We start from the raw sequence: 55,356 nt of genomic DNA on the forward strand, positions 1-55,356 counted from the left end.
CCGCCTCCGCGACCGACCTGCTCCGGCGCAACCTTCGCGTGTACGGGCTGGGCGGGCTGGTGCTGCCGTTCCTCGGCATCAAGGCGATCGACCTGCTCATCCAGTTCGTCCCGGGGCTGGGGTAGCCACACCGGCCCGCCGCCTCCGGAACGACGCCGAGGCGGCGGGCATCAACCGACGTGACGCTCGGCCCCTTCGCCGACCGGAAGGCGCTCGACGCGGATCGCCCGACGCGGAATCGCAGCAGGCAGGGAGAGCACCAAGGCAGCGGCAGTGAAGAGAACGAAGTGCTCGCTCTCGATCCCCACGCCGGACCAGCCGAGTTCGGCATGGTGGTGCTCGACGAAGGCGTTGCAACACAACCACGCCGCCAGGCCGACCAGTGGCGCGGCCAGGGGCCGGGAGAAGGCTCCTGCCAGCGCGGCCAGGCTGATGTACGCGATGTACGGGAACCAGCCGGCGTGGAGCTCGCCCAGCCAACCGAGGCCGAGTGCGAGCGCGCCCCCTGCGACCAGGGCCACGGTGCCCGACACCGGGACCGGCAGGCGGTCGAGGACGGGATGGTAGCGACGGCCACCGGGGCGGGCGGAGTACATGCGCATCGTCCTGTCCCAGCTTCGTCGCGAGTTCGTTCGAGGCCAGCAAACCCACGGGCTCACGGCCCCTCGCCCCGCGTTGACGAGATCCTTACGCCGACGCCCGGATTCACAACGCGATCTTGACTCCCTGCCTCGCCGACCGATCCGCGCCATGGGATCAGGCCCCCGCACGGACCAGGCTGATCACGTAGGCGGTGCCGCCACCGGGTGCCTCCTCGACGGCCAGCTCGCCGTTCATCGCCTCCACGAAGCCCCGCACCACCGCCGGCCCGGTCTCCTCCCTACCGACAGCCTCGCCTCCGTGCACGGTGACCCGGACGTCCACCCGCCCGGCCACCTGGCCGGCGTCGACCACCACCGGCCCTGCTCCCGCCGCCCCGAGTGCCAGGAGGTCCGCGAACGCCCGCTCCAGGAGCCCGGGATCGGCGAGCACCCGCGGCAGCTCCGATTCCAACTCGATGCGCACGCCGGTCAGTCCCTCGGCAGCGACCCGCACCACCTCGGCCACCGCCGTCGGCCGCAGCACCACCGGCATCACCCCGGCCCGCAGCCGACTCAGATCCAGCAGGTTGGCGATCAGCCGCTCCATCCGTTCGACCTCGGCGCCGATCCGCCGCCCGTCCGGGTCCGGCATCCGTTCCGCTTCCCGGCGCACCGCTGCCAGCGGCGTGCGCAGGTCCTCTCCGACGGCTTCCAACAACGCCGTGTGCAGCGCGTCGGCGTGCGCGAGGACCTCGGCCGCCGATGCTTGCGCGACCAGCCGCTCACGCTCCCGGGCCAGCTTCAGCTGCGTGACGTACGGCCCGAGCAACCGGGTGTCCTCCTCGGTGAGTGGCGTACCCCGCAGGACGAGGACCGCCTCGTCCCCCAGGCCGACGGAGAACGACGCCTCGTCGGGCAGCAGCGGCACCTCCGCCCCGGCCGAAGCCGCCGGTTGCCAGAGCGCGCCCGTACGGACGAGTACGGCGGCCGCGTCCAGCCCGAAGACCTGCCGAAGCTCGGCCACCAGATCGGACGACACCCGTGCCCCCGATTCCACCGTCTCCCCCGCCAGCCTGGTGAGGACGGCCGCCTCCGCGCGCGCCCGGTCCGCCTGCTGCGAGCGGCGCGTCAGGCCGTCGATCAGGTGGGAGATCACCCCGGCCACGGCGAGGAACACCAGCAGCGCCGCGACGTCGGCGCCCTGCTCCACCGTCAGGCTGTGCCAGGGCGTGGTGAAGAAGTAGTCCGCCGCGAGTGCGCCCGCTGCCGTGCTGCCCGCCGCGGGTAGCAGCCCACCCAGCCGAGCCGTCCCCGCCACCACCAGCAGCAGGCACAGCAGCACGCCGGGCAGGCCGAGCGAGTCGCGCAGCGGCGATAGCGCCCAGACCAGCGCGATTGCTCCGGCTGGTCCGAGCAGCCACGCCAGCCGGCGCCGCCGGACCGGCACGAGTGCCGGGCGGCGTCTGCGCGGCGCGGGCGGCACCGTCAGTAGTCCCGGCTCCGGCGGCGGCAGCACGCGCACATCGATCGGGCCGGCCAGCCGGATCACCCGGTTGATCACCGAACCGGATACCAGCTCACGCAGCCTGCTGCGGCTGGTCGGCCCCAGCAGGAGTTGCGTGGCGCTCTCCGTCCGGGCGAAGTCCACCAGAGCCCGCGCGACGTCGCTGCCGCTCACCTCCACGTAGGTGCCGCGCAGTTCCCGGAGCAGTTCCCGTTGTGGCGCCAGGCCCGGCGGCTCGCGCTCGACCGTGCCGTCGTCCAGGCGGACGTGCACGCCGAGGAGGTCCCCGTGGACCCGGGCCGCGGTGCGGGCTCCCCTGCGGATCAGGTGCTCGCCCTGCGGTGCGCCGTTGAGGGCGACCATGATCCGTTCCTTGGTCTCCCAGGGCGCCCGGATGCCGTGCCGGGCCCGGTAGTCCGCCAGCTCCTCCTCCACCCGGTCCGCGAGCCACAGCAACGCCAGTTCCCGCAGGGCGCCCAGGTTTCCGGCCCGAAAGTAGTGGTCCAGCGCCACGTCGATCCGGTCCGGCGCGTAGATCTCCCCCTGCGCCATCCGCGTGCGCAGCGCCTGCGGGCTGAGGTCGACCAACTCGATCCGGTCGGCGGCCCGGACCACGTCGTCCGGGATCGTCTCGCGCTGGGCGACGCCGGTGATCTGCTCGACGACGTCGTTGAGGCTCTCCAGGTGCTGGATGTTGAGTGTCGTCGCCACGTCGATCCCGGCGTCCAGCAGCTCCCGCACGTCCTGCCAGCGCTTCTCGTTCCGGCCTCCGGGCACGTTGGTGTGGGCGAGCTCGTCCACCAGCGCGAGCGCCGGGCGGCGCGCCAGCAGGGCGTCCACGTCCAGCTCCGTCAGCTCCACGCCCCGGTACGACACCGGTTGCCGGGGCAGCACCGGCAGGTCCCTCAGCTGGTTCTCCGTCCCGTGCCGCCCGTACGTCTCGACCAGGCCGACCACCACGTCCAGCCCCTCGGTCCGCAGCCGCCGCCCCTCCCGGAGCATGGCGTACGTCTTACCGACCCCCGGTGCCGCTCCCAGGAACACCCGCAGCTTCCCGGCCACCGCCGTCCCGCCGCCTCTCTCCGCTTCCAGGTCCATGCTCCGCCCTACCCGACGTGGACGCGCGGGCGCCGGGAGCGGTCCGGCTCCGCCTCGCGCAGCACCTCGCGGGTGACCGGGGCGACCTCGCCCTGCCCGAACAGGAAGAAGCGCAGGAAGTGGCCGACCGGACCACCCTCGGTCCAGTCGAAGTAGATGTGCGGGAGCTGCCCGGTACGGTCCCGGATCGTCAGCAACAGGGCCGCCAGCGCGTTGGGGACACTGGAGCTCTCCAGCGTCAGCACCCGATAGCGGTCGTGCAGGACCTCGCCACGCACGTCGAGCACCGACTCGAACTCGGACGGGTCCCGGACGGTCACCTCGACGAAGACCAGGTCGATGTCGGCCGGGATGTCGTGGTGTGCCCTGACCTCTCTCTTCTTCTCCTGGTACTCCGCCAGGTCGCGGCTGTTCGGCTCGTTGGCGATCAGCCGCATCGTCCGGTGGGTGTAGTCGCGGACGAACCGCTCGGCCGCCTCGTCCAGCACCACGTCGGTGACCCGTAGCTCGAACGCCCGCCTCAGCCGGGACAGGAAGGAGACCAGGATGATCCCGCCGATGAAGCAGGCGCCGATCTTGACGCCGTCCGGGCGTTCGGCGATGTTCACGCCCGTCGTGTACAGGAACACCGCCGCGATGACGGCGAAGGCGATGGTCCAGTTGCGTTGCCCGGCCTTGTGGGCGGCGATGGTGACGGCGATCGCGGCGGAGCTGATCAGCACCAGGACGCCGGTCGCGTACGCGCCGCCCTGGGCGTCCACGCTCGCGTCGAAGAGCCAGGTGACGAGGAAGGCGATCAGGGTCAGTACGATCACCATCGGCCGCACCGCCCGTGCCCAGTGCGGGGCCATGCCGTAGCGCGGGAGGTAGCGCGGCAGCAGGTTGAGCATCCCGGCCATCGCCGAAGCGCCGGCGAACCAGAGGATCGCGATGGTCGAGATGTCGTAGATGCTGCCGAACGTGTTCCCCAGGTTCTCGTGCGCGAGGTAGGCGAGTGCCCGCCCGTTGGCCGGCCCGCCGGGTTCGAACGCGGCCTTGGGAATCAGCAGCGTGGTGATGAAGCTCGTCGTGATCAGGAAGCAGCTCATGATCAGCGCAGCCGTGGTGAGCAGCTTGCGGGCGCCCCGGATCCGGCCGGTCGGCTTCTCCTCGGTGTCCTCCGGATCGCCCTCGATGTGCGGCATGACGGCGACGCCGGTCTCGAAGCCGGACAGGCCGAGCGCCAGTTTGGGGAAGACGATCAGCGCGACGCCGATCATCGCGATCACGTTTCCGTGCTCGGCGGTCAGCGCGTCCGTCCAGTCGGTGACCAGGTGCGGAGACTTCAGCACGTGCCAGAGCCCGTTCACCACGACGACCACGTTGAGTGCGAGGTACACCGCGACCAGGAACACCGCCAGGCCGATCGCCTCGCTGAACCCCTTCAGGAAGACTCCGCCGAGCAGGGCGACCAGCAGCAGGGTGATCAGGACCTGCTTTCCCGACAGAGCGCTGGTCAGGTGCGGGTTCTCCACCAGGTGCGCAGTGGCGTCCGCCGCCGACAGGGTGATGGTGATCATGAAGTCCGTCGCCGCGAAGCCGAGCAGCGCGAGGACGAACAGCTTGCCCTGCCAGAAGGAGAGCAGTCGTTCCAGCATCGCGATCGAGCCCTCGCCGTGCGGGCTCTCCTTGGCCACCCGCCGGTAGACCGGCAGTGCCCCGAACAGTGTGACGATCACCAGCACGACGGTCGCCACCGGCGAGAGCAGCCCGGCGGCGAGCGCCGCGATGCCGGGCTGGTAGCCGAGCGTGGAGAAGTAGTCCAGGCCCGTCAGGCACATCACCCGCCACCAGCGCTGGCCCTCGTGCTCGACCGGCGCCTCCGCGTGCGGCCCGGGGTACTGCTTGGCCATGTCGGACAGGCCCTCCAGCAGCCACGCCCGAAACCTGGTCCGCCGCGTCGACGCAGCCGCACCCGTCGAACTCACCCTGCGCCCCTGTCCTCGTCCCCGAGCCGGCGCCACCGAGGCGGTAGCAGGGCGACAGGCTATGCGACAGCCGCCCCGCTTCCGCGAACCCTCCACCCGGGTTCGCCCCGTTGGCTCAGCGGCCGACAGACGCCCACTCAGCGCGTGCCGTCTCCAGAATCAACACCGCGTCAAGATGCGGCGAGAGACGCGTCAAAGTCGCGGCGTCAGGCCTTCGGCACGTCGCGGCGTCCGCACCGACCCGCTAGCGTGGGCCGCTTCCCGGCCGAGATCCGATCGAGGAGCACAGCGCCGTGTCCGACGACTTCGCTCACCGGCACGTTCCCTCCGAGTACTCGGAGCAGGTCGCCGAGGCGGTCGCGCGGCAACGGTTGGGCGACCATCGGGCGACCTACCTTCCGACCGTGCCCTCGCCGACTGTTCAGCGGTCGGACCTCGTCACCGTGTCCGTGCTCCTCGCCCTGCTGGTGTCCGCCGGCACCGCCCTGGCTCGTACGTCTCCCGCCTTACTCCTCGTCTTCCTGCCGCCCGTCACGGTCCTCCTGCTCTTCAGGGTCCTGCGGGAGAGGTACAACAGGAGTACCAGGAAGAACGCCGGTCTTCACCTCCACGAGCACGGCCTGGTCGTCGTCGTAGGGGGCAAGCTCAGGGCAATGCGGTGGGACACGATGACGGTGCACCAGAACATCGGCCGCTACCACACCTTCGGCCGGAGCAACCGCGTCAAACACGCCTACACGTTGCGTGACGACGAAGGCCAGGAAATCACCCTCCGCGAAGGGTTCCCGAACCCTGAAGACTGGGGTCCACGAATCCAGCAGGCCGTGACCGAGGCGCAGCTGGCGGACGCGCTCATCGCACTGCGGGCAGGCAAGACCATGCCGTTCGGCAGCTTCCTGGTGAGCCGGAGCGGCGTGGCGGCGGGGCGGAAACAGGTCTCCTGGTCGCAGGTGCAAGGCGTCCACACGAGGCGGGGATTCGTCCGCATCGAGGCCGCCGGGAAGCCGACCAACCTGACCGGCGACCCGGTATGGATGTTCCCGAACCTGCAGCTCTTCACCGCACTGGTCGAGCAGCTACGCCGGTAGCCGGTTCCCGTCGGTCCGACGGCAGGCTGTGGCCACCCCGCCGGGGCGTCGTGGCCACAGGATTCCACCGGCCGCTCGGACGGCAGCGCGCAACTCCTGCTGACCGTGTTCGAGCCAGACGGTGATGAACACGACCCAGGCGGGCATCGCCGAGAAGACGAACCACAGGGCTCACGACTCTTGCGGTCCTCGACATCCTGGAGCCTATGGACGAGGCCCGCATCTCCGCCGTCGACGGGATCGCAGCGGCTCTGGTGCCGTCTCCCCAGAGCCCTGTCGTGGAATCGGTCATGCCGGTGACGTTCTCGGTCACTGGTAAGCATGAGGAATATGTGGATCCGATTCTTGATCATCCCCTTCGCGGGACTGCAAGAAAGGGGCGTGGGTGGCCGATCTGAAGGTGTTCCAGCGGGGTGCCGGAAGATTTCAAGTCCAGTGAGACGGTCGTGACGCTATGAGGTTTGTGGTGCGGGTTCGCGGCGCTTGGCGGGGTCGTTGATCCACGCCGTCTTTGGGATCTCGGGTGGTCTGGGGCGGCGGCCGAAGCGCTCGGGGTGCCGTGCATAGGCCTCGGCGAGGGTGACGGCCCGCTGGTCGCGGATCTCCTCGGCGGTGCCGAAGTGGACGCTGGCGGGCGTGTGGAGTCCGATGCCTGAGTGCCGGTGCTCGTGGTTGTAGTACGAGATGAAGGTGTCGAACCATTCGCGGGCGTGGGCCAGGGAGTCGAACCGCTCGGGACTGCGGGAACTGCAGGCGCTTGCCGCATTGGCGGAGGACACCACCCTGCGCGAGGCGCTGGCCGCAGCGATCAGAACCGTGCGCCTCGGCCGGCCCGACACGAGCGACAAGGTCGCGATAGAACGCCTCAGGAACTGGCGCAGCCGCCCGGTGGAGTTCGACCGTCGATGAGTTTCTCGACCCGTCACGCTGGGTGTTGTCGTCCCATTCCGGAAAGCGCGAGCAGGAATGAGCAGGTACTGGCGGTGTCGTCGGCGTCGCCAATACCGGTAATCAACATTCGCAGATCCTCGGAGCCACCATTGGGGCCCGAGTACGCCCATCCGAGTGATCGATTCGCGGCTGTCCACCTCCACCGGAGGCGCAGGATGACGGTCGTCGATGCGGGTCTTCACTTGGCTGGCTGAACCTACCCAGTACGGGCTTCCCACCCCGCCTCGGCCGCTCTGGACGACAGCGAGCCCCCTCTTCGCGGGGTGGGTGCCCGGCTACGGCAGGCCGAGATCGACGCGGCTCCGGGCGGTACGCCACATTGCAATCCGCTCATCGGCAATGGGCCTCTGGTCTCGATGCCGACAGCCGAACGGCTGGCCTGCGCAGCCTGATGATCCATCAGAAAAGTCAGCAAGAGGTCAGCATCGACCCGATTAAACCCTGGCACACCTGCCCGAACACGAGGCTCGACAGGCCCCTCCCGGACCCAGCGGGCCCAGAGCTCCGGGCACAGCGCAGACGGCGAACCGGCCGTCTCCGCTTGGCGGCTACCGGACGAAGCATGAACAGCTCCGCCACACGTCTCCCCAGGTCAGCGCACCCGTCCTCGCGATTTCAGCGGGATGTCGGGCAGCTCCGGGGCGGGCAGGCGGGCGCCGTCGTAGCCGTGCACTTCACCGAACCGGGAACCCTTCTCCCAGTCGTTTCGCGCCTGTACGATCTCGTCACCGGATCGGCCGATGAAGTTCCACCACATGACGATCTTCTCGTCGAAGGGTTCCCCGCCGAGGAGGAGGACGGCGGCGTCCGTGCGGGCGTGGAGGGGGAGGTCGGGGCGGCCGCAGCCGAGGTAGAGCATGGAGCCGGGTTCGACGGGGACGCCGTCGACGTCGACGTGGCCGGACATGGCGAGGACGGCGTACTCGAAGTCGGGGACGAGGGGGAGGCGGAGGTCCGCGCCCCCGGCGAGGGCGAGGTCGGCGCCGACGAGGGGGGTGTGGGTGGTGCCCGGCGAGGTGGCGGTGTCGAGGGTGCCGAGGATGACGGTGGCGCGCAGGCCCGGGGCGGTGACGACGGGCAGGTCCGGGTGGTGCTCGAAGGCCGGGGCGGTGTGCCGGTGGGCCTCCGGAAGGGCGACCCAGAGCTGGGCGCCGTGCAGGTAGCGGGCGTGCGGGCGCGGGGACTCCTCGGAGTGGGAGATCGCCCGGCCGGAGGTCATCAGGCCCAGTTCGTACGGGCGGACGGTCTGCAGGCTGCCGAGGCTGTCGCGGTGCAGCACCTCGCCCTGGTGCAGCCAGCTGACCGTCTGCAGGCCCATGTGCGGGTGCGGCGGGACCTGCATACCGGGCTCGTCGGCGATGTCGTCGGGTCCGTAGTGGTCGACGAAGCACCAGGCGCCGACCATCCGGCGGCCGAGGTTGGGGAGCAGGCGTCGCACCACCGTGCTTCCTCCGAGCGGGACTTGACGAGCCGTCAGCAGGTCCTTCACCGGCCCGGTGCTGGCCTCGCGGCCGCAGGCGGTCGGGGTTGGCTTGAGGTCGAGGTTGCTCATCGCGGTTCCACCACCGTACGAGGGAGGCCGGGCGGAGAGGGGTTCGTCGTCACCGATCATCCATCACGGTCCGACGTTCCTCCACCCGCACCCGGCCATCCGGCGGTCGGCGCCCCGGCGCCCCGGCGCCCCGGCGCCCCTCGTGAGCTGCGGCGGCTCAGTGCGCGCAGGCCCACCAGGCGTCCGCCGAGGCCTTGTCGGCGAGCCCCCGCAGCTTGCGGACCGCCTCCGCCGGGTCCTCCGCCCCGTACACGGCCGAGCCGGCCACGAAGACGTCCGCGCCGGCCTCGGCGCAGCGCTCGATGGTGCCGGCGGCGACGCCGCCGTCCACCTGCAGCCACAGCTCCAGGTCGTGCTTGGCGATCAGCTCCCGGGTGCGGCGGATCTTCGGCAGCATGATGTCCAGGAACGCCTGGCCGCCGAAGCCGGGCTCGACGGTCATGATCAGCACCATGTCGAGCTCGGGCAGCAGGTCCTCGTACGGCTCGATCGGCGTACCGGGCTTGAGCGCCATCGACGCCCGGGCGCCCTTGGCGCGGATCTCGCGGGCGAGCCGGACGGGCGCGGCGGCGGCCTCGACGTGGAAGGTGACGGAACCGGCGCCGGCCTCGACGTACTGGGGGGCCCAGCGGTCCGGGTCCTCGATCATCAGGTGGCAGTCCAGCGGGATGTCGGTGGCGCGGGCGAGCGACTCGACGATCGGGACGCCCAGGGTCAGGTTGGGCACGAAGTGGTTGTCCATGACGTCGACGTGCAGCCAGTCGGAACCCCGGACGGCCTCGGCCTCGTCGGCGAGCCGGGCGAAGTCCGCGGACAGGATGCTGGGGTTGATCTGGGCCATGACCGACTACCTTCACATGAGGGCTGGGGCGCCCCGGGAACGGGCACCTCGCCCCATCATCTCGTGCCGCGCGGCCACCGGCCGCACACCGCCTCCCGTGCGTGACCGTCATCACACCCCGCCCGGGGTTACCGGGGCCGCCGCGATGGTCATCAGCCCTGGAAGCGGTCCACGCGCCCGCCCGTGCGGTCCGCGCCAGCGGCCGTCACGGCACCTGCCGGGCCGTCCCGACCAGTCGAGCTCCCGCTCCCACCCGGAGCTCCGTCCGAGGAAGGTCTCCCGATGACCGATCTCGTCCACCCCGCCCGCGCCCTGTGGTGGCTCTTCGAGCCGGTGCACGCCGTCACCTACTTCCTGCCCGAGGGGCGCGCCGCCTTCGAGGAGGCCGGGCTGCACGGCCGCCTGCACGGCTACTTCGCGAGCCGCTCGGCCCCGCTCGGCGCGGTGGACGCGGCGCCGGTGGTCGCCGCGTTCTTCAACTTCTCCCCGGCGATGGTCGAGCGCGCGCTGCCGGAGGTGTGGACGCACGCGAGCCCGGAGGAGGCTCTGGTGGCGCGGCTGAAGGGTTCGGCGGCGACGCTGGCCCGGCTGCTGGAGCACGTGGACCCGGACCAGGTCGAGCTGGTCGCCGAGACCCTGGAGCAGGCCGCGTCCCGGCTGGACTGCGCGGGCCGGGTGCTGGCCGCCGCCAACGTCGCGCTCCCCCGGCCGACTGGCCTGTACGAGCGGCTCTGGCAGGCCGCCACCGTGATGCGCGAGCACCGCGGGGACGGCCACGTGGCCGCGCTGGTGGCGGCCGGGCTGGACGGCTGCGAGGCCCTGGTGGTCCGCTGCGCGATGGACATGCGGCGTGAGATGATCCAGCCGCTGCGCGGGTGGACGGACGCCGAGTGGGAGGCCGCCGCCGGGCGCCTGGTCGAACGCGGCTGGCTGACGACGGAGGGCTCGGTGACCGAGCTCGGCCGGATCCGTCACCAGGCCTTGGAGGCGGCCACCGACCTGGCCGCCACCCGGGTGTGGGAGGACTACCCGCGCGCCGAACTCGACCGGCTGGCAGCGGCGTTGAAGCCGATGTCGGCGCTGTGTCGCAGCCAGTTGCCGGTCAACCCGGCGGGGCTGCCGGACAGCGTGTAGGCCGGCCGCCGGCCCGTGGCGGTCGGCAGCCCGTGGCGGTCGGCAGCCCGTGGCGGTCGGCAGCCCGTGGCGGTCGGCATTGCTTTCGGTCTGCCGAGCGGCTGCCGCCTGCCGAGCCGCTGCCACCTGCGGGGCTGCTACGGCGCGCGGACCTCGGGCGGCCCCAGCACGATCCCCCGCCCGGCGTAGAACGCCCCGAACGACCGCCACGGCACGCGCGCGAAGGCCTGCGACTCCCCCGGGAAGCCGGACGGGTTGTGGATCAGCAGCGCCGTGTCCGTGGCGCCGACCGCCAGCACCAGGTGCCCGCCTCGCCGCACCGGCTCCGGCCCGCCCGGCTCCCGGATCGACGGGTGCACCGACACCATCACCAGCCGCCCGCCGACCACCTCGGCCGACACCTCCTCGGGCGTCAACTCCCGTTCCTGCGCAGCCAGTCCCCACCGCCGCCGGACGTAGTCGGCGAACGGTGCGTGGACCAGGCCGTGCAGGCTGTCGCCGTCCCGCACGTACGCGCCGGCCGCCACGCACTCACCGGCGAGCGCCATCGCGGTCGGCGTCACGCCCCACCAGTGCTCCAGCGCCATCCGCAGGCAGGCCACCCCGCACAGCCGCCACGACCACCACGCGTACTCCTCCGGGCCGGCCGCCCCGGACTGCCCCCAACGCGGGTCCGCGGACGCGTCCAGCCGCCCGTCGACGATCTCCCGCACGAGCTCGGGCGACTCCCACTGCGCCCGGTACGGCACCTCATGCACCACCCGCGCCGGCCTCGCGGCGCTGCCCTGATCCACCATCCCCCGACGCTCTCACGCCGGACCGACCGACCGACTCACGACACTCTTGAGTACCTGTACTCAGGCGTCCGACCTGCGGCTTTCCGTAGCGTCGTCGCGGCGCGACCACGACGTGGTCCCGTCGTGGACAAGGACAGCCGAGGACGTGGGAGGCAGCGGCGATGAAGGTCGTCCTGGGAGTACTGGCCGTACTGGCGGCGGGCGCGCTGCTCGTCGTCGCGCCGTGGATCTACCTGGCGGTCGCCATGGGGCCGGACTCGCCCGACTCGCCGGCCACCGCCACCTACGCGCCCGTCGCGCCGTCCCCGACCGCCGCGTCCCCGAGCCGCTTCCCGGCACCGGCGGTGTCCCCCGCCCCGCCGGTCTCGCTCGACCGGTAGGCCAGCCGCTGCGCGGCGTGCCGTCCGCGCTGCTCCACCGGGAGCGCGCCGGTGGCCCCGGCCAGGCCGAAGGGCGGCATGTCGAAGTAGATCGACTCGTACCCGCCCTCCGGCACGATGTACGTCTCGTGCCAGAGCCCGACGTGCCCGCGCGCCTTGCCCTCGCGCAGCTTGCGGTTGGCGATGCCCCACACGGTGTGGTGGAAGCCGTCCGGCGCGCTCGCGTAGCCGTACAGCTTCTCCTTCGACTCCCAGTACTGGACGACGTAGTAGGTGCGCGGCGAGGCGGTGAGCAGGATGCGGCCGAGGAGCCCGCGCTCGGCGCCGCGCTCGGAACCGCGGCGCAGCTCGTACAGCATCCGGAACATCGCGAACATCACCGGGCCCCAGTGGTGCACGGCCCAGAACCGGTTGATCCGCATGCCGATGAGCAGCACCACGGTGTCGCCGGTGGCGCCGGCGGTGGTGTAGCCCCGCAGCGGCTTGGCGAACAGCGAACCGGCCGATCCAGCAGCCTCGGCCTTTCCGGTCGCCCCGGTCGCCGCGGCTTTCGCGGTCTTCCGCGTCGGTCCTGTCTCCTCCGTCGAGCCAGTCGAGCCCGTCGACCCCGTGGACATCCCGGCCTCCCCGCGCCGCACCCGAACCGAACCCCCATGTAATCAGCGATTACATCAGCGCGCGACGACCCGGTCAATGCTCGTCACAGCCACAATTCGACTACTGCGCAGGCCGGTTGGCGACACCCTGGCCGAAGGTGTCGAGCACCTGCGCGGCCAGCTCCTCCGCCTTCTCCGCCGGCAGGTAGCCGTCCACGATCATCTGCGCCAGCCCGTACACCAGCGCCTGCCCGGCCAGGCCGACCAGCGCCGGATCCCCGGGGCGCAGCCGGCCTGCCTCCTGGTCCGCGACGATCACATCCGTCAACGCCCGGTCGATCCCGTCCAGTTGCTCGCGCAGCTCCGGTTCCCGCGAGGCCGTGAACACCCGCGAGCGCACCAGTTCGAACCGCCGCGGATGCCGCACCGCGTAGCGGACGAATCCCAGGCCGGTCGCCCGCATCACCGACCCCCCGTCCGGTCCGGCGGCCGCCACCTGCACCTCCTGCCAGCGCACGAAGTCCGCCAGCACGCGGTCCGCCAACGCGGTCAACAACGCCTGCCGGTCGGCGAAGTGCCGGAACGGCGCACCCGCCGACACCCCCGCCCGCCGCGCCACCTCCCGCACACTCACCTTCTCCTGCCCCTGCTCGTCCAGCACCTCGAACGCCGCCGCCACCAGCGCCTCCGGCAACGCCCCGTGGTGGTACGCCCCCCGCTCCCGCGTCTCCCTCATGCCTGCCTTGCTACCACAGCCGACCGGCACCCACCCCCGTACGGCCGACCCCGCCGGCCCGCCCGTCCGCCGCCTCACTCGCACCCTGCCCGGGCCCGGACGCGCACCGGGCCCCGGCAGGGTGCGCGGGGGTCACCAGGCGTAGTCCTCCGGGGCGGGCTGGTGACCCGGGAAGAGTTCGTCGAGGCGGTCCAGGGTCTTCCGGTCGAGCGTGAGGTCGAGCGCGGCCAGGGCGGTGTCGAGCTGGGCCGCGGTGCGGGGGCCGATGATGGGGGCGGTGACGGCGGGGCGGGAGAGGAGCCAGGCGAGGGCGAGGTCGGCGGGGTCGGTGCCGAGTTCGTCGGCGAAGTCCTCGTAGGCCTGGATGCGGTCGCGGTGCTTGGTGAGGAGTTCGCTCGCGTACCCCATGGCGCTGCGGCCGCGGGTGCCCTCGCGCTCCTTGCGGAGGACGCCGCCGAGCAGGCCGCTGCGCAGCGGGGACCACGGGATGAGTCCGAGGCCGTAGTGCTGGAGGGCGGGGATGACCTCCAGCTCGATCGTGCGGTCGAGCAGGTTGTAGAGGGACTGCTCGCTGACCAGGCCGAGGAAGTGGCGGGACCGGGCGGCCTCCTGAGCCTGGGCGATGTGCCAGCCCGCGAAGTTGCTGGAGCCGACGTAGACGATCTTGCCCTGGGCGACCAGGACCTCCATCGCCTGCCAGATCTCCTCCCAGGGCGTGGCCCGGTCGATGTGGTGCATCTGGTAGAGGTCGATGTGGTCGGTCTGCAGCCGGCGGAGGCTGGCCTCGACGGCCCGGCGGATGGCCAGCGCGGAGAGCTTGCCCTCGTTGGGCCAGTCGCCCATGTCGGCGTAGGCCTTGGTGGCGAGGACGGTGCGCTCGCGGCGGCCGCCGCCCTGGGCGAACCAGCGGCCGATGATCTCCTCGGTGCGGCCCTTGAGGTTGCCCTCGCTGTCACGGCCGTAGGCGTTGGCGGTGTCGAAGAAGTTGATGCCGCGTTCGTGGGCGGTGTCCATGAGGCGGTGGGCGTCGGCCTCTTCGGTGTGCGGGCCGAAGTTCATGGTGCCGAGGCAGAGGCGGGAGACGGTCAGGCCGGTGCGGCCGAGGTGGGTGTACTCCATGGCGCCCCACCCAAGACCACACCGGCCCCGCTGTCCAGCACATTCCACGGGCGCGCCGGAGCCCCCTGGTCACCGCCCGTGGGTGGCGAACTTCCGTACGGCGAGCGGCATGCAGAGCGCGAGCAGCACCGCGCTCCAGAGCAGCGCGGCGAGCGCGGCGTGCTGCATCGGCCAGGCGGTGCCGGGCGCCGAGGGGTTACCGAAGAGCTCCCGGCAGGCCTGCACGACGGAGCTGATCGGGTTCCAGTCGGCGACGGCGCGCAGCCAGCCGGGCATGCCGAGGGTCGGCACGTAGGCGTTGGTGACCATCGCCACCGGGAAGACCACGACCGCGAGTTGGCCGGCGGCCTCCTCCTTCCCGACGATGAGGCCGAGCAGCGTGCCGACCCAGGTCATCACGAACCGGAAGAGCAGCAGCAGTGCGAACGCCCCTGCGGTGTCGGCGAGTCCGTGCCGGGCGCGCCAGCCGGCGGCGAGCCCGACCAGCGCCATCAGGGCCAGGACGGCCACGCTGACCAGCAGGTCGGCGAGGGTCTGTCCGAGCAGCAGACCGGTGCGCGAGACGGGCATGGAGCGCAGCCGGTCGGTGACGCCGCGCCCGACGTCGCGGGCGGCGCCGACCATGGTGGGCATGACGCCGTTGGTGGCGACCATGGCGAACAGTCCGGGCATCAGGAACTCCCGGTAGTCACCGCCGCCCGGCACCTGCACGGCGCTGCCGAAGACGTATCCGAAGACCACCACCATGATCACCGGGACGCCCAGCGAGGCGGCCAACAGTCCGGGTGAGTGGCGGTAGTTGAGCAGGATGCGCAGCATGGACGTCCAGGTGTCGGAGACCAGCCGGGCGACGCCGGACGGGCGCGGAGCGGGGTACGCGACGGTGGCCATCAGGCGGCCCTCCCGGCCTCGGCGGCCTGCCCGGCCTCGGCGGCCTGCGCACCCTCGGCGGACTGCGCGGCCGCGACGGACAGCGCACCCCCGACGGACTGCGCGGCCGCCCGGTCCGTCAGCGCCAGGAAGACGTCGTCCAGCGACGGCGCCCGCACCGCGACGTCCTCGGCGACGACCCCCGCGCCGTCCAACTCCCGTACCAGCGAGGGCAGCAGGACGGACACGCTCGGGGCCGTCAGTACCGTGACGGTCCGCTCGGCCACGTCCACCTGCGCATCACCTCCGGTCAGCGCGGACAACACCACGGCGGTGTGCGCGAGTTGATCCGGATCGGCCAGGGTGACGGAGACCTGGCTGCCGATCGCCGCCTTGAGCCGGTCCGGCGGCCCGGTGGCGATCGCGGCGCCGTGGTCGACGACCACGATGTCGTCGGCGAGCCGGTCGGCCTCCTCCAGGTACTGCGTGGTGAGCAGCACCGTGGTGCCTTCGGCGGCCAGCTCCTTGACGGTGTCCCAGATCTCCTGGCGGCTGCGCGGGTCGAGCCCGGTGGTCGGCTCGTCCAGGAAGAGCACGGGCGGGCTGGTGACGAGGCTGGCGATGAGGTCGAGGCGCCGCCGCATGCCGCCGGAGTAGGTGCGCACCAGCCGGTCGGCGGCCTCGTCGAGGTCGAAGCGGGTGAGCAGCTCGTCGGCGCGCACCCGGGCCCGGCGGGCGCCGAGGCGGTGCAGCCGGCCGAGCAGGTGGAGGTTGTCGCGGCCGGTGATGCCCTCGTCGACGGCCGCGTGCTGCCCGGCGAGACCGATGGAGCGCCGGACGTCCTCGGCGGCGCGGACGACGTCGTGCCCGGCCACGCGGGCAGTGCCCCGGTCGGGGGCGACCAGGGTGGCGAGGACGCGGACGGCGGTGCTCTTGCCGGCGCCGTTGGGGCCGAGGAGGCCGCACACGGTGCCGGCCGGGACGCTGAGGTCGAGGCCGCGCAGGGCCCGGGTGGCACCGAAGTGTTTCTCCACGCCCGCCATCTCGATGGCGGGCCGGTTGGTGTCGGACATGGCTCTGCCCCTTCTCTAGGTACAGCGTACGTAGAAGCGCGTGCGGACGCCATCGTACTACGTACGCCGTACGTATCTAAGATGGGAGCGCGAGGTGATCTTCCAGTGCCGTCCAGCAAGCCCCACACCGACTCCGAGAGCCACTTGAGCCCCGACCCGCCACAGCAGCCGGGCAGGCCCACTCCCCCCGAGGCGCCCGAGCTGATCTGGCTGCGCCCCGAGCGCACCGGCCGCGGCCCGCGCCCGGCGCACAGCCGTGACTCGATCGCCGCCGCGGCCATCGGGATCGCCGACGCCGAGGGCCTGGACGCGGTCTCCATGCGCCGGGTCGCGGCGGCGCTCGGCGCGGGCACCATGTCGCTCTACAACTACGTGCCGAAGAAGGAGCACCTGCTCGACCTGATGCTCGACGCGGTCACCGGCGAGTACCGACTGCCGCCCGCGCCGAGCGGCGACGTCCGGGCCGACCTCGCCGACCTCGCCCACCAGCAGCTCGGCATCTCCCGCCGCCACCCCTGGCTGCCCGCACTGCTGCTGGCCCGCCCCAGCCTGGGCCCCAACGCGCTGCGCTACACCGACCACTTCCTGGCCGTCACCGCCCCCACCGGGCTGGGCGGCGGGGCCCGGATGGAGGCGATGGCGCTGTTCAACGGGTTCATCACCCAGTTCGCCCAGTACGAACAGACGGCGGCCGCGGGCGCCAAGTGGCAGGCGGAGCTGGTCGGCTACCTCGGCCAGGCAGCAGCGAGCGGCGACTTCCCGCACCTGGCCCAGGCGTTCGCCACCGCCGGCCCACCGGCCGATCCGGACAAGGCCTTCGACCGCACCCTGGACCGGGTGATCTCCGCCATCCTGGCCCCCACGTAGAGCTCCTGACTGGTCGTCAGGTCATAACCGTCTCGCCCGACAGCAGCCCGGTTACCCGCCCGTCCACCAGCACCAGGACGGCCGGGTGCCCGCCCGCCAGTGCCGCCCGCGCCTCGGCCGCCGACTGCCCGACGCCCACCGTCGGCAGCGCCGGCCCGAGCAGCCCGCCCAGCGGATCGCCCGGCTTCGCGCCGCCGTCCGCGAGCGCCGCCACCAGCACCTCCCGCGACACCGAGCCCACCACCTCGGTCGCGCTCACCCCGTACGGTCGCGCCGCCCGCGCCAGCACCGCCGGGGCCACGCCGCCCGGCACGTCGCGCAGCACCTCCACCGCCCCGCCGACCGTCGCGTCGGCGGGAACCGCCACCAGCGGGCCGGCCGCCGCCAGCGCCTCCCGCACCGCGGTCTCCCCCGACTCCTCCAGGAAGCCCCACTCCCGCATCCACGCGTCGCTGTGCACCTTCGACAGGTACGAGCGGCCCGAGTCCGGCAGCAGCACGACCACCAGGTCGTCCGGGCCCAGCCGCCGCGCCACCCGCAGCGCCGCCGCCACCGCAGCGCCCGAGGACGGGCCGGCCAGGATGCCCTCCTCCCGGGCGAGCCGGCGCGCCGTCAGCAGCGACTCGCGGTCCGGGATCCGCTCGAAGGAGTCGACCGCCTCCGGGCGGTAGGCCTGCGGCAAGCGGTCCTCGACCGTCCCGGGGTGCAGGAAGTGCCCGATGCTCTCGACGTACCAGGGGCTGCCGTCCCCGCCCCCGTACGAGGAGGACTCCGGATCCGCGCCGACGACGGTCACCGTGCCACCGGACACCTGCTTCAGGTACCCGCCGGTGCCGGTGACGGTGCCGCCGGTGCCGACGCCCGCCACGAAGTGGGTCACCCGGCCGCCGGTCTGCTCCCAGACCTCGGGGCCGGTGGTCCGGACATGGGCATCGGGATTGGCCGGGTTGTCGTACTGGTTGGCGAACCAGGCACCGGGGATCTCCTCGGCGAGCCGCTGCACCACGTTGAACAGGTGCCGCGGGTCCTCCCGCGGCAGGGCGGTCGGGGCGAGCACCACCTCCGCGCCGTACGCCCGCAGGATGTCCGACTTCTCGGCGGCCGACCTGTCCGACACCCCGGCGATCACCCGGTACCCGCGCTGCCGTCCGACGACGGCCAGGCCGATGCCGGTGTTGCCGGAGGTCGCCTCGACGACCGTCCCGCCCGGCTTCAGCAGCCCGTCCCGCTCGGCGGCGAGGATCATGGACAGCGCGGCGCGGTCCTTGACGCTGCCGCCGATGTTGAGGAACTCGGCCTTGGCGTACACCGGCGCGGCGAGGCCGGCACCGAGCCGGGCGAGCCGGAACAGCGGCGTCCCGCCGATCGCGTCGAGGACGGATTCGTGCACTGCGGTCATCCTGGGCTCCTTCGTCCGGTGCGGCTCGTGCCGTCCGGTGCAGCGTGTGCGGACGTTCCGACCGAGCCTGCCCACACCCGCGCTCCGCTAGCCGTCCCGAACCGGAGGAGGAGGCTCAGCGGACGTCGACGGTGAACTGCCGTTCGGTCCGGTCGGAACCGTGGGCGAACTTCCCGCCCCGGTGGCCGGGGGCCCCGTCGTGCAGCGTGACGGTGGTCCGGCCCGGGCTCTGGGCACGGAACGTGAAGTAGTAGTGCCCGCCCGAGCCGAGGGAACCGACGAAGACGTGGGCGGCCAGGTCCTCGATGCCGACGTTGTCGACGTACTCGTCCCCGAACGCCCGCACGACCGTCGGGTCGGGACCGGGGTCGGACACCGCCCAGGCGTCGCGCGCCCCCTGGTACCCGAACACCTCGATGGAGAAGAGTTCGCCGGGTTTGACGGTGAGCCGGTCCGAGGTCGCGCCGAACACCGTGCCGTGGTCGAGCCTGCCGGTGGTCATCCGGTGCACGGCCACCGCGCCCACGGTGATCGCGACGGCCGGCACCGCGGTCAGGGCGAGGAGGATCCGGCGGCGCGTCACGCGGCCGCTCCGGGGCTGCGGGGTGGTCACTTCGGGCCTCACTCGGGCATTCGGACGCTCGACACGGCCGGGAACCGGTCGTCGGACGCGCCCTGCATGTGGTTGTCGACGAAGTCGCTCTCGCTGACCCAGACCGTGGCGCCCCACGGATTGTAGAGCTCCAGCAGGTCACCGCGGTGCGCGATGATCACCATCTGGTGGCTGCCGGACTGGTACTGCTGCGGCAACCCTGCGGCCCCGGGCTTCGCCGGATGGGTGCCGAAGCCCGTCCCGGCACGGTCGTCGCTCATGTTCCTCCCCCGGTCTCCGGCCCTTCGGTCCCAGGACCGCCGGACAGCATAGTGCGGACCCGGAGCACCGCTGCACCGTCGCACCTCGACACCGCAGTACCGACCGCGGGTGGCCCGCAGAACCCGCTGCACCAACCGGTCCTCTCGGAGCAGGAGGGCATGTCGGACTGTCACATTCGCCCCACCCGCCCCGGCTCCGGTCAAATCATTCGTCGCGGCCGCGCCGACGCCGTACCGTGGACCGGTCGGTGATCTTGACCAGGGAAGGGCAGACACGCACCATGCAGCAGTACCAGGGGTGGGCGGACGAGCACTACGGCGCAGTCGCGGACGTCTTCGCCGCCAACTTCGAGGAGTTCCCCGAACTGGGCGCCGCCGTCACGGTGTACGCCGGCGGCCGCAAGGTGGTCGAGCTGTGGGGCGGCACGGCCGACGAGCGCACCGGCCGCGCCTGGACGCAGGACACCGTGGTGCCGGTCTTCTCGTGCGCCAAGGGCGCGGTGAGCATCTGTGCGCACCTGCTCGCCCAGCAGGGCCGACTCGACCTGGACGCGCCGATCGCGCGCTACTGGCCCGAGTTCGCGCGGCACGGCAAGCAGTCCGTCACCACCCGGATGGTCCTCGGCCACCGGGCCGGCCTGCCGGCGCTGGACGCGGTGCTCCCTTTCGAGGAGGTCGCGGCCTGGGAGCCGGTGATCCGGGCGATCGAGGCCCAGGAACCGCTCTGGGAGCCGGGCACGACCTACGAGTACCACGGCCATGTGTTCGGCTTCGCGGTCGGCGAGGTGATCCGCCGGATCACCGGTCTGACCCCCGGGGGCTTCCTGCGCAAGGAGCTCGCCGAGCCGCTCGGCCTGCCGGTCTGGATCGGCCTTCCGGAGAGCGAACTCCCCCGCCTGGCCCGGCTGGTGGAGGCCGAGGGCCGCCGCCCGATGCCCGGCCCGGAGCACCTGCTCACCAGGATCGTGACGATGAACGGCGCACTGGTCTTTCCCGGCCTGGACGTGCCGCACGGCTGGAACGACCCGGCCCTGCACGCGATCGAGCTGCCCGGCGCGGGTGCCGTCGCCTCCGCCACCGGGCTGGCCGGCCTGTACGCGGCGGCGGTCACCGGTCTGGACGGCGGCGAGCGGCTGCTCTCCCCCGACACGGTCACCGACGCGGTGCGCGAAGTCTCTTCCGGCGCGGGCTTCCTGGGCTTCGACATGGGCGCCCGCTGGGGCTCCGGCGTGCTGCTCGACTCCCCCGCGTTCCGTCCGCTGCTCGGTGGGCGCAGCTTCGGCAACGACGGCGCCGGCGGCCAGTTCGCCTTCGGTGACGACGAGTTCGGCGTCGGCTTCGCCTACGTCGCCAACCGGATGATCGGCCACGGCGACGCCCGGGCGAACCGGCTGATCGACGCGGTACGCGGGTGCCTGGGATGACGGACTTCCTCACCGTCCTCACCGGCCTGGTCTCCACCGGCGGCCTCGGCGACCTGCGCCACGGCGCCTCGCTGCCCGAACTCGCCGCCCGCTACGGCGATCCCTGGGACGGCGGCCGGATCCGCCGCGACAACCGCTGGCCGCACGGCTTCGGCTGGGGCGACGTGCAGACGGTGTTCTGCCGCTGCCGGCAGCTCCATTCGCTGTCCCTGCCGGTCTGGCACGGCGAGCTGGAACTCCCGCGGCCGGGCGGCGAGTCGGTGACGCTCGACACCCGCGTGACCGAGGCCGAGCTGATGGCCGCGCTCACCGCCGCCGGTTGCGTCTGGCAGACGGTGACGTACGAGAACCTCCCGAACCAGCGGAACCTGCTGTTCTCGCCGGCCGAGGAGGTCCGGGTGGAGCTGGTCCTGACCAACCGGGAGGCCTACGACCAGCCGCCGCTGGAGGAGTGGGTGCTGCACAAGGCGATGCTGTGGGGCTACGAGCACGTCGACTGCCCCGAACCGGACCGCACGCTGCCGGACGACGGCTGGGGCGCGGCCGAACGCTGAGCCGGGCGCGGGCGGTTCGGCCTACGCCGGTCCGCCCGCGCCCGGTCCGCCCGCCCGGTCCGCCCGCCCGGTCCGTGGAGGCCCGGTGGCGCCCCGTCCCCACCCCCGTGTGGCACGGACCGCCGCCGGGTCCTCGGCCCCGGTCTCCCCGGGCCCCCGGTCTCCCCGCTACCTCACCCCTGCTTCAGCAGGAAGTCGTAGACCGCCTGCCGCCCGACCGGGTTCGCCGCCCGGGTCTGCACCGAGTGTGCGGCCCCGGGCACGATCACGATCTGCGGGTCGTGGGCCGACGCGGCCTGCTGGTACAGCCACTCGTTCGGTGTGGAGAGGTCCCGGTCGCCGCCGAGCAGCAGCACCGGCACGTCGGGCAGCTTGCGGTGCGCCGACGGCGTCGGCGGCACCGGCTCGCGCGGCCAGTCCAGGCAGACCAGCAGGCTGCCGAGCCCGGTGGCGGTCGCGGCGTCGTACGGCCAGGTCTGCTCGGCGGTCAGCCGCTGCCGGGTGCGCTCCAGCGCCGCCGCACGCCCTGCGACCGGGGTGTCGGCGGTGCCCCACGGGAAGCGGCCGTCGGCGCACACGGTGGCGGCGTGCAGTCCCTGGCTGAGCAGGTTGGCGGGGGCGGCGTCGCCCTGGTGGACGGTGTCGATGAAGTTCTGGAGCTTCGCGGGCTGCCCGGCGGCGGCCTCGTGCAGCGCCTCCGGGACGCCGCCGTAGTTCGGGTCGGTGAACTCGTAGCTGGTGAGGGCGTCCAGGATCTGCGCCCCGTTGCCGTACTGCCGGACGACCGTGGCGAGGTCGGCGGCCGGGTCGGTGGTGCAGCCGGTGGCCCGGCAGGCGGCCGTCAGGACACGGGCACTGGCGGGCAGCGCGGCCAGGTCGAGGGGGTCGTAACCCTGTTGCGGCACCACCGAGTCGAGCACCAGGCGGGCCACGTGCGTCGGGTGGGCGAGCGCGTACCGCTCGGCGACGAAGGTGCCGTAGGAGACGCCGTCGAGGGTGAGGCGCCGGTCGTCGAGGGCGTGGCGCAGCAGGTCGATGTCGGCGACGGTGTCCGCGGTGCCGTAGAAGCGGGCGTTCGGGCCGAGGGCGGCGGCGCAGTCGGCGATCGACTGTTCGCGCGGCGCGGCGAGGTCGGAGGAGCCCATGTCCTCCTGCAGGCCTGGGCACTGGAGTGCGCCGCCTCCGGTGCCGCGCTGGTCGTACATGACCAGGCGGTAGTCCTTGAGGACGGGTTCCAGCTTGCTCGCGATCCGCTTCATCAGCGGCACACCGGGCTGGCCGGGGCCGCCGGTGAGGAACAGCAGGTCGCCCTTGGGGGCGTCGGTGTTGCCGGCGACCGCCACGGCGAGGTCGAGGCTGCCGGGCGTGGCACCGCTGTGGTCGAGCGGGACGGTGAGGGTCCCGCAGGTGAACTCGGGCGCGTCCGGACAGGGCGCCTGTCTGGAGATCCCGCCCCCGACTCCGGCCGGTTCGGCGGCCGCCGCGAGGGCGGGAGTGGCCAGGGTGGTGCCGGCGACCACCGCGACGGCTCCCAGCAGGGCGGCGACGCGGCCACGCGTGCTCGTCATGTTCGTCCTTCCGGTCGGCCGCGTCCGTGTGGACGCGGTCACCGAAGTAGCGTGTGCCCCAAGGGAGTTCAGTGGCGAGCGTCGGCTCCGCGATTCGTCCAGGGGCGAATCGTCATCACCCGGAAGGCGGACGAACCCACCCCGATCGGCCGCGCCCGCCGGGGCTGTGGCGCCCACCGGGCCTGTGGCGCCCGCAGGAGCACCGTCGAGGGTCCGGGGAGCACGGCCGCCGGACCCGAGGAGCGCTCAGCTCCCGGGCCCGGCTGCGGTCCGCCTCACACCAGCACGCGCGGGAGGACCACCCGCACCCACTCCTCTGGCTGCGACAGGTGCGGGGCGTGGCCGGCGCCGTTGTACAGGTGCCGTTCCGCCTTCGGCAGGGCGAGGTCGACCAGGTCCAGCACCTCGCCGAACATCGGCGCGCTGTCGTCGCTCTGGGTGAGCAGCGCCGGTTCGGTGTACCGGGCCAGCCCGGTGAGGTCGAGGTCGAGCGCGTCCGGGTCGCGCAGCTCGTCCAGGTAGGTGGGCGCGTTGCGGATGTAGGTGTGCCGGATCGGCGCGGGCAGCTGCTCCCACGCGCCCGGCCCGAAGGCGAGGCTGTCCACGTACAGTTCGGCGGCCGCAGCGGACTCGGCCTGCTCCAGCAGCTCCCGGACGGCGGCGATCCGGTCGGCGAAGGCGGTGCCGATCGGGCGGAGGTCCGGGTCGGCGAGCAGGATGCCGGTGCCCGGCGGCTCGTGCACGCCGATCCCGCGGAGCAGGTCGGGACGGGCCGAGGCGAGCCGGAGGGTGACCAGTGCGCCGTAGGAGTCGCCGTAGACGAAGGCCGGGGCGAGGCCGAGCCCCTGGATCAGCCCGGCCAGGTCGGCCGCGTCCTCGTGGACCGAGCCCTGGGTGAGCGGGTCCTCGCTGCGGCTGTGCCCCCGGCGGTCGTAGGCGACGACGGTGGCGGACTCCGCCAGGCCCGGCATCACCCGCGCCCAGGAGTCCCCGTCGCTCCACGAGCCGTGCACCAGGACGACGCCGGGGCCCTCACCTTGGGCCTCGTAGTGCAGCGCCACCCCGTTCACGCTGGTCTCGGCCATCACGAGCCTCCCGATCTCCGCGGTGCTCCCACACCAGCCTGACACAACCGCCTGGAAGGCTCAGATCCGCCGGTCGCGGCGGCGCTCCCCGGCGCCGGACGGCCCGGGAGGCCCACCCCGGAGTGGCCCGCGGCCCGGAACCGGGGTTACCCGCAGCCCCGAGCCGGAGCGGCCCGCGATGAAGATCATCCTCACGCGTGATCCGCCCGCCCCGCACCCGTGCCAGGCTCGGCGCATGCACTACGTCGTACGCCGGATGGCCACCGAGGAATGGCGGGAACTCCGCGAGATCACCCTGGAGGCGCTGCGGGACTCCCCCGACGCCTTCAGCCTCTCCTACGCCGACACCGCCGCCCGCCCCGACGGCTACTGGCAGCAGCACGCCGCCGCCGAGGCCACCGCCCGGGACCGCGCCACGTTCACCGTCCGTGACGAGGACGGGAACTGGGTCGGGATGGCCGCGGTCGAGCCCATCCCGCACGTGCCCGACACCGCGCACGTCCACGCCGTCTACGTCGCCCCCGGGCACCGCGGTGCGGGCGGCCCCGCCGCCGACCTCGTGAACGCGACCGTCCGCCACGCGCAGGAGCACGTCGACGTCCGGTGGCTGACCCTCGGCGTGAACGAGGGCAACGGCCGCGCGCTGGCCTTCTACCGACGGCTCGGCTTCGAGGACACCGGCAAGGTGATCCCCTACGTCCGGAACCCGGCCGAGAAGGTCCTCATCCTGGGCTACCCGGGCTTCCGGAACGACTCCCGCTGACCGCGGGCCGGGCGCCGCGGGCGGCACCGCCGACCACGCCGTGGGCGGCGTGCCCGGTGAGGGGCCGCCGCCGACGTCCGATCGCCCCTCACTTCAGCCCGCGCACCGGCGGCTCGTCCCGCGTCCCGTCCTCCGCGACCACGGTGAACTGCTTGGGCCCCGACACCGACAGGTCCACCGGGTACAGCGACGACGTGCCGTTCACGTCCAGCTCGGCGTTCCGCCGTCCGGTCGCGGCGTCCACCCGGGTGATCCGGTTGCGCGTCATCGCCCACACCGACGTCCCGTCCACCACCAGGCCCGAGACCTGGTCGTCCAACCCCGCCGTCCACCGCTGCCCGCCGTCCGCGAGCGAGTACGCCACCAGCCGGCCGGTCGCGCTGCGGACCGGGTTCCTGCCACTGCCGATGGTGACGTCGCCGGGCCGCTCCCCCGGCACGACGAACAGGTCCCCGACGACCACCCCGCCGAACAGCGGCCGGGCGTCGAACTCGTCGAAGGCGTGCAGGCCGCCCAGCATCACGTCCAGGTCGTACTCGCTCCCGGACACCGGGATCGACGCCCGCGGCCGCCCCGCCCGGTCGAAGCTGAGGACCGCGTGCGTCCCGCGCTCCCCCTGGGCGTCGACCCACACCGCGAGCGGATCGACCGACATCACCGCGAGGTTCTTCAGCCCGCCCGCCACGGGCAGCGCGATGCGCGCCTGCTCCCGCCCGTCCTCGGCGGCCAGCGACCGCAGCACGGGCGCCGCCGCGCCGCACTGCGCGACCGTCACCACGTCCGCCGCCCCGCCGGCGACGTGCAGCGGGGCGCAGCCGGCGTCGGTCGTCCCGCGCCACACCGCCGCACCGTCCGCGAGCCGGACGGCCCGCCAGCCGTCCTTCTCCTGCAGGACGGCCTGCCCGCCGGCGACGGTGACCACGTCCGGCGTCGCCGCGTCCCCGTCCCGTGCCGGCGCGTCGACGGCGGTGGTCCAGCCCTCCCTGCCGTCGGAGAGGTCGAGCGCGGTCACCGCGGTGCACGGCTTGTCGTGCGGCGAGTGGCCGATCAGCCCGACGGAGCCCTGCCCGGCGGTGCCGGCCCCGATGCCACGGCTCATCGCGCACACCGAGTCCTCCCCCGGCAGCGTCCAGTGCCACACGACGGCCCCGGTGGCACTGCGGTAGGCGACCACCTGGTCGGGGCGGACCCGCACCACCAGGTCCCCGGCCGTCCAGCTGCCCAGCGCGCGGGTCGTGGACGGCCGGTCCAGCGGGGCCTTCCAGGCGTCGTCCACGCCTTCACCGGCGAAGGCGAAGAAGATCCCGAGCCCCAGCAGCATCCCGACGGCGATCGCCGGGAAGCCGCGCCGGGGGTGGATCAGCGCCCAGACCAGTCCCCCGCCGCACGGCATCAGTCCGAGGATGCTGATGATGCCCAGGTATCCGAGGCTGTCGCCGCCGAACCCGTTCGCCGGCCCGAGCAGTGCGGCCAGCCCGATGGTCGCGAACAGGCCGCCCAGCACCCCGCCGGCGACCACCATCCAGATCTCCTTGTCCCAGGCGAACCTGGCACCCCACCCCGCCCGGACAACGCTGTCCTCGGGCCCAACGGCCATGCCGTTCTCTCCCCTGCGACGCGCCGCCCACCGCATCAGGACGACGATCATCGGATCGTCGCAGAGGCCCCGGTCATCCAAAACAAAGAGCAGGGAAAACCCCGGCCATCACCTGCACATGCGAGGCGCCGAATGGGGTGATCGTTACGAACTCCCTCCTCGCCACCAGCGGAGCAGGAAGTCGGCCCGCCCGACTTCCTGCGGCCCGACCCTCCGCCCCCTGCTCGGAGCAGCACGCGGACCTGCCCGCGGGCCCGCACCACGTCGCCCAGGCCGGGACGACCTGGTCGAAGCGCTCCCCCGGTCCGATAACGGAGCAAGATTCTCCCCGTGGTCGGAGGGCGGCTGCTCCCCGACTCCGCCCACTCGAACGGGTGAGCCTCGACGCCCGACAGTGCGCACACGCAGGGTCGGCTCGTTCTGCTGTACATGACTCCCCCGCCCGTCACGCCGTCACCGCCGTCCGCGCGCACCGCGCCGCCGAGGCCCCCGTGGCCGTGACCGCCCGGGCGACGGCAGCGGTCCTCTCCCTCGCGATCCTGCTCGCGCCGGCCGCGGTCACACCGGGCGACGAACGGCCGCCCGCCGTCGGGGCGGGCTGGTGGGAGGTCTCGGCCAACGCCGCCAACGTCCGGCTCGGCCATTCCGGCGGAGACACCGTCGTCGGGCTGGCCAGCTCCGGTGACGTCGTCGAGGTGGTGGACACCTGGACCTCACCGCTCGGGGCCCGCTGGGCCAGGGTCATGGTGGCGCGCAGTGGGGTCACCGGCTGGGTCCTGGAGTCCCTGCTCACGCACCGGGCCCCACCCCCGGAACCGTAGAATCCGCCTGTACACCCCAGGGAGGATTCCGCGTGTTCCTAGCGCACCGTGAGCGCACCCCAGAACTCACCCCGCGGCAGGAGGAAGGGCCGGTCAACGGCGTCGCCCTGCTGCTGCCCGGCGGGTTCATCCGAAGCCGCCGCGGACCAGTGAAGGTCGCCGAACTCGGCCTGCGGGAGCTCGCCACCGAGCTCACCGAGCGCGGCCGCCCGCACGGCCTCGCCGTCCACGTGCTGCGCTACCGCTACGGCGGCTGGAACGGCGACGACGCCGACACCGCCGTCGACACCCGGTGGGCGCTCGACGAGCTCGCCCGACGGTACGACGGCGCGCCGGTGGTCCTGATCGGCAACTCCCTCGGCGGCCGCGCCGCCTTCTGGTGCGCCGGACACCCCTCCGTCGTCGGCGTCGCCGGGATCGCCCCCTGGCTGCCCAGCGGCGACGCCGTCGACCAGCTGGCCGGCCGACGGGTGTTGATCGTCCACGGCACCGGCGACAACAGCGCGGCCAACGCCACCCAGTCGCTGGAGTACGCGCTGCGCGCCCGCCGGGTCGTCCCTGACCTCGCCCGCTACGAGATCCCCGGCGGCAACCACTACCTCCTCCGCGAGACCCGCGACATCAGCGCACTCACCACCGCCTTCACCCTCGCCACCCTCGATGCCGAACCCGCGGCCCTCGCCATCGGAGCCGTCTGCACCCGGCTCCCGGCCCGGGCGTAGCGAACCCCTTCGCCCCGTTCACCGCGGCACCCGGTACTCACCGATCCGGACGCGGACGAGGAGGCCGGCCGCACAGAGCGCCTGTAGGTCCCGGCGGACGAACTTCGGCTCCGGCCGGGGCCGGTAGAGCTCCCAGGCCCGCTGCCGGGTCCAGGTGCCGCCGGCGCGGTGGATCGCGGCGAGGAGAGTGCGGCGCCGCTCGGCGGGCGGCGCGGTGGGCTCGATGTCGGTCATGCGGCCATGGTTCCGCAGCAGCAGTCCCGGCGGGAGTGCCGTTCGGCAGGATCGGCCCAGCCACTTCCCCCAGGATTCCTGCCGATCGGCACATGCGCGATCGGGGCCGGGGCAACCACTCTTGGAGTCACCGAACGGCAGCCACCCGGGCCGCCGCAGAAGGAGGCTCTGCCATGGATCCACCCGAGGCCCACCTGGCGCATCGTCACATCCGCTCACACCGAACCGACTTCACCGCCCGTCCGACAGCCCGAGCCCGCGAACGACCCGCACCTCTCCCCGATGCAACACCGCTGCCCACCACAGGACGGGCCGCCGCCCTCACCCCACCCCGACCACCGCCGGGCCGGGCGGGTGTGAGTGCAGGCGGTGAGACCACCTCGCCCACACGACACCACCACCCACCCGCACCGCCGAACCGAGCCGAGCCAACCCGACCCGACCCGACCCGACCCGACCCGCGAGACACCCACCCCGACGGCCACACCCCACACACCCCACCCCAACCACCGCCCAGGCCGAACAGGCCCACCTGGACACCCACCCCAACACCCCCTCAGCCCACCTCACATCACCCCTCCACCACACCACCCCCCAACCCGGCCACCGACAGGCCAGGCGGATTGACCCGGGCCTGGGCGGCGAGGAGGTCGGCGAAGGCCACGGTGAGCGGGTCGGGGCGGGTGCGGGTGTAGGCGGTGAGGGTGCGGCGGATCGGTGGGTCCGGGCGGAGCACGGCGCCGTCGAAGTGCGGCGGGACGATGTTGGCGGGCACCAGGGCGGGCCCGAGGCCGGCGGCCGCCAACAGCGGTGCGGCGGAGGTCTGTTCAGCGCGGACGGCCGCTCGGGGATGGAAGCCGGCCTGGGCGGCGACGCGGTCGAGCAGGTCGGCGAGGCCGTTGTCGGGGGCGTAGTGGACCCAGGCGCGGTCGGCGAGTTCGGCCGGCGCGATCGTGCCGCCGGGGCGGTCGGCCAGCGGGTCGTCGGCGGGCAGGACGACCACGAACTCCTCGACGCCGAGTTCGCGGATCGGGCCTTCCCAGTCGGCCGGGGCGGGGCCGACGGCGACGTCGGCGCAGCCGGCGGCCATGGCGGCCTGGAGCCGGTCGGCGTGCGGGTACTCACGCAGCCGGATCTGCACGCCGGGGTGGAGTCGGCGCCAGGCGCGCAGGACGGGCGGCAGGATGCCGAGGCTGACCGAGTAGACGGCCGCGACCTCCAGCTCGCCCTGCTCCAGTCCGGCGGTGCGCCGGGCCACCGTGCGGAGGCGTTCGGCTTCGGCGAGCGCGGCGCGGGCGTGCGGCAGCACCGCCCGCCCCATGGGGGTGAGCCGTACCGAGCGGGGCAGGCGTTCGAGCAGTGGGCCGCCGACGGCGTTCTCCAGGGCCCGCATCTGGTGGGAGAGCGCGGGCTGGGTGACGTGCAGCTGTTCGGCCGCACGGGTGAAGGATCCGGTGTCGACCACTGCGACCAGGTATTCGAGCTGCCGGAGCGTTGCCATGAACAGATGTTATCGATTGCATCGAAAACAAGCCTTGGACTCATCACACCAGGTCGGGGGAGGGTCGTGGTGCGGCCGCCGCAAGCGGACGGTCGGCCGCTTCCCCGATGACGAAGGAGTTCTCCCGTGTCCGATGACGGTTCCCTGAAGGGTCGACGTCTCGTGGTGGTGGGTGCGGGTTCGCGCACCGGGCGGGCGCTCGCGAAGGCCGCGTCGGCGGCCGGTGCCGACCTCGTGTTGGCGGGTCCGGATCCGCGCAAGCTGGAGTGGACGGCCGGAGAGCTGTCCGGGCCATCGGAGGTGTTCTCGCTCGACCTCGCTGACGAGCGGTCGATCGCCGAACTCGCCTCCCGGGTGGGCTCGTTCGACCACCTGGTGTCCACCGCCGCGATGCCGGCCAACGGGCCGCTGCGGGAGCTCGACGCAGCCGATGTTCAGCGGGCGTTCGCAGCCAAGGTGATCGGGCCGCTGCTGCTGGCGAAGCATCTGGTGGGGCAGGTCGCCGAGGGCGGCTCGTTCACCTTCTTCTCCGGTGTCGCCGCCTGGCGTCCGGCCCCCGAGCGCACGGTGATGGCCACCACCAACGGCGCGCTCGCCTTCCTGGTGCAGGCGCTGGCGGTGGAGATCGCACCGGTGCGGGTCAACGCGGTCTCCCCCGGCATCGTCGACACCGGTTCCTGGGACGGCCTCGGTGCCGACAAGGAGGCGTTCCTGCGCGGCGTGGCCGGGCGCAATCCGGCGCGACGCGTGGGCAGTCCCGACGACCTGATCAAGGCGGTGCTGTACGCGATCGACAACCCGTACGTCACCGGCACGGTGCTGCACGTCGACGGGGGCGGTCGCCTTGTCTGACCTCCGACGCTCGGACCTGGCCCGCCGACGCCCGCGACCGCGGACCGGCACCGCCGCCCGTGCCGCCGCCGTCGCCTTCGCCCTGGCCGCCCTGGCGGGCGGTACCGCCGCGGCCACGCCCGTCCACGGGGCCGGCCGCCCCACCGCTGACGCCACCGCCGACCGCCACGAGTCCTCGCACTCCTGGCCGCAGCGCCTGGTCGACCGCTCGCCCGACCTGGTCCAGCCGAAGGCGCTCACCGTGGACCGTTCGATCGGCTCCCGGCGCGCGGCCCAAGAGGTGCGCCTGGCCCAGCAGTTGTACACGTTCTGGAACACCGGGCAGCAGCGGTACCTGGACGCGGCGATCAGTCCGCAGTTCAGGGACAACACGCTGCCGCCCGGCCGCCCGCAGGGCCCGACCGGCCCGGCGCTCGCCTCGCGCACCTTCCGCGCCGCCGTACCGGACCTGACCTGCGAGCTGTCCGACGTCCTGGTCACCGGGGACAAGATCACCGCCAGGCTGGTCTTCCGCGGCCACTTCACCGGCACCTTCAACGGCGTCCGCGGTGAGGGCCGGTCCGTCGAGTTCAACGCGATCGACATCCAGCACGTCGGCACCGACCGGATCGTCGAGGACTGGCACATCGAGGACAACGCGACGCTGCTGGCCCAACTGGGCGTCAACAGCTGACCGCCTCCCCACCTGGGGCCACGAACCACGGCCACGAACCGCCGACCGCCGACCGCCGACCGCCGACGCGACGAAATCGCGTTGGCGGTCGGCAGCCCCTCCTGCCTATGGTCGGGGGATGACTACCCGAACCTTCCGCATCATGGTGCGCGGCGTCTTCGACGGCCTCATCGACGGGCAGCGCGCCGAACTCCTGGCCGCCGCGCCCGAGCACGACGTGCTGCACGCGGCCTTCACCCGCGAGGGCCACCTCAGCTACGACCTCTCCGCGCGGTCCGCTTTCACCTTCCGCTTCCTCGACGAGGGCGAGGCCGAGGAGGACATCCTGGCGGCCACCGAACGGGCCGAGCAGGCGGCGGAGAGCTGGCTGACCGCCCGCGGCTACGGCTTCAAGAACCTCCGTTCCCAGGCCGAGGACCTCTCCCAGGCACCGCTCGGCAAGCGTCAGCGCCGCGCCGCCAACGCCGCCGGCTGACCGCCCCCCTCCCCCGGCCACCTCCTTGACGGCTCTCCGTAAGGATATACTTGAGCAGTCAAGGAGGTGGCAATGACAAAGCCCGAGACGACGGAACCGACCGACACGCCCCCGAGCCCCGACCCGCTGGACACCGCCCTGCGGCTGGTCCGCGCCCAGGCGGCCGTGGTCAAGCGGTTCGACGCGAGCCTGAGCGGCCTGCACGGCGTGAGCCTGTCCGACTTCACCATGCTGCTCCACCTCGCCCAGGCCCCCGGCGGCAGGATGCGCCGGGTCGACCTCGCCGAGGCCCTCGGCCTCACCGCCTCCGGCGTGACCCGCGGCCTGGCACCGCTGGAGCGGATCGGCCTGGTCACCCGCGAGGCCGCGGCCCGCGACGCCCGGGTCGCCTACGCCGCCCTCACCCCGACCGGTCGCGAGCGGCTCGCCGAGATGCTGCACACCGCACGCCAGGTCGCCGCCGACCACTTCGCGGCCGGGCAGTGGAGCCCCGAGGACCTCGGCCGGCTGTCCGCCCTGCTCACCCGACTCGGAGGCACCGCCCCCGGCACGCCCCTCGGCTGAGCAGCGCCACCGGAGACCCGCGGGGGCCACCGCCGCACCCCGGTCCTAGGCTGAGCCCGGTCCACCTGACCACCTGACCACCCGCACCCGCACCCGCACCCGCACCGTCCGCCACACCGGCGAAGCCCACTACGGCGCGGGTACCGGCCACGGGGACGACATCTGGGAGCACGGCGGCTTCGCCGTCCACTTCTTCCCCCGCGAGCTGGTGGACGCGCTCGCCGTGGGCTGGCACCTCACCGACGTCCACCCCTTCGAGGAGGGCGAACTGCCCCGCCGCCTCTGGCGCACCACCCAGGAGACCCCCCGATGACCTCCCCGGCCACCCCGTCCGCCCCGCTCGACCCCGACCGCACGCCGCTCGGCCCCGACGGCCCGCCCCTCGCCCCCGACGGCCCCCTGCTCGCGCCCGACCGCACCGCCCCCGACCTCACCATCGACGGCACCGGCCTGCTCTGCGTCCAGCTGCTGCTCCGCCTGCGTGCCCGCATCGCGCACCTGCCGGCCGGCGCGGTGGTCCACATCCAGACCACGGACCCCGCCGCCCCGCTCGACCTGCCCGCCTGGTGCCACCTCACCGGCCACGAGTACCTCGGCCAGGTCCCGTACGAGGCCACCGACCGCGAGGTGTACGGGCTGCGTCTCACCTCGGCCCCGGTCCGGACCCGCCCCGACCGCCCCTGGCACCCGGCTCCCACCACCGGCTGACCCATGAGCTGACCCACCGACCCACCCCACCGACCCACCGCACCGGCTCCCACCACCGGCTGACCCACCGACCCATCGCACCGGCCACCGCACCGACCCACCGCGCCACCCCCGTTCGCCCCCGTTCGCCCCCGGCGGAAATCCCCGCGCGCCCACCCCGGGAGCCGGTACAGACTCCCCCCATGCCCGCCACCGGCCCCGCCGCCTCCCCCACCCCCAGCGCCAACGCCCTCCTCCACCACCCGCCCGACGCCCGCCTCCTGCTGCTCAACTGCGACGACCTCGGCCGGGACGAGTCCGTCAACCTCGCCGTGATCGACGCCGTTCGGAACGGCATCGCGGCCTCCTGCAGCCTGATGACCGTCTGCCACGCCGCCCCGCACGCGCTGCAGCTCCTGCGCCGGCACCCGGACGTCCCCTTCGGCGTCCACCTCACCCTGGTCTGCGAGTCACCGCACCTCCGCTGGGGCCCGCCGGCCGCCCGCGACCGGGTACCGTCCCTCCTCGACGACACCGGCGGGTTCTTCGCCCCCACGCCCGCCGGACGCTCCCGACTGCTCGAACGCGCCCGGCTCGACCACGTCGAGCGCGAGTTCCGCGCCCAGATCGACGCGGTGGGGGCGGCCGGTCTCGCACCGACCCACCTCGACTTCCACTGCCTCGCCGACGGCGGCCGCGAGGACATCCTCGACCTCACCCTCGCCCTCGGTGCCGAGTACGGCCTGGCGGTACGGGTCTGGCTGCCACCCGCCCTGGCCCGGATGCGCCGACTCGGCCTGCCGGTCGTCGACCACGACTTCCTCGACAGCTTCGCCGTCCCCCTGGACGACAAGCCCGCCCACTACGCCCGGCTGCTGGCCGCGCTCCCGCCGGGCCTGACCGAGTGGGCGCTGCACCCCGGCCTGACCGGGCCCGACCCGCGTGCCCCGCACGACGACGGTTGGCGCGTGCGCCGCACCGATCACGAGTTCCTGGTGTCCCCCGAGGCCCCTCGGCTCCTCGCCGAGCACGGCATCACCGTCATCGGCTACCGGCCCCTTCAGGAAGCCTGGCAACGGGCCCGAGAACGGCTCACACCCGACTTCCCCCCACCGGCCGGTGTGCCACGATGAGGGACTACGAACAGTCGGGAACCACAGGGAGGTTGACCACCATGAATCCGGATCAGACCCTCCACTGCCAGTGGCACGACCAGGCCGGCCACTGGGCACTGACCGTCAGCCACAACGGCCGCGAGTGGGAGCTGTTCGCCGCGGGCCCCTTCGGATCCGAGTCACTCCCGTTCGCCCACTCGGACGAGGTCCGGCGGCTCGCCCAGGCCCTGCTGGACCTGCCCGCCGAACCCGAGCCCTATGAGTTCGAATGGGAGCTCTCCCGGACCGAGTTCGCCCGGACGGAGAGCGAGCGGAACCACTTCGCGACCTTCGCCGTCGGCCTCGACCCCAGCGACGACCACCGCCCGTACCTCGCCTTCCAGTCCTACTTCCACTGGGGGCAGACGACCGCGCTCGGCATGGAGGTGGTCTGCGACGACCCGCCGGTCGACGACCTGCGTGCCCAGGCCCACGCCTTCCTCACCGGCTTCCCCGGCCCGGCACACCCCCAGCCGAAGCCGTAGCGGTAGCCCCAGCCCCAGCCCCAACCGTCGTCGACGTGGCCACCACGCCCACGCCGCCCGTACCGGTTCAGGCCACCGCGCGCCGCGCCCAGTCCAGCTCGATCGCCCGACTCTCCGGCTCCGACCACCCGTTGACCACCGCCAGCAGGTGCAGATAGCGCTCCCGCCGCAGATCAGCCATCGCCGCCAGCCTCTCCCCCAGCCGACCCCGCAGCCGATCCCCCGATCGATCCCCCGACCGACCCCGCACCGCCTCGGCACCGTCCGGCAGCATCGCCGCGTACCGCGTCAGCAGCTCCGCCGCGATCACCGCCGCCTCCGGCGACTCCGGAACCACCCCGGCCGCGACCGCCGGACCGGCCAACTCCCGTACGGCCACCGCCAGTCCGGGACGCGGTCGGCCCTCTCCGGCCTCCGCCGCCTCGTCCGCCAGCAGTCCGCGCAACAGCTCCCGGAACCCGTCGTCCGCCGCCAGCTGCGCCAACTCCACCCAGGCCTCGACCTGTTCGGCCGACGGATCGGCCGGCAGCTCCGGCGTCAACGACCGCGCCACGCCCGCGAACCGGCCACCGGCCGCCGACCCGACAGCCGCCGACCCACCGGCCACCGATCCACCGGCCACCGACCCACCGAACACTCCGGTCAGGAACTCCCCCACCAGGCGCTCCCGTTCGTCCTCCGACAGTCGGGCCAGCCGGTGCACCATCGTCAACTCCTCGGGCGTGGACCCGCGCCTGGCCACCGCGCCCAGCACGGCCCGCTGCAGTCGCAGCACCCGGATCCGGACGTCGAGCGCCTCGGCGTGCGCCGCCACGACGGCGGGCAGGGCACGTTCACGCTCCAGCACCGACCGGATCTCGGGCAGTCCGAGCCCGAGCTCCCGCAGGGTGCGGACCAGTTCCAGGCGCGCGACGGCGTCGACGCCGTACCGCCGGTGGCCGGCCGGGTTGCGGTCGGCCGGCGACACGATCCCCTGGTCCGAGTAGAAGCGGACGGTCTTGACCGTCAGCCCCGTCCGCCGGGCCAGCTCACCGATGGTGTAGGTCGTGTCGCCGTTCATGGCCACCACCCTGCCTCCTCCCCCTACGGGAGGTGCAAGCGACCACCTCGAACCGACCGGGCCACCCGGGGAAGCCGCCCGATCAGGCTGAGCCGACCAGGCCGCCCGATCAGGCTGAGCCGACCCGACCGTCCAACCAGACCGAACCGACCAGGCCGTCCGATCAGGCCGTCCGATCAGGCCGTCCGCCGCAGCAGCGCCAGGTACATCGCGTCCGTCCCGTGCAGGTGCGGCCACAGCTGCACATCCGGCCCGTCCCCGAGCGCGGGGACGCCGGGCAGCAGCGGGCGCGCGTCGATCCACTCGACCCGCCCGCCCTCGGACCGCAGCACGTCGTCCACGACCGCCCGGGTCTCCGCCAGGTGCGGCGAGCAGGTCGCGTAGCCGACCACGCCGCCGATCCGGGTGGCCTCGATCGCCGAGCGCAGCAGGTCCCGCTGGAGCGGCCCGAAGGCCGCCACGTCGGCCGGCCGGCGCCGCCAGCGCGCCTCCGGGCGCCGCCGCAGCGCGCCCAGGCCGGAGCAGGGAACGTCGACCAGCACCCGGTCGAAGCTGTCCGGCTGCCAGGCCGGGCGCGTGCCGTCCGCCGCGATCACCGTGTACGGACCGGGGTTGCCCTGCAGCGCCCGCGCCACCAGTCGGGCCCGGTGCGGCTGCTTCTCGCTGGCGACCAGCGCCGCCCCGCGCTCGGCGGCCAGCGCGCCGAGCAGTGCCGCCTTGCCGCCCGGTCCGGCGCAGCCGTCCAGCCAGATCCGGTCCGGGCCCTCCAGCGGCGCCGCGGCCAGGGCCAGCGCGACCAGCTGGCTGCCCTCGTCCTGCACGCCCGCCCGGTTGTCCTTCACCGCCGCGACCGAGCCCGGGTCGCCGCCTTCGGCGAGCCGCAGCGCGAACGGCGACCAGCGCCCCGGTGCGGCCTCGGGCAGCGCGTCGGCCAGCTCGTCGACGGTGGCCCGGCCGGGGCGGGCGACCAGGGTGACCTCGGGCCGCTCGTTGTCGGCCCGGAGCAGCTCCTCCACGGCGCTGCGCCCGGAGGCGTCCGGCTGCCAGCGGCCGAGCGAGTCCCAGAGCGCGGCGACCACCCAGCGCGGGTGCGAGTGGACGACCGCCAGGTGGTCCTCGGCGTCCCGGTCGTACGGCGGGGCGACCTGCTCGATCCAGGCGTCCAGGTCGTGGGCGCTGATCCGGCGCAGCACGGCGTTGACGAACTTCGCCTTGCCGTCGCCGAGCACCACCCGGGCGAGCTCGACGGTCGCCGAGACGGCCGCGTGGCTGGGGATGCGGGTGGTGAGCAGCTGGTGGGCGCCGAGCGAGAGCACGTCCAGCACCGGCGGGTCCACCTTGCTCAGCGGCCGGTCGATGCAGGCGGCGATGATCGCGTCGTAGGTGCCCTGCAGCCGCAGGGTGCCGTAGACGAGCTCGGTGGCGAGGGCGGCGTCGCGCCGGTCCATGCCCTTCTGCTCGGCCTCGCGGAGCAGCGAGGGCAGGATCAGGTTCGCGTAGGCGTCGCGCTCGTCGACGGCGCGCAGCGCGCGGAACGCGACGATCCGGGCCGGGTCCTTCTTCGGACGGCGGTGCGGGCGGGGCGCGCGCTTGGCGCCGGGGGTGTTGCTGGGCGTGCTCATACCTGTGTGCCTCAAGGTGCTGCGGGGGCTATCAGCTGCGGGTTGTCCACAGGAACAGTAACGCTAAACCCGCGCCGGCCGCCCTTCCGCCCACTCCGCTGCCGCCCTTCCACCCGCCCCGTACCGCCCCGCCGGCGACCCCTGTGCCGCCGCTCCGCCCACCCCCCAGCGCCCGCCGCCCCGCCGCCGGGTCCCCGTGATCCCCACCGCTACGATCTGACGGGTGCGCAGCTCGCACGGACGCACCGGGGGACGCCGCGTCGAAGCACGGACGCCCCCGCCATCCATCCACCAGGGGGACCCCACCGCATGAAGCTCCGCAGAACCCGCCTCGCCGCCGTCGGCCTCGGCATGGCCGGCCTCTCCCTCTTCGCCTCCTCCGGCACCGCGGAGGCGGCTTCGGGCATGCCGTACGTCGGATACGGCTACCAGAACATCCCGGCGGCCGTGAAGTGTGCGCAGCACTTCTCCAACCTGTTCGGCGGCTACCGGCAGCCGATCTTCGAGGACGGCAAGTACGGGCCGGAAACCGACTGGGCCATCCGCAAGTTCCAGAAGCGGATGGTCGACATCGGCCGGTTCCCCCTCGACGTCGACGGCATCGTGGGCCCGGCCACCGGCCGGGCCATGCTGAAGACGGCCTGGGACGCCGGCATCCAGGACGCCGACTACGGCCGCTGCTGGGCCGCCCTGCCGTCCTGATCAACCCCGTCCTGATCAGCCCCGTCCTGATCAACCCCGTCCCGGGTCTCCGCAGCCGCGGAGACCCGGGACGCGTTCCCCGGCCGGATCACTCCTTGCCGGTCCCGAACCTCTCGCCGGCCTCCAGCCGCGCCCCGCGGGCCCAGTCCGCCGCCCGCATCTCCTTCTTGCCCTGCGGACGGACCTCGCCCAGCTCGATGTCGTGGCTGCCGGTGCCGACCCGCACGCTGTTCTTGCCGACCATCGCGACCTCGCCGGGCGCCAGCTCGGCCGACTCCGGCAGCAGCTTGACCGGCCCGGTGACCTTCAGCCGCTCGCCGCGGAACTCGGTCCAGGCGCCGGGCGCAGGCGCGCAGCCGCGCACCACCCGGTCGACCCGCAGCGCGGGGTGGTTCCAGTCGATCCGCGCGTCCTCGACGCTGATCTTCGGCGCGAGCGTGACGCCGTCGACCGGCTGCTGCACGGCGTGCAGGGAGCCGTCCTCGATGCCGTCCATGGTGGCCGCGAGCAGCCGGGCGCCGGAGAGCGAGAGCCGGGTGAGCAACTCGCCGCTGGTGTCGGTCGGGCGGATCTCCTCGGTGATCACGCCGTAGACCGGGCCGGAGTCCAGGCCCTGCTCGATCAGGAAGGTGGACGCGCCGGTGACCTCGTCGCCCGCCAGCACCGCGTGCTGGACGGGGGCCGCGCCGCGCCAGGCGGGCAGCAGCGAGAAGTGCAGGTTGACCCAGCCGTGTACGGGGATCTCCAGCGTGCCGGGGCGCAGCAGCGCGCCGTAGGCGACCACCGGGCAGCAGTCGGGGGCGAGTTCGGTGAGGCGGGCGACGAACTCCGGGTCGCTGGGCTTCGCCGGCTTGAGGACCTCGATCCCGGCCTCCTCCGCGCGCTGGGCGACGGGGCTGGCGACCAGCTTGCGGCCGCGGCCGGCCGGGGCGTCGGGGCGGGTGACCACCGCGACGACCTCGTGCCGGTCGGAGGCGAGCAGGGCGTCCAGGGCGGGAACGGCGACCTCGGGGGTGCCGGCGAAGACGAGACGCATCAAGGGCCTTTCTGTAAAGGAAGTTCAGGAAGCCGACGGGGTCAGCGCGCCGCGCCGAAGGTGCTGTGCGGCGAGACCTTGACGACCGGCGCCGGCCCGCTGCCCCAGTCCGCCTCGCGGATCGCCTTCAGGGCGGCCTTGCGCTGCTCGCGGTCGAGCCGGTCGATGAAGACGATGCCGTCCAGGTGGTCGGTCTCGTGCTGGATGCACCGGGCGAGCAGTTGGGTGCCCTCCACGGTCACCGGATCGCCGTACATGTTCAAGCCCTTGGCCACCACGCCGTACGCGCGCTTGGTGTCGTAGCGCAGGCCGGGCAGCGAGAGGCAGCCCTCGGGGCCCTCCTGCTCGTCCTCGCTCAGCGACAGGTCCGGGTTGATCAGGTGCCCGGTGACGCCGTCCACGTGGTAGGTGAACACCCGCAGGGAGACGCCGAGTTGGGGAGCGGCGAGACCGGCGCCGGGGGCGTCCAGCATGGTGTCGGTGAGATCGCGGACCAGGTTGCGCAGTTCCTTGTCGAACACGGTCACCGGCTTGGCGGTGGCCCGCAGGACGGGGTCTCCGAAGAGACGGATCGGCTGGATCGACACGGGCTACGGGCTCCTGTCCGTCGGGGTGTCGGGAGTCGGCGCGGGACTGCGGGCAACGGCTGTTCCCGCCAAGTCTATGCAACGCGCCGGCCCCGTCCCCCATGCCCTCGGCGCCGTCGGAAGCGTTCTGGCATAACCCGACTCTGCCGAGCCGCGTTACCCCGGCCCCCGCTTCGGCGTTGGTCAAGAGAGATTGACCGGGGCCGGGCGCACGGGACACCGCGCCCCGGCCGAGCCCAACCGTACGGAAGGTGGCACGTAGGCCATGGCTGAGCAGATCAACCACGACGCCCGGGCGCGGGCGAGCCTGCACCTGCTGGTGCGGGACATCGAGCGGGTGAGGCGCCAGGTCGATGCGCTGCGGACGCTCACCGCCCAGCTGGGAAACGTCTACCGACCGCGCCGCCCCAGCACCTCGGCCGGCTTCGTGGTGTACGGGCGGGCGCCGGCGCCGACCGTGCGCCTGGCGCAGGAGCTGCGGGAGAGCGTGGAGACCCTGGTGGCGGCGGCGGTCGAGTTCGACCGCGCGCTGGGCTTCTCCTGGGACTCGGTGGGCTCCGCCCTCGGGGTCACCAAGCAGGCCGTGCACCGCCGCTACGGCATGCGCCGCCCGACCAGCGAACTGCTCGCCGCCAGCGGCGCCGTCCCGGGCCCCGGCCGCCCGGACCGCTCGGAGGACCTGCCCGCCGCCCCCGCTGCCGGCCTGGCCGCGACCGTCCCGGCGGCCCGCCAGGGCGGCCTGGACCGCAGCAGCCTGGAGCGCGCCGCCCTGGAGCGCACCCCCGTCGACCGCCCCCAGCCCGACCGCGGCACCATCGAGCGCACCACGATCGACCGCAGCACCCCCGTCGACCGCACCGGCATCCCCCTGCGCGGCTGACGGCACCCGCACCCGAACGACCGGCCACCCGGGGCGGGGTGGCCCACTCACCCCGCCCCACCGCCGCCCTGCCAGGCCGGGAATCAAGCCCCCGGCCCCGAAAGCCCCGGCCCCGGCCCCGGCCCCGGTCCCGCCAACCGAGCGGACCGTCCGGACCGTCCCGCCCGCCTCAGCCGATGTCCGTCGGATCCACCCGCACCCGTACCGGCTCAGCCGTCCGCAGCGCGATCCGCGCGATCTGCGCCGCCTTGAGCGCCGCCGCCAGCGCCGACCCCTGCCCGGGCGCCACCCGCAGCAGCGCGCGCTCCTGCTCCTCCCCGCGCAGCGCGGGCAGCGGCACCGGCCCGAGCACGTCGGCGCCCTCCGGCAGCCGGATCAGCCCCAGCAGGTCGGCGACCGCCGCCGGGCTCCCGCTGACCGAGGCCATCCGCGACACCGGCGGGAAGTGCAGCTGCGCCCGTTCGTCCCGTTCCAGCGCGGCGTGCCCGAGCGGGTCCCAGCGGACCATGGCCTGGACGGGACGGGCGGACGGCTCGGCGACGACGACCACCGTGCCGCCCTCCGCGGAGGGCCGCACCAGCGCGGCCGCCGCCAGCCAGAGCCGCAGCGCCTCCTCCCCCGCCCGCAGGTCCGGCCGGCCGAGCAGGGCCCACCCGTCCAGCAGCAGGGCCGCCCCGTACCCGGAGCCGCCCTCCACCACCGGCTCCGCGCCCGGCGTGGAGATCACCAGCGAGGGCTCGTCCGGCACGGTGGCCAGCACCGAGTCCCGGCCGGAGGTCCGCACCGGGATCCGCGGGAACGCCTTGCCCAGTTCCTCCGCCGTCCGCCGGGCGCCGATCACCTGGGCCCGGAGCCGGAACGACCCGCACTCGGGGCAGTGCCAGTCGTTCTCCGCCTCCCCGCACCACCCGCAGTGCAGCGCGGCGTCCGCCGAGGGCGCCTCCAGCGGCCCCTCGCAGCGCCGGCACCGCGCCGGGGTGCGGCAGCGTCCGCAGGCCAGCCGGGGCACGTAGCCGCGCCGGGGCACCTGGATGAGCACCGGGTGCCCGGCCGCCAGCGACTCCCGGGCGGCCTCCCAGGCCACCGAGGGCAGCCGCGCGGCCTGCGCGGCCGCGTCACGGTGCTGGTCCAGGTCGGTGACGGTCCGCACCCTCGGTGCGACCTGCCGCACGGTCTCGCGGTCCGCGACGAGCGGCCGCGCCCAGCCGGTGCTGACCAGCTGCGCGCCCTCCACCGTCACCGCGTGCCCCCCGAGCAGCACGGCCGCGCCCTCCTCGGCGGCGCGCAGCAGCGCGACCTCCCGCACGTGCGGGTGCGGGGCGCGCGGGTCGCTGTGGCTGCCGTCGCCGTCCGACCAGACGGCGACCAGCCCGAGGTCGCGCACCGGCGCGAACATGGTGGCGCGGGTCCCGATGGCGGCGTGCACGGAGCCGCGGCTCACCGAGAGCCAGCGCCGGTAGCGCTCGCGCGGGCCGAGGTCGGCTTCCAGGGCGGCGTGCCGCCCGGGGCCGAGCAGCTCGGTCAGCGCCTGGTCGACCCGGGCGACCGAACGCGAGTCGGGCAGCACCACCAGCGCGCCGCGCCCGCCCGACAGGGTCGCCGCCACCGCCCGCGCGATCTCGTACGGCCAGCCGGGGCCGGGCAGCGCCGCCCACACGGCGCGCGGCGCGGCGCCGTCGGCCAGCGCGGTGAGGAAGTCGGGCCCGGCCGGGTAGCGCTGCCAGCCGCCGGGGGCCGGCGCGGGCGGGCGCGGCAGCGGCGGCGGCGAGGGCTCGGCCTCGGCCTTGGCGTGCCGGGGCGGGACGGCCAGCTGCAGCACGTCGGCGAGCGTCCCGGCGTACCGGTCGGCGACGGTCCGGCACAGCCGCAGCAGCTGCGGGGTGAGCACGGGCTCGGGTGAGAGCACCTGTGCCAGCGGGGCGAGCGGTCCGGGGAAGTCGCTCTTCTCCAGGCGGGCGACGATGAAGCCGTCGTGCAGTTCGCCGCCCTCGCGCTGCCCCTTCACCACCCGCGCGCCGAACCGCACCCGGACCCGGACGCCCGGCTGGGCCTCCTCGGCCATGACGGCCGGCACCTCGTAGTCGAAGAACTTGTCGATGGTGAGCACGCCCTTGTCCACCACGACCCGGGCCACCGGAAGGTGCTCGGCCCGCTTGGCTCCGCGCCAGCTGCGCGGTTTGGCCCGCTTGACCGTCTCCCGGATGAACGCCAGCTGCTCCGGCTCGCCGGCCCCGTTCTCCCCTGTGTTGCTCATCGCTCCCAAGTACTACCAGGTCACACCGACAGGACGCACAAAGCGGAGCGGCGCCCACCCCCCGGGAGGGGCGGGCGCCGCTTCGACGTGCGGGGGACGTCAGTCCTGCACGGCAGCCTTCAGCTGGTCCACCCGGTCGGTGCGCTCCCAGGTGAAGTCCGGCAGCTCACGGCCGAAGTGGCCGTACGCGGCGGTCTGGGAGTAGATCGGGCGCAGCAGGTCCAGGTCGCGGATGATCGCGGCCGGACGCAGGTCGAAGACCTCGGAGACGGCCTTCTGGATGCTGAGGACCGGCACGGTCTCCGTGCCGAAGGTCTCCACGAACAGGCCGACCGGCTCGGCCTTGCCGATCGCGTACGCGACCTGCACCTCGGCGCGGCGGGCGAGGCCGGCGGCGACGATGTTCTTCGCCACCCAGCGCATCGCGTACGCGGCCGAGCGGTCCACCTTGGACGGGTCCTTGCCGGAGAAGGCGCCGCCGCCGTGGCGGGCCATGCCGCCGTAGGTGTCGATGATGATCTTGCGACCGGTGAGGCCGGCGTCGCCCATCGGGCCGCCGATCTCGAAGCGGCCGGTCGGGTTGACCAGCAGGCGGTAGCCCTCGGTGGTCAGCTTGATGCCCTGCTCGGCCAGCGCCTTCAGCTCCGGCTCGACCACGAACTCGCGGATGTCCGGGGTGAGCAGCGACTCCAGGTCGATGTCACTGGCGTGCTGGGTGGAGACGACCACGGTGTCGAGGCGGACGGCCTTGTCGCCGTCGTACTCGATGGTGACCTGGGTCTTGCCGTCGGGGCGCAGGTACGGGATGGTCCCGTTCTTGCGGACCTCGGTCAGCCGGCGCGAGAGGCGGTGGGCCAGCGTGATCGGCAGCGGCATGAGCTCGGGCGTCTCGTCGGACGCGTAGCCGAACATCAGGCCCTGGTCGCCGGCGCCCTGCTTGTCCAGGTCGTCCTCATCGCCCTCGACCCGAGCCTCGTACGCCGTGTCGACGCCCTGTGCGATGTCGGGCGACTGGGCACCGATGGACACCGACACGCCGCAGGAGGCGCCGTCGAAGCCCTTCTTGGAGCTGTCGTAGCCGATCTCCAGGATCTTGTCCCGGACGAGCTGGGCGATCGGGGCGTACGCCTTGGTGGTCACCTCGCCGGCCACGTGCACCTGGCCGGTGGTGATGAGCGTCTCCACGGCGACCCGGGAGGTCGGGTCCTCGCGCAGGAGAGCGTCAAGGATGGTGTCGCTGATCTGGTCAGCGATCTTGTCGGGGTGGCCCTCGGTGACGGACTCCGAGGTGAACAGGCGGCGAGACACAGCGCTCCCTGGGGTTGCAGCGGCTGCTGACTGAAGTTCCGGGGGACCCGGTAACTCCGGAAAGACTTGATTCCTGGAGTCTAACGGGCTGCTTCCGCCGAACGTCACCCACTCCAGGAATTCTTGAGCGTCCCGCAGCCCTTTCCGATCAGTTGCCGCCCGTTTCCAGCCGCTTTGCGACCAGGTCCCAGACGACGTCCGCGAGCGCCTCCTTCGGGCCCACCGGGACGGGCGTCTCACTGCCGTCCGAGCCCAGAACCACGGCCTCGTTGACGTCCGTGCCGAAGGCCTTGCCGTTGCCCACCTCGTTGACCACGAGCAGGTCGCAGCCCTTGCGGGCGAGCTTCGCGCGGCCGTTGGCGAGCACGTCGTCGGTCTCCGCCGCGAAACCCACGACCAGTTGACCCGAACGGGTCCGGTGGGCCGAGAGCTCGGCCAGGATGTCGGGATTGCGGACCAGCGCGACCGGCGCCGGCTCGACCCCCTCGACCTTCTTGATCTTGCCGGTCGCGTACTCGGCGGGCCGGAAGTCGGCCACCGCCGCGGCCATCACCACGGCGTCCGCGTCCGCGACCGCCTTCAGCGCCGCCTCGCGCAGCTCCAGCGCGGTCGAGACGTGCACCACGTCCACCCCCGCCGGGTCCGGCAGCTCGGCGTTGGCCGAGAGCAGGGTCACCCGGGCCCCGCGCGCCGCGGCCGTGACGGCCAGCGCGTAGCCCTGCTTGCCGGAGGAGCGGTTGCCCAGGAAGCGCACCGGGTCCAGCGGCTCCCGGGTGCCGCCCGCCGAGACCACCACGTGCCGGCCGGCGAGGTCGGTCGGCACCGCCCCGCCGCGGCGCAGCACGGCCCGGCAGGCGTCGAAGATCGCCGAGGGCTCGGGCAGCCGCCCCTTGCCGGTGTCCTTGCCGGTCAGCCGCCCGACGGCCGGCTCCAGCACGATCACGCCCCGGCGGCGCAGCGTCGCGACGTTGTCCCGGGTGGCCGGGTGCTCCCACATCTCGGTGTGCATGGCGGGCGCCACGACGACCGGGCAGCGGGCGGTGAGCAGGGTGTTGGTCAGCAGGTCGTCCGCGAGGCCGTGGGCGGCCTTGGCGATCAGGTCGGCGGTGGCCGGGGCGACCACGACCAGGTCGGCCTGCTGCCCGATCCGCACGTGCGGCACCTCGTGCACGCGTTCCCAGGTCTCGGTGGCGGCCGGCCGGCCGGACAGCGCGGCCCAGGTCGCCTCGCCGACGAAGTGCAGGGCGGCCTCGGTGGGCACCACGGTGACCTGGTGGCCGGACTCGGTGAACCGGCGCAGCAGCTCGCACGCCTTGTACGCGGCGATCCCGCCGCTCACACCGAGGACCACGCGCGGGGCGTCCGCAGTCGTCATGAACCGGCCTCTCTACGCATCGGGAACCCGCCCACCCTACGGCCCCTCAGCCGCCGCCCGCGCAGCGCCCCACCCCGCACCCGCAGACGACGGGAGGGCCCGGCGGAATCGAGTCCGCCGGGCCCTCCCGGAAAATCAGCGACCGCCTCAGGCAGCCTCGACCGCCTCGGCGGTCAGCATGCCCGCGTTGATCTCGCGCAGCGCGATCGACAGCGGCTTCTCGTGCACGTGGGTGTCGACCAGCGGGCCGACGTACTCCAGCAGGCCCTCACCGAGCTGGGAGTAGTACGCGTTGATCTGGCGCGCGCGCTTGGCGGCGTAGATCACGAGGCTGTACTTGGAGTCGGTGGCCTCAAGCAGCTCGTCGATCGGCGGGTTGATGATGCCCTCGGGCGCGGTCATGGAAGAGGACACGCGAAAACCTTCCGAAAGGGTGGAAAAGACAGACAGGTCAGGCTACACCGAGCAAGGCTAGCAGTTCGGCCGCTACCTGCTCGACCGAGGTGTTGACAAGGGTCGTGTCGAACTCGGGCTCGGCGGCGAGCTCGATCCGGGCGGCGTCGAGCCGCTTCTCGATCACGTCCTGCGACTCGGTGCCGCGCCCGGTCAGCCGACGGACCAGCTCGTCCCAGCTCGGCGGGGCCAGGAAGACCAGCTGCGCCTCGGGCATCGACTCGCGCACCTGCCGGGCACCCTGCAGGTCGATCTCCAGCAGTACGGGCTCGCCGCGCTCCAGCTTCTCCAGCACGGCCGCGCGCGGGGTCCCGTAGCGGTTCCCGGCGAACTCGGCCCACTCCAGCAGCTCGCCGTTGGCGATCAGCTTGTCCATCTCGTCATTGTCGACGAAGTGGTACTGGACCCCGTTCTTCTCGCCGGGCCTCGGGTGGCGGGTCGTCGCCGACACCGAGAGCCAGACCTCGGGGTGCATCTTCCTCATATGAGCGACGACCGTGCTCTTGCCGACCCCCGAAGGGCCGGAGAGCACGGTCAGCCGCGGACGCTCACTCATGCACCGATTATCCCGGATCGCGGAGGATGACGGGACCACCGGGGCAGGGTCAGGCGGCACCCCCGCCGAACTCCCGCTCCAGGGAGGCGATCTGGTTCGTGCCGAGGCCACGGACGCGCCGGCTCTCGCTGATGCCGAGGCGCTCCATGATCTGCTTGGCACGGACCTTGCCGACGCCCGGAAGGGACTCCAGCAGGGCCGAGACCTTCATCTTGCCGATCACGTCGTTGTCGGCCTTGCCGGCCTTGATCACCTCGTGCAGGGAGGCGCCGGAGTGCTTGAGCCGGTTCTTGACCTCGGCGCGCTCCCGGCGAGCCTCGGCGGCCTTGGCGAGCGCGGCGGTGCGCTGTTCAGGGGTAAGGGGCGGAAGAGCCACGCCGTTCACCTCAGGGTGTGGATGGATGGGATTGAGCTATGACTGGTTTCGTACCCAGGACACCGTCCGCAAGAGGAACCACAAGGCCCTGACCTGCGGGAGCCACGGAATTCGCGGCTCGCCGATGACCTATCGCCGGACACTACCCGCATTGCGGCGCCACGTCAGGAAAAGAACACGAAAAGTCCTGGTCAGCCAAGGCCGACCAGGACTTTCCCGGGCAAAATGACCGCGATTGCGAAACTTTGACGGGCTCGATGTGACGGCGCTCACGTACACTCCGCGACGCCGCCGCCGTCCTGCGGACACTCCACAGGGTCACCGACCGGCTACCGATGGGTAGTCTCCCGCTCCGTGACGGGCCCGTCCGGCCCGTGTGACCGGGTCCGCCCGGCCGGTGCGACCGGGTCCGCCCCGGCCCGCCCGACCGCGTCCGCGCGGCCTACTTGACCGCGTCCGCGAACTCGCCGACGAAGCGGTCCGACGCGTCCCGCAGCGCCGCCACCGAGGGACCGTGCTTCAGCACGTCCCGGCTGACGCTCGGCACCACGTTGATCACCGCGGCGCCGAACACCCGCGGCAGGTCCGCCATGGTCGCGCCCTGGGCGCCGATCCCCGGGGCCAGCAGCGGCCCGTTGATGGCCAGCTCGACGCCCGCGTCGGCCAGCGTCGCACCGACCACCGCGCCGAAGGAGCCCAGCGGCGCCGCGCCCTCGTTCTCGGCCGCCAGCTGCCGCAGCACCGAGGCGGCGACCGGCTCGCCGTCCGCGCCCACCGCGCGCTGTACCTCGGCGCCCTCGGGGTTGGAGGTGAGCGCCAGCGCGAACACGCCGCAACCCTGCTCCCGGGCCAGGTCCAGGGCCGGGCGCAGCGAGCCGAAGCCCAAGTACGGGCTGACCGTCACGGCGTCCGAGAACAGCGGGCTCGCGGGCGACAGGAAGGCCTCCGCGTAGGCGGCCATTGTGGAGCCGATGTCGCCGCGCTTGGCGTCCATCAGCACCAGCGCGCCGGCCGCCCGGGCCTCCTCGACGGTCTTCTCCAGCACGGCGACGCCCTTGCTGCCGAAGCGCTCGAAGAAGGCGGCCTGCGGCTTGAGCACGGCCACCCGGTCGGCCAGCGCCTCGACCACGGTGCGGCTGAAGGTCTCCAGCCCGGCGAGGTCGTCGCCGAGCCCCCAGGCGGCGAGCAGGGAGGCGTGCGGGTCGATGCCGACGCAGAGCTGGCCGCGGGTGTCGAGCGCGTGGCGCAGCCGGGTGCCGAACGGGGCGAGGGTCATGTCGTCCTTTCCGAGGGGTGCGGGGGGTCCGAGGGGTGCGGGGGTCGTACGGGTCTTGACGGGAGCCGGGTCGCTCACGAGCTGCGCACGGCGCTGCCGACCGCCGAGGCCAGGTCGCGGAAGCCCGCGGCCCGGATCCGGGCGGACAGGCCCTTGTGGATCTTCCGGCACCAGAACGGGCCCTCGTAGATGAAGGCGCTGTAGCCCTGGACCAGGTCGGCGCCGTGGAGGATCCGCTGCCAGGCGTCCTCGGCGGTCTCGATGCCGCCGACCGAGACCAGGGTCAGCCGGCCCTCGGTACGGGCGCGCAGCCGCTGCAGCACCTCCAGGGCGCGGGCCTTGAGCGGGGCGCCGGACAGGCCGCCCATGCCGATCTCCTCGATCCGCCCGGCGTCGGTGCGCAGGCCCTCGCGGCCGATGGTGGTGTTGGTGGCGATGATGCCGTCCAGGCCCAGCTCCAGGGCGAGGTCGGCGACCGCGTCGACGTCCTCGTCGGCCAGGTCGGGGGCGATCTTGACCAGCAGCGGCACGTGGTGCGCGGTGGTGCGATCGGCGGCCTCGCGGACGGCGGCGAGCAGCGGGCGCAGGTGGTCGACGGCCTGCAGGTTGCGCAGCCCCGGGGTGTTCGGCGAGCTGACGTTGACCACCAGGTAGTCGGCGTACTTGGCCAGGCGCTCGGTGGACTTGACGTAGTCGGCGACCGCGTCGGCCTCCTCGACGACCTTCGTCTTGCCGATGTTGACGCCGATGACCGGGGTGGAGCTGGTGTGCGGGCGGGCGGCCAGGCGGGCGGCGACCCGGGCCGAGCCCTGGTTGTTGAAGCCCATCCGGTTGATCAGCGCGCGGTCCTCGACCAGGCGGAACAGCCGCGGCGCCGGGTTGCCGGGCTGCGGCTCGCCGGTGATGGTGCCGATCTCGACGTAGTCGAAGCCGAGCATGGCGAGGCCGTCGATGCCGACGCCGTTCTTGTCGAAACCGGCCGCGAGGCCGAACGGGCCGGGCAGGTCGAGGCCGAGGGCGCGGGTGTGCAGGGCGCGGTCGCGCGGGGCGAGCACCAGGCGCACCAGGGTGCGCAGGCCCGGCACCGATGAGGCCAGCCGGATCCAGAAGAAGGCCAGGTGGTGGGCCTTCTCGGGGTCCATCTTCTTGAAGACCAGGTCGAACAGAAGCTTGTACAAGGGTGGTTCAACTCCCGGAGCGGATAGCGGGATTCGAGGCGCGGGCCCGGCCGGCGGGCGACGTCGAGGGGGCGGGCCCGGACGGCGGGCGGGCATGGAAGTGGGGGGCACCCGACTCGCTTTCGGTGCCCCCCACTGCGGTGGTGCTACTTGCGGCCGGCGTTGATCAGCTCGGCGTGCTCCTGGAGCGACATGACCCCGACCTCGTCGCGCAGCAGCCGGTCGATGCCCTGGACGGCCGCGCCCATCGCCTGGACGGTGGTCAGGCAGGGCACCGCGCGGGCCACGGCCGCGGTGCGGATCTCGTAGCCGTCGAGGCGGCCGCCGGTGCCGTACGGCGTGTTGATGATGAGGTCGACCTCGCCGTCGTGGATCAGCTGGACGATGGTCTTCTCGCCGTTCGGGCCCTCGCCCTCGCTGTGCTTGCGCACCACGGTGGCGGGGATGCCGCCGCGCTGCAGCACCTCGGCGGTGCCGGCGGTGGCGAGCAGCTCGAAGCCGAGGCCGACCAGCGCGCGGGCCGGGAAGACCAGGTTGCGCTTGTCGCGGTTGGCGACCGAGACGAAGACCTTGCCCTTGGTCGGCAGCGCGCCGTAGGCGCCGGTCTGGGACTTGGCGTAGGCCGTGCCGAAGACCTTGTCGATGCCCATGACCTCACCGGTCGAGCGCATCTCCGGGCCGAGCACGGTGTCCACGCCGCGGCCGTGCACGTCGCGGAAGCGGCTCCACGGCATCACGGCCTCCTTGACCGCGATCGGCGCGTCGGCGGGCAGCGTGCCGCCGTCGCCCTCGGCCGGGAGCATGCCCTCGGCGCGCAGCTCGGCGATGGTGGCGCCGAGCGAGACCCGGGCGGCGGCCTTGGCCAGCGGCACGGCGGTCGCCTTGGAGGTGAACGGGACGGTCCGGGAGGCGCGCGGGTTGGCCTCCAGGACGTACAGGATGTCGCCGGAGAGGGCGAACTGGATGTTGATCAGACCGCGCACCCCGACGCCGCGCGCGATGGCCTCGGTGGAGGCGCGCAGGCGCTTGACGTCGTGGCCGCCGAGGGTGATCGGGGGCAGCGCGCAGGCGGAGTCGCCGGAGTGGATGCCGGCCTCCTCGATGTGCTCCATGACGCCGCCGAGGTAGAGCTCGGTGCCGTCGTAGAGCGCGTCGACGTCGATCTCCACCGCGTCGTCGAGGAAGCGGTCGATGAGCACCGGGTGCTCGGAGATCAGACCGGCGTGCCGCTCCAGGTAGGAGGCGAGCGAGGCCTCGTCGTAGACGATCTCCATGCCGCGGCCGCCGAGCACGTAGGACGGGCGGGCGAGGACCGGGTAGCCGATCTCGTCCGCGATCGCCTTGGCCTCCTCGAAGGAGAAGGCGGTGCCGTGCTTGGGCGCGGGCAGGCCGGCGTCGCGCAGGACGCGGCCGAAGGCGCCGCGCTCCTCGGCGAGGTCGATCGCCTCGGGCTGGGTGCCGACGATCGGCACGCCGTTGTCCTTGAGCGCCTGGGCCAGGCCGAGCGGGGTCTGGCCGCCGAGCTGGACGATCACGCCGGCCAGCGGTCCGGCCTGCTGCTCGGCGTGGACGATCTCCAGCACGTCCTCCAGGGTGAGCGGCTCGAAGTAGAGCCGGTCGGAGGTGTCGTAGTCGGTGGAGACGGTCTCGGGGTTGCAGTTGACCATGACGGTCTCGTACCCGGCCTCGGCGAGCGCGAAGGAGGCGTGCACGCAGGAGTAGTCGAACTCGATGCCCTGGCCGATGCGGTTCGGGCCGGAGCCCAGGATGATCACGGCGGGCTTGGAGCGCGGGGCGACCTCGTTCTCCTCGTCGTAGGACGAGTAGAAGTACGGGGTCTTGGCGGCGAACTCGGCGGCGCAGGTGTCGACGGTCTTGAACACCGGGCGGATGCCGAGGGCGTGGCGCACCTCGCGGACCACGTCCGGCTTCAGGCCGCGGATCTCGCCGATCTGCGTGTCGGAGAAGCCGTGCCGCTTGGCGTGGCGCAGCAGGTCGGGGGTGAGCTCGGCGGCCGCGGCCAGCTCGCCGGCGATCTCGTCCAGCAGGAAGAGCTGGTCGACGAACCACGGGTCGATCTTGGTGGCCTCGAACACCTCCTCCGGGGTGGCGCCGGCCCGGATCGCCTGCATCACGGTGTTGATCCGGCCGTCGGTCGGCACGACCGCCTTGGCCAGCAGCTCGGCCTTGTCGCCGACCGGGCCGGTCCAGGAGAACTGGGAGCCCTTCTTCTCCAGCGAGCGCAGCGCCTTCTGCAGCGCCTCGGGGAAGTTGCGGCCCAGCGCCATGGCCTCGCCGACCGACTTCATGGTGGTGGTCAGCGTGGCGTCGGCGCTCGGGAACTTCTCGAACGCGAACCGCGGCACCTTGACCACGACGTAGTCGAGGCTCGGCTCGAAGGAGGCCGGGGTCTCCTCGGTGATGTCGTTGGGGATCTCGTCCAGGGTGTAGCCGACGGCCAGCTTGGCGGCGATCTTGGCGATCGGGAAGCCGGTGGCCTTGGAGGCGAGCGCCGAGGAGCGGGACACGCGCGGGTTCATCTCGATGACGATGACCCGGCCGTCCTCGGGGTTCACCGCGAACTGGATGTTGCAGCCGCCGGTGTCGACGCCGACCTCGCGGATGACGGCGATGCCGATGTCGCGCAGGATCTGGTACTCGCGGTCGGTGAGGGTCATCGCCGGGGCGACGGTGATCGAGTCACCGGTGTGCACGCCCATCGGGTCGAAGTTCTCGATGGAGCAGACGACCACGACGTTGTCGTGCTTGTCGCGCATCAGCTCCAGCTCGTACTCCTTCCAGCCGAGGATGGACTCCTCCAGGAGCACCTCGGTGGTCGGCGAGAGGGTCAGGCCCTGGCCGGCGATGCGGCGCAGGTCCTCCTCGTTGTGGGCGAAGCCGGAGCCGGCGCCGCCCATGGTGAAGGACGGGCGGACGACGACCGGGTAGCCGCCGAGCGTGTCGACGCCGGCCAGCACCTCGTCCATCGTGTGGCAGATGACCGAGCGGGCGGACTCGCCGTGGCCGATCTTGGCGTTGACGGCCTCGACGACGCCCTTGAAGAGGTCGCGGTCCTCGCCCTTGTTGATCGCCTCGACGTCGGCGCCGATCAGCTCGACGCCGTACTTCTCCAGCGTGCCGGCCGCGTGCAGCGAGATCGCGGTGTTGAGCGCGGTCTGCCCGCCCAGGGTCGGCAGCAGCGCGTCGGGGCGCTCCTTGGCGATGATCTTCTCGACGAACTCCGGGGTGATCGGCTCGACGTAGGTGGCGTCGGCGATCTCCGGGTCGGTCATGATCGTGGCCGGGTTGGAGTTGACCAGCACGACCCGCAGGCCCTCGGCCTTGAGGACCCGGCAGGCCTGCGTACCCGAGTAGTCGAACTCGGCGGCCTGACCGATCACGATCGGGCCGGAGCCGATCACCAGGACGGACTTGATGTCAGTGCGCTTAGGCACGCTGGCCCTCCATGAGCTTCACGAAACGGTCGAAGAGGTAGGCCGCGTCGTGCGGGCCGGCAGCAGCTTCGGGGTGGTACTGCACGCTGAAGGCGGGGACGTCGAGCGCCTGCAGGCCCTCGACCACGTCGTCGTTCAGGCAGACGTGGGAGACCTCGACCCGCCCGTACGGGGTGTCGCTCGCCTTGTCCAGCGGGGCGTTCACGGCGAAGCCGTGGTTGTGGGCGGTCACCTCGACCTTGCCGGTGGTGCGGTCCTGCACCGGCTGGTTGATGCCGCGGTGGCCGTACTTGAGCTTGTAGGTGCCGAAGCCCAGGGCCCGGCCGAGGATCTGGTTGCCGAAGCAGATCCCGAAGAACGGGGTCTTGCGCTCCAGCACGCCCTGCGCCACGGCGACCTGGTGGTCGGCGGTGGCCGGGTCGCCCGGGCCGTTGGAGAAGAACACGCCGTCCGGCTGGACCGCGTAGAGGTCCTCCAGGGTGGAGTTGGCCGGCAGCACGTGCACCTCGATGCCGCGCTCGGCCATCCGCTGCGGGGTCATCCCCTTGATGCCGAGGTCCAGCGCGGCGACGGTGAACTTCTTCTCGCCGATCGCGGGGACGACGTACGCCTCGGTGGTGGCCACCTCGGCGCACAGGTCGGCGCCCTTCATCTCGGGCGACTGCTGCACCCGGGCGAGCAGGGCGGCCGGGTCGGCCAGCGCCTCGCCGGAGAAGATGCCGCAGCGCATCGCGCCGCGCTCGCGCAGGTGGCGGGTCAGCGCGCGGGTGTCGATGCCGCTGATGCCGACGATGCCCTGGTCGACCAGCTCCTCGTCGAGCGAGCGGCGCGAGCGCCAGTTGGAGGCGACGCGGGCGGGGTCGCGCACGACGTAGCCGGCGACCCAGATCCGCGCGGACTCGTCGTCCTCGTCGTTCCAGCCGGTGTTGCCGATCTGCGGGGCGGTCATCACGACCACCTGGCGGTGGTACGACGGGTCGGTCAGGGTCTCCTGGTAGCCGGACATGCCGGTGTTGAAGACCGCCTCGCCGAAGGTCTCGCCGATCGCGCCGTAGGCCTGGCCGCGGAACGTCCGGCCGTCCTCCAGGACGAGCACGGCGGGGACGCGTTCCCGCCGTTGGCGCTGCGTGGTGGGGGCAGGTGCGGTCATTGCGCGGCCTCTTCCGTCTTCTTCGTCTGCGTACGTGTGGCAAGGTGAGCGATCGCCTCGACCCAGGCGGCGTGCTCGTCGGGGTGGTCGGCCCGGAAGCCGGAGTCCAGCTCGGAGCCCTCGTGCGTCCAGGTGACGACGAGCAGCCCGGACGGGACGACCTTGCCGGCGATCCCGGAGTCCGTGCGGGCGCCGGTCAGGTGCGCGGCCGGGATCCACAGGTCGACGTCACCGGGACGCCGGACCAGCAGGCCGTCCTCGCCGAGGGTGAGGTCGGCCCGGCTGCGGGTGCCCAGGCCGTGCGCGACGACCCGGTCGAGCCAGTTCCCGGCGGTGGTCGTGCCGTGGTACCGGCCGCTGGTCTCCAGGATGGTGCGCCCGGCGCCGTCCGGCACGGCGGGCAGCGGCGGGATGCCGGACTGCAGGGTGCGCCGCCAGTTCCAGCCCTGGCGCATCAGCCAGTAGACGAGGCCGATCAGGATCAGCAGGCCGACGGACCAGCCGATGTACCCGGGCCAGTTGGTGACCTTCGCCTGCTCCTTGGCGAGCGTGGCGTAGTCCATCACTGCGCGCCGTCCTGCTCGGCGAGCTCGCCGGCCAGCACGGTGGCGCGGCCGCGCAGGAAGGTGGCGTGCACCCGTCCGGGCAGGTCCAGGCCCTTGTAGGGGGTGTTGCGGCTGCGGGTGGCGAAGCTGTCCGGGTTCACGGCACCACGGTACGCGGGATCGAACAGCACCAGGTTGGCGGGCTCACCCACCGAGATCGGCCGGCCGTGTCCGGTGAGACGGCCGATCCGGGCCGGGCGGCGCGACATCCGGTCGGCGACGCCCTCCCAGTTCAGCAGGCCGGTCTCGACCATGGTCTGCTGGACGACCGACAGCGCGGTCTCCAGGCCGACCATGCCCATCGCGGCGACGGCCCACTCGCAGTCCTTGTCCTCGTCCGGGTGCGGCGCGTGGTCGGTGGCGACGGCGTCGATGGTGCCGTCGGCGAGCGCCTTGCGCAGCGCCTGGACGTCCTCGGCGGTGCGCAGCGGCGGGTTCACCTTGTACACCGGGTCGTAGGAGCGGACCAGCTCGTCGGTGAGCAGCAGGTGGTGCGGGGTCACCTCGGCGGTGACGTCCCAGCCCTTGGCCTTGGCCCAGCGGATGATCTCGACCGAGCCGGCCGTGGAGACGTGGCAGACGTGCAGCCGGGAGCCGACGTGCGCGGCGAGCAGCACGTCGCGGGCGATGATCGACTCCTCGGCGACGGCCGGCCAGCCGCCGAGCCCGAGCTCGCCGGAGACCTGGCCCTCGTTCATCTGGGCGCCCTCGGTGAGCCGCGGCTCCTGGGCGTGCTGGGCCACGACGCCGTCGAAGGCCTTGACGTACTCCAGGGCGCGGCGCATCAGCACCGCGTCGTCGACGCACTTGCCGTCGTCGGAGAAGACCCGGACGTCCGCGGCGGACTCGTGCATAGCGCCGAGCTCGGCGAGCTTCTTGCCCTCCAGGCCGACGGTGA

53 protein-coding genes and 1 pseudogene (1 of these 54 only partly in view) are annotated in these 55,356 nt (G+C 73.1%); 18 read left to right on the plus strand and 36 right to left on the minus strand.

What is annotated here, in order from left to right; all coding sequences use genetic code 11:
* Positions 1-170: 170 nt before the first annotated feature.
* The 3 genes from ACIGG8_RS22890 to ACIGG8_RS22900 form a co-directional block, all read right to left on the minus strand.
* The gene (locus ACIGG8_RS22890; protein ID WP_396550312.1) at positions 171-602 is read right to left on the minus strand and encodes a hypothetical protein; all 432 of its coding nucleotides are present in this window, start codon (positions 600-602) and stop codon (positions 171-173) included.
* A gap of 154 nt (positions 603-756) precedes the next feature.
* Complete coding sequence (locus ACIGG8_RS22895; protein ID WP_396550314.1) at positions 757-3,183, minus strand: DUF4118 domain-containing protein; 2,427 nt, start codon at positions 3,181-3,183, stop codon at positions 757-759.
* Positions 3,184-3,191: 8 nt separating this feature from the next.
* Entirely contained in the window at positions 3,192-5,075 is a 1,884-nt protein-coding gene (locus tag ACIGG8_RS22900) for an amino acid transporter (RefSeq protein ID WP_396550316.1), read from the minus strand.
* A 368-nt stretch (positions 5,076-5,443) separates the two neighbouring features.
* Here ACIGG8_RS22900 and ACIGG8_RS22905 point away from each other — a divergent pair, with 368 nt between their 5' ends.
* Both ACIGG8_RS22905 and ACIGG8_RS22910 read left to right on the plus strand, forming a co-directional pair.
* Positions 5,444-6,238 (plus strand): DUF6585 family protein, encoded by a 795-nt coding sequence (locus tag ACIGG8_RS22905; protein ID WP_396550318.1) that lies wholly within the window; start codon positions 5,444-5,446, stop codon positions 6,236-6,238.
* A 206-nt stretch (positions 6,239-6,444) separates the two neighbouring features.
* Positions 6,445-6,636 (plus strand): hypothetical protein, encoded by a 192-nt coding sequence (locus tag ACIGG8_RS22910; RefSeq protein ID WP_396550320.1) that lies wholly within the window; start codon positions 6,445-6,447, stop codon positions 6,634-6,636.
* A 54-nt stretch (positions 6,637-6,690) separates the two neighbouring features.
* Here ACIGG8_RS22910 and ACIGG8_RS22915 read toward each other — a convergent pair whose 3' ends face one another.
* The 3 genes from ACIGG8_RS22915 to rpe form a co-directional block, all read right to left on the minus strand.
* On the minus strand, positions 6,691-7,017 hold the full coding sequence (locus ACIGG8_RS22915) for an integrase core domain-containing protein (protein WP_396550321.1): 327 nt from the start codon (positions 7,015-7,017) through the stop codon (positions 6,691-6,693).
* Between the two features lie 764 nt (positions 7,018-7,781).
* Complete coding sequence (locus tag ACIGG8_RS22920; protein WP_396550323.1) at positions 7,782-8,741, minus strand: pirin family protein; 960 nt, start codon at positions 8,739-8,741, stop codon at positions 7,782-7,784.
* 157 nt (positions 8,742-8,898) lie between these two features.
* The gene (gene rpe / locus ACIGG8_RS22925) at positions 8,899-9,582 is read right to left on the minus strand and encodes a ribulose-phosphate 3-epimerase (RefSeq protein WP_396550325.1); all 684 of its coding nucleotides are present in this window, start codon (positions 9,580-9,582) and stop codon (positions 8,899-8,901) included.
* A gap of 282 nt (positions 9,583-9,864) precedes the next feature.
* Here rpe and ACIGG8_RS22930 point away from each other — a divergent pair, with 282 nt between their 5' ends.
* Entirely contained in the window at positions 9,865-10,716 is an 852-nt protein-coding gene (locus ACIGG8_RS22930) for a hypothetical protein (protein ID WP_396550327.1), read from the plus strand.
* A 137-nt stretch (positions 10,717-10,853) separates the two neighbouring features.
* Here ACIGG8_RS22930 and ACIGG8_RS22935 read toward each other — a convergent pair whose 3' ends face one another.
* The 6 genes from ACIGG8_RS22935 to ACIGG8_RS22960 all read right to left on the minus strand — a co-directional run bounded on the left by ACIGG8_RS22935 (position 10,854) and on the right by ACIGG8_RS22960 (position 16,287).
* Positions 10,854-11,513, minus strand: coding sequence for a C39 family peptidase (locus ACIGG8_RS22935; protein WP_396550329.1), 660 nt, complete (start codon positions 11,511-11,513; stop codon positions 10,854-10,856).
* Between the two features lie 283 nt (positions 11,514-11,796).
* Positions 11,797-12,387 carry a DUF4188 domain-containing protein gene (locus ACIGG8_RS22940; protein ID WP_350521303.1) on the minus strand — a complete coding sequence of 197 codons (591 nt, stop codon included), beginning with the start codon at positions 12,385-12,387 and terminating at the stop codon, positions 11,797-11,799.
* Positions 12,388-12,610: 223 nt separating this feature from the next.
* The gene (locus ACIGG8_RS22945; protein ID WP_396550331.1) at positions 12,611-13,225 is read right to left on the minus strand and encodes a TetR/AcrR family transcriptional regulator; all 615 of its coding nucleotides are present in this window, start codon (positions 13,223-13,225) and stop codon (positions 12,611-12,613) included.
* A 132-nt stretch (positions 13,226-13,357) separates the two neighbouring features.
* Positions 13,358-14,344 carry an aldo/keto reductase gene (locus tag ACIGG8_RS22950; protein ID WP_396550333.1) on the minus strand — a complete coding sequence of 329 codons (987 nt, stop codon included), beginning with the start codon at positions 14,342-14,344 and terminating at the stop codon, positions 13,358-13,360.
* A 69-nt stretch (positions 14,345-14,413) separates the two neighbouring features.
* On the minus strand, positions 14,414-15,235 hold the full coding sequence (locus ACIGG8_RS22955; protein ID WP_396550335.1) for an ABC transporter permease: 822 nt from the start codon (positions 15,233-15,235) through the stop codon (positions 14,414-14,416).
* On the minus strand, positions 15,235-16,287 hold the full coding sequence (locus ACIGG8_RS22960) for an ATP-binding cassette domain-containing protein (protein ID WP_396550337.1): 1,053 nt from the start codon (positions 16,285-16,287) through the stop codon (positions 15,235-15,237). The genes ACIGG8_RS22955 and ACIGG8_RS22960 overlap by 1 nt, the downstream gene beginning before the upstream one ends.
* Before the next feature lie 105 nt (positions 16,288-16,392).
* Between ACIGG8_RS22960 and ACIGG8_RS22965 the strand changes: the two genes are divergently transcribed.
* Positions 16,393-17,154, plus strand: coding sequence for a TetR/AcrR family transcriptional regulator (locus ACIGG8_RS22965; RefSeq protein ID WP_396550339.1), 762 nt, complete (start codon positions 16,393-16,395; stop codon positions 17,152-17,154).
* A 16-nt stretch (positions 17,155-17,170) separates the two neighbouring features.
* Here the strand turns inward: ACIGG8_RS22965 and ACIGG8_RS22970 are convergent, their stop codons facing one another.
* The 3 genes from ACIGG8_RS22970 to ACIGG8_RS22980 form a co-directional block, all read right to left on the minus strand.
* Positions 17,171-18,553 carry a pyridoxal-phosphate dependent enzyme gene (locus tag ACIGG8_RS22970; RefSeq protein WP_396550341.1) on the minus strand — a complete coding sequence of 461 codons (1,383 nt, stop codon included), beginning with the start codon at positions 18,551-18,553 and terminating at the stop codon, positions 17,171-17,173.
* A 115-nt stretch (positions 18,554-18,668) separates the two neighbouring features.
* Positions 18,669-19,136, minus strand: a complete 468-nt coding sequence (locus ACIGG8_RS22975; RefSeq protein ID WP_396550343.1) for a protease inhibitor I42 family protein — start codon at positions 19,134-19,136, stop codon at positions 18,669-18,671.
* A gap of 38 nt (positions 19,137-19,174) precedes the next feature.
* The gene (locus ACIGG8_RS22980; protein ID WP_396550345.1) at positions 19,175-19,426 is read right to left on the minus strand and encodes a hypothetical protein; all 252 of its coding nucleotides are present in this window, start codon (positions 19,424-19,426) and stop codon (positions 19,175-19,177) included.
* 281 nt (positions 19,427-19,707) lie between these two features.
* On the opposite strand from ACIGG8_RS22980, the gene ACIGG8_RS22985 reads away from it, so the two are divergent.
* Positions 19,708-20,850 (plus strand): serine hydrolase domain-containing protein, encoded by a 1,143-nt coding sequence (locus tag ACIGG8_RS22985; RefSeq protein ID WP_396550346.1) that lies wholly within the window; start codon positions 19,708-19,710, stop codon positions 20,848-20,850.
* Positions 20,847-21,404: a hypothetical protein gene (locus tag ACIGG8_RS22990; protein WP_396550348.1), complete on the plus strand. Its 558-nt coding sequence runs from the start codon at positions 20,847-20,849 to the stop codon at positions 21,402-21,404. The genes ACIGG8_RS22985 and ACIGG8_RS22990 overlap by 4 nt, the downstream gene beginning before the upstream one ends.
* Positions 21,405-21,577: 173 nt before the next feature.
* On the opposite strand, the gene ACIGG8_RS22995 is transcribed toward ACIGG8_RS22990, so the two are convergent.
* Positions 21,578-22,972, minus strand: coding sequence for an alpha/beta hydrolase (locus ACIGG8_RS22995; protein ID WP_396550349.1), 1,395 nt, complete (start codon positions 22,970-22,972; stop codon positions 21,578-21,580).
* A gap of 275 nt (positions 22,973-23,247) precedes the next feature.
* Positions 23,248-24,057, minus strand: coding sequence for an alpha/beta fold hydrolase (locus ACIGG8_RS23000; RefSeq protein ID WP_396550351.1), 810 nt, complete (start codon positions 24,055-24,057; stop codon positions 23,248-23,250).
* Positions 24,058-24,292: 235 nt separating this feature from the next.
* Here ACIGG8_RS23000 and ACIGG8_RS23005 point away from each other — a divergent pair, with 235 nt between their 5' ends.
* Complete coding sequence (locus ACIGG8_RS23005) at positions 24,293-24,820, plus strand: GNAT family N-acetyltransferase (RefSeq protein ID WP_396550352.1); 528 nt, start codon at positions 24,293-24,295, stop codon at positions 24,818-24,820.
* Between the two features lie 88 nt (positions 24,821-24,908).
* Here ACIGG8_RS23005 and ACIGG8_RS23010 read toward each other — a convergent pair whose 3' ends face one another.
* Entirely contained in the window at positions 24,909-26,417 is a 1,509-nt protein-coding gene (locus ACIGG8_RS23010; RefSeq protein ID WP_396550354.1) for a PQQ-binding-like beta-propeller repeat protein, read from the minus strand.
* 491 nt (positions 26,418-26,908) lie between these two features.
* Here ACIGG8_RS23010 and ACIGG8_RS23015 point away from each other — a divergent pair, with 491 nt between their 5' ends.
* Together ACIGG8_RS23015 and ACIGG8_RS23020 are read left to right on the plus strand one after the other, a co-directional pair.
* Entirely contained in the window at positions 26,909-27,238 is a 330-nt protein-coding gene (locus ACIGG8_RS23015; RefSeq protein ID WP_396550356.1) for an SH3 domain-containing protein, read from the plus strand.
* A gap of 32 nt (positions 27,239-27,270) precedes the next feature.
* A complete protein-coding gene (locus tag ACIGG8_RS23020; RefSeq protein ID WP_396550358.1) occupies positions 27,271-27,960 on the plus strand; it encodes an alpha/beta hydrolase in 690 nt (229 codons plus the stop codon).
* 18 nt (positions 27,961-27,978) lie between these two features.
* Here the strand turns inward: ACIGG8_RS23020 and ACIGG8_RS23025 are convergent, their stop codons facing one another.
* Positions 27,979-28,194, minus strand: coding sequence for a hypothetical protein (locus ACIGG8_RS23025; RefSeq protein ID WP_350521196.1), 216 nt, complete (start codon positions 28,192-28,194; stop codon positions 27,979-27,981).
* 571 nt (positions 28,195-28,765) lie between these two features.
* Positions 28,766-29,695 carry a LysR family transcriptional regulator gene (locus tag ACIGG8_RS23030; RefSeq protein WP_396550360.1) on the minus strand — a complete coding sequence of 310 codons (930 nt, stop codon included), beginning with the start codon at positions 29,693-29,695 and terminating at the stop codon, positions 28,766-28,768.
* A gap of 126 nt (positions 29,696-29,821) precedes the next feature.
* Between ACIGG8_RS23030 and ACIGG8_RS23035 the strand changes: the two genes are divergently transcribed.
* From ACIGG8_RS23035 to ACIGG8_RS23065, 7 genes are all read left to right on the plus strand, one after another.
* On the plus strand, positions 29,822-30,547 hold the full coding sequence (locus ACIGG8_RS23035; RefSeq protein WP_396550362.1) for an SDR family oxidoreductase: 726 nt from the start codon (positions 29,822-29,824) through the stop codon (positions 30,545-30,547).
* Positions 30,540-31,220: an ester cyclase gene (locus ACIGG8_RS23040; RefSeq protein ID WP_396550363.1), complete on the plus strand. Its 681-nt coding sequence runs from the start codon at positions 30,540-30,542 to the stop codon at positions 31,218-31,220. Before ACIGG8_RS23035 ends, ACIGG8_RS23040 begins: the two co-directional genes overlap by 8 nt.
* 118 nt (positions 31,221-31,338) lie before the next feature.
* Positions 31,339-31,695 carry a DUF6204 family protein gene (locus ACIGG8_RS23045; protein ID WP_396550365.1) on the plus strand — a complete coding sequence of 119 codons (357 nt, stop codon included), beginning with the start codon at positions 31,339-31,341 and terminating at the stop codon, positions 31,693-31,695.
* Positions 31,696-31,767: 72 nt separating this feature from the next.
* Positions 31,768-32,259 carry a MarR family winged helix-turn-helix transcriptional regulator gene (locus tag ACIGG8_RS23050; protein WP_396550367.1) on the plus strand — a complete coding sequence of 164 codons (492 nt, stop codon included), beginning with the start codon at positions 31,768-31,770 and terminating at the stop codon, positions 32,257-32,259.
* A 309-nt stretch (positions 32,260-32,568) separates the two neighbouring features.
* Positions 32,569-32,967 (plus strand): sulfurtransferase TusA family protein, encoded by a 399-nt coding sequence (locus tag ACIGG8_RS23055; RefSeq protein ID WP_396550369.1) that lies wholly within the window; start codon positions 32,569-32,571, stop codon positions 32,965-32,967.
* Positions 32,968-33,149: 182 nt separating this feature from the next.
* Positions 33,150-34,079 (plus strand): polysaccharide deacetylase family protein, encoded by a 930-nt coding sequence (locus ACIGG8_RS23060; RefSeq protein ID WP_396550371.1) that lies wholly within the window; start codon positions 33,150-33,152, stop codon positions 34,077-34,079.
* Between the two features lie 41 nt (positions 34,080-34,120).
* Entirely contained in the window at positions 34,121-34,585 is a 465-nt protein-coding gene (locus ACIGG8_RS23065) for a hypothetical protein (RefSeq protein ID WP_350521205.1), read from the plus strand.
* A 67-nt stretch (positions 34,586-34,652) separates the two neighbouring features.
* Here ACIGG8_RS23065 and ACIGG8_RS23070 read toward each other — a convergent pair whose 3' ends face one another.
* Both ACIGG8_RS23070 and ACIGG8_RS23075 read right to left on the minus strand, forming a co-directional pair.
* Positions 34,653-35,645 (minus strand): MerR family transcriptional regulator, encoded by a 993-nt coding sequence (locus ACIGG8_RS23070; protein WP_396550373.1) that lies wholly within the window; start codon positions 35,643-35,645, stop codon positions 34,653-34,655.
* Positions 35,646-35,821: 176 nt separating this feature from the next.
* Positions 35,822-37,267: an RsmB/NOP family class I SAM-dependent RNA methyltransferase gene (locus ACIGG8_RS23075; protein WP_396550375.1), complete on the minus strand. Its 1,446-nt coding sequence runs from the start codon at positions 37,265-37,267 to the stop codon at positions 35,822-35,824.
* A 309-nt stretch (positions 37,268-37,576) separates the two neighbouring features.
* On the opposite strand from ACIGG8_RS23075, the gene ACIGG8_RS23080 reads away from it, so the two are divergent.
* The gene (locus ACIGG8_RS23080; RefSeq protein ID WP_350521208.1) at positions 37,577-37,969 is read left to right on the plus strand and encodes a peptidoglycan-binding domain-containing protein; all 393 of its coding nucleotides are present in this window, start codon (positions 37,577-37,579) and stop codon (positions 37,967-37,969) included.
* Positions 37,970-38,057: 88 nt separating this feature from the next.
* Here the strand turns inward: ACIGG8_RS23080 and fmt are convergent, their stop codons facing one another.
* Both fmt and def read right to left on the minus strand, forming a co-directional pair.
* On the minus strand, positions 38,058-39,005 hold the full coding sequence (gene fmt / locus ACIGG8_RS23085; protein ID WP_350521209.1) for a methionyl-tRNA formyltransferase: 948 nt from the start codon (positions 39,003-39,005) through the stop codon (positions 38,058-38,060).
* A gap of 41 nt (positions 39,006-39,046) precedes the next feature.
* Entirely contained in the window at positions 39,047-39,592 is a 546-nt protein-coding gene (def, locus tag ACIGG8_RS23090) for a peptide deformylase (protein ID WP_396550378.1), read from the minus strand.
* A gap of 265 nt (positions 39,593-39,857) precedes the next feature.
* On the opposite strand from def, the pseudogene ACIGG8_RS23095 reads away from it, so the two are divergent.
* Positions 39,858-40,375, plus strand: a pseudogene (locus ACIGG8_RS23095) (hypothetical protein); the annotation flags it as partial.
* Between the two features lie 266 nt (positions 40,376-40,641).
* On the opposite strand, the gene ACIGG8_RS23100 reads toward ACIGG8_RS23095, so the two are convergent.
* The 12 genes from ACIGG8_RS23100 to ACIGG8_RS23155 form a co-directional block, all read right to left on the minus strand.
* The gene (locus ACIGG8_RS23100; protein ID WP_396550380.1) at positions 40,642-42,726 is read right to left on the minus strand and encodes a primosomal protein N'; all 2,085 of its coding nucleotides are present in this window, start codon (positions 42,724-42,726) and stop codon (positions 40,642-40,644) included.
* 99 nt (positions 42,727-42,825) lie between these two features.
* Positions 42,826-44,034: a methionine adenosyltransferase gene (gene metK, locus ACIGG8_RS23105; protein WP_396550382.1), complete on the minus strand. Its 1,209-nt coding sequence runs from the start codon at positions 44,032-44,034 to the stop codon at positions 42,826-42,828.
* 148 nt (positions 44,035-44,182) lie between these two features.
* A complete protein-coding gene (gene coaBC, locus ACIGG8_RS23110; protein WP_396550384.1) occupies positions 44,183-45,409 on the minus strand; it encodes a bifunctional phosphopantothenoylcysteine decarboxylase/phosphopantothenate--cysteine ligase CoaBC in 1,227 nt (408 codons plus the stop codon).
* 147 nt (positions 45,410-45,556) lie between these two features.
* Positions 45,557-45,823, minus strand: a complete 267-nt coding sequence (gene rpoZ / locus ACIGG8_RS23115) for a DNA-directed RNA polymerase subunit omega (RefSeq protein ID WP_030056185.1) — start codon at positions 45,821-45,823, stop codon at positions 45,557-45,559.
* Between the two features lie 37 nt (positions 45,824-45,860).
* Positions 45,861-46,418: a guanylate kinase gene (gene gmk, locus ACIGG8_RS23120; RefSeq protein WP_350521215.1), complete on the minus strand. Its 558-nt coding sequence runs from the start codon at positions 46,416-46,418 to the stop codon at positions 45,861-45,863.
* 49 nt (positions 46,419-46,467) lie between these two features.
* Complete coding sequence (mihF, locus tag ACIGG8_RS23125; RefSeq protein ID WP_030056187.1) at positions 46,468-46,794, minus strand: integration host factor, actinobacterial type; 327 nt, start codon at positions 46,792-46,794, stop codon at positions 46,468-46,470.
* 442 nt (positions 46,795-47,236) lie between these two features.
* Positions 47,237-48,070 carry an orotidine-5'-phosphate decarboxylase gene (gene pyrF / locus ACIGG8_RS23130; RefSeq protein ID WP_396550387.1) on the minus strand — a complete coding sequence of 278 codons (834 nt, stop codon included), beginning with the start codon at positions 48,068-48,070 and terminating at the stop codon, positions 47,237-47,239.
* 74 nt (positions 48,071-48,144) lie between these two features.
* Positions 48,145-49,248, minus strand: coding sequence for a quinone-dependent dihydroorotate dehydrogenase (locus ACIGG8_RS23135; RefSeq protein ID WP_350521217.1), 1,104 nt, complete (start codon positions 49,246-49,248; stop codon positions 48,145-48,147).
* Positions 49,249-49,394: 146 nt separating this feature from the next.
* Positions 49,395-52,703, minus strand: a complete 3,309-nt coding sequence (gene carB / locus ACIGG8_RS23140; protein WP_396550389.1) for a carbamoyl-phosphate synthase large subunit — start codon at positions 52,701-52,703, stop codon at positions 49,395-49,397.
* Positions 52,696-53,853, minus strand: coding sequence for a glutamine-hydrolyzing carbamoyl-phosphate synthase small subunit (gene carA / locus ACIGG8_RS23145; protein ID WP_350521219.1), 1,158 nt, complete (start codon positions 53,851-53,853; stop codon positions 52,696-52,698). The genes carB and carA overlap by 8 nt, the downstream gene beginning before the upstream one ends.
* Positions 53,850-54,416 carry a hypothetical protein gene (locus ACIGG8_RS23150; protein ID WP_350521220.1) on the minus strand — a complete coding sequence of 189 codons (567 nt, stop codon included), beginning with the start codon at positions 54,414-54,416 and terminating at the stop codon, positions 53,850-53,852. The genes carA and ACIGG8_RS23150 overlap by 4 nt, the downstream gene beginning before the upstream one ends.
* A protein-coding gene (locus ACIGG8_RS23155) for a dihydroorotase (RefSeq protein ID WP_350521221.1) crosses the window boundary here: on the minus strand, positions 54,416-55,356 show its 3' portion. The gene runs 364 nt beyond the window's last position; 941 of the gene's 1,305 nt are visible here — the last part of the coding sequence; its start codon lies off the right edge, out of view — the gene reads right to left on this strand; the stop codon is at positions 54,416-54,418. Before ACIGG8_RS23155 ends, ACIGG8_RS23150 begins: the two co-directional genes overlap by 1 nt.

Origin of the sequence: Kitasatospora sp. NPDC085464, assembly GCF_044541955.1 — a bacterium.
Taxonomy (GTDB): Bacteria; Actinomycetota; Actinomycetes; order Streptomycetales; family Streptomycetaceae; genus Kitasatospora.

What these genes read in the sequence shown, in the direction of transcription:
- ACIGG8_RS22890 (WP_396550312.1), bottom strand. Translation starts at nt 602, where the DNA reads ATGCGCATGTACTCCGCCCGCCCCGGTGGCCGTCGCTACCATCCCGTC.
- ACIGG8_RS22895 (WP_396550314.1), bottom strand. Translation starts at nt 3,183, where the DNA reads ATGGACCTGGAAGCGGAGAGAGGCGGCGGGACGGCGGTGGCCGGGAAG.
- ACIGG8_RS22900 (WP_396550316.1), bottom strand. Translation starts at nt 5,075, where the DNA reads ATGGCCAAGCAGTACCCCGGGCCGCACGCGGAGGCGCCGGTCGAGCAC.
- ACIGG8_RS22910 (WP_396550320.1), top strand. Translation starts at nt 6,445, where the DNA reads ATGGACGAGGCCCGCATCTCCGCCGTCGACGGGATCGCAGCGGCTCTG.
- ACIGG8_RS22920 (WP_396550323.1), bottom strand. Translation starts at nt 8,741, where the DNA reads ATGAGCAACCTCGACCTCAAGCCAACCCCGACCGCCTGCGGCCGCGAG.
- rpe (WP_396550325.1), bottom strand. Translation starts at nt 9,582, where the DNA reads ATGGCCCAGATCAACCCCAGCATCCTGTCCGCGGACTTCGCCCGGCTC.
- ACIGG8_RS22930 (WP_396550327.1), top strand. Translation starts at nt 9,865, where the DNA reads ATGACCGATCTCGTCCACCCCGCCCGCGCCCTGTGGTGGCTCTTCGAG.
- ACIGG8_RS22935 (WP_396550329.1), bottom strand. Translation starts at nt 11,513, where the DNA reads ATGGTGGATCAGGGCAGCGCCGCGAGGCCGGCGCGGGTGGTGCATGAG.
- ACIGG8_RS22945 (WP_396550331.1), bottom strand. Translation starts at nt 13,225, where the DNA reads ATGAGGGAGACGCGGGAGCGGGGGGCGTACCACCACGGGGCGTTGCCG.
- ACIGG8_RS22950 (WP_396550333.1), bottom strand. Translation starts at nt 14,344, where the DNA reads ATGGAGTACACCCACCTCGGCCGCACCGGCCTGACCGTCTCCCGCCTC.
- ACIGG8_RS22955 (WP_396550335.1), bottom strand. Translation starts at nt 15,235, where the DNA reads ATGGCCACCGTCGCGTACCCCGCTCCGCGCCCGTCCGGCGTCGCCCGG.
- ACIGG8_RS22960 (WP_396550337.1), bottom strand. Translation starts at nt 16,287, where the DNA reads ATGTCCGACACCAACCGGCCCGCCATCGAGATGGCGGGCGTGGAGAAA.
- ACIGG8_RS22970 (WP_396550341.1), bottom strand. Translation starts at nt 18,553, where the DNA reads ATGACCGCAGTGCACGAATCCGTCCTCGACGCGATCGGCGGGACGCCG.
- ACIGG8_RS22980 (WP_396550345.1), bottom strand. Translation starts at nt 19,426, where the DNA reads ATGAGCGACGACCGTGCCGGGACGGGCTTCGGCACCCATCCGGCGAAG.
- ACIGG8_RS22985 (WP_396550346.1), top strand. Translation starts at nt 19,708, where the DNA reads ATGCAGCAGTACCAGGGGTGGGCGGACGAGCACTACGGCGCAGTCGCG.
- ACIGG8_RS22990 (WP_396550348.1), top strand. Translation starts at nt 20,847, where the DNA reads ATGACGGACTTCCTCACCGTCCTCACCGGCCTGGTCTCCACCGGCGGC.
- ACIGG8_RS22995 (WP_396550349.1), bottom strand. Translation starts at nt 22,972, where the DNA reads ATGACGAGCACGCGTGGCCGCGTCGCCGCCCTGCTGGGAGCCGTCGCG.
- ACIGG8_RS23000 (WP_396550351.1), bottom strand. Translation starts at nt 24,057, where the DNA reads ATGGCCGAGACCAGCGTGAACGGGGTGGCGCTGCACTACGAGGCCCAA.
- ACIGG8_RS23005 (WP_396550352.1), top strand. Translation starts at nt 24,293, where the DNA reads ATGCACTACGTCGTACGCCGGATGGCCACCGAGGAATGGCGGGAACTC.
- ACIGG8_RS23010 (WP_396550354.1), bottom strand. Translation starts at nt 26,417, where the DNA reads ATGGCCGTTGGGCCCGAGGACAGCGTTGTCCGGGCGGGGTGGGGTGCC.
- ACIGG8_RS23025 (WP_350521196.1), bottom strand. Translation starts at nt 28,194, where the DNA reads ATGACCGACATCGAGCCCACCGCGCCGCCCGCCGAGCGGCGCCGCACT.
- ACIGG8_RS23030 (WP_396550360.1), bottom strand. Translation starts at nt 29,695, where the DNA reads ATGGCAACGCTCCGGCAGCTCGAATACCTGGTCGCAGTGGTCGACACC.
- ACIGG8_RS23045 (WP_396550365.1), top strand. Translation starts at nt 31,339, where the DNA reads ATGACTACCCGAACCTTCCGCATCATGGTGCGCGGCGTCTTCGACGGC.
- ACIGG8_RS23050 (WP_396550367.1), top strand. Translation starts at nt 31,768, where the DNA reads ATGACAAAGCCCGAGACGACGGAACCGACCGACACGCCCCCGAGCCCC.
- ACIGG8_RS23055 (WP_396550369.1), top strand. Translation starts at nt 32,569, where the DNA reads ATGACCTCCCCGGCCACCCCGTCCGCCCCGCTCGACCCCGACCGCACG.
- ACIGG8_RS23060 (WP_396550371.1), top strand. Translation starts at nt 33,150, where the DNA reads ATGCCCGCCACCGGCCCCGCCGCCTCCCCCACCCCCAGCGCCAACGCC.
- ACIGG8_RS23065 (WP_350521205.1), top strand. Translation starts at nt 34,121, where the DNA reads ATGAATCCGGATCAGACCCTCCACTGCCAGTGGCACGACCAGGCCGGC.
- ACIGG8_RS23070 (WP_396550373.1), bottom strand. Translation starts at nt 35,645, where the DNA reads ATGAACGGCGACACGACCTACACCATCGGTGAGCTGGCCCGGCGGACG.
- ACIGG8_RS23075 (WP_396550375.1), bottom strand. Translation starts at nt 37,267, where the DNA reads ATGAGCACGCCCAGCAACACCCCCGGCGCCAAGCGCGCGCCCCGCCCG.
- ACIGG8_RS23080 (WP_350521208.1), top strand. Translation starts at nt 37,577, where the DNA reads ATGAAGCTCCGCAGAACCCGCCTCGCCGCCGTCGGCCTCGGCATGGCC.
- fmt (WP_350521209.1), bottom strand. Translation starts at nt 39,005, where the DNA reads ATGCGTCTCGTCTTCGCCGGCACCCCCGAGGTCGCCGTTCCCGCCCTG.
- ACIGG8_RS23100 (WP_396550380.1), bottom strand. Translation starts at nt 42,726, where the DNA reads ATGAGCAACACAGGGGAGAACGGGGCCGGCGAGCCGGAGCAGCTGGCG.
- coaBC (WP_396550384.1), bottom strand. Translation starts at nt 45,409, where the DNA reads ATGACGACTGCGGACGCCCCGCGCGTGGTCCTCGGTGTGAGCGGCGGG.
- gmk (WP_350521215.1), bottom strand. Translation starts at nt 46,418, where the DNA reads ATGAGTGAGCGTCCGCGGCTGACCGTGCTCTCCGGCCCTTCGGGGGTC.
- pyrF (WP_396550387.1), bottom strand. Translation starts at nt 48,070, where the DNA reads ATGACCCTCGCCCCGTTCGGCACCCGGCTGCGCCACGCGCTCGACACC.
- carA (WP_350521219.1), bottom strand. Translation starts at nt 53,853, where the DNA reads ATGACCGCACCTGCCCCCACCACGCAGCGCCAACGGCGGGAACGCGTC.
- ACIGG8_RS23150 (WP_350521220.1), bottom strand. Translation starts at nt 54,416, where the DNA reads ATGGACTACGCCACGCTCGCCAAGGAGCAGGCGAAGGTCACCAACTGG.